51 protein-coding genes, 2 tRNA genes and 1 pseudogene (2 of these 54 cut by a window edge) are annotated in these 55446 nt (G+C 62.1%); 29 read left to right on the plus strand and 25 right to left on the minus strand.

Features of this window, described 5'->3' with window-relative positions; translation table 11 throughout:
- The 5 genes from AC3B5Q_RS03235 to bamJ form a co-directional block, all read left to right on the plus strand.
- A protein-coding gene (locus AC3B5Q_RS03235; protein WP_021784169.1) for a Lon protease family protein crosses the window boundary here: on the plus strand, positions 1-1880 show its 3' portion. It extends 559 nt beyond the left edge of the window; 1880 of the gene's 2439 nt are visible here — the last part of the coding sequence; the start codon falls outside the window, past its left edge; its stop codon occupies positions 1878-1880.
- A 162-nt stretch (positions 1881-2042) separates the two neighbouring features.
- On the plus strand, positions 2043-2381 hold the full coding sequence (locus AC3B5Q_RS03240; protein ID WP_021784168.1) for a PA4575 family protein: 339 nt from the start codon (positions 2043-2045) through the stop codon (positions 2379-2381).
- Positions 2382-2482: 101 nt separating this feature from the next.
- Positions 2483-2971, plus strand: a complete 489-nt coding sequence (locus AC3B5Q_RS03245; RefSeq protein ID WP_003247486.1) for a TIGR00645 family protein — start codon at positions 2483-2485, stop codon at positions 2969-2971.
- A gap of 217 nt (positions 2972-3188) precedes the next feature.
- Entirely contained in the window at positions 3189-3494 is a 306-nt protein-coding gene (locus tag AC3B5Q_RS03250; RefSeq protein ID WP_021784167.1) for a DUF6482 family protein, read from the plus strand.
- A gap of 85 nt (positions 3495-3579) precedes the next feature.
- Positions 3580-4197, plus strand: coding sequence for a BamJ family beta-barrel-assembly machinery protein (gene bamJ / locus AC3B5Q_RS03255; RefSeq protein WP_003247482.1), 618 nt, complete (start codon positions 3580-3582; stop codon positions 4195-4197).
- A gap of 94 nt (positions 4198-4291) precedes the next feature.
- On the opposite strand, the gene AC3B5Q_RS03260 is transcribed toward bamJ, so the two are convergent.
- The 3 genes from AC3B5Q_RS03260 to AC3B5Q_RS03270 form a co-directional block, all read right to left on the minus strand.
- Complete coding sequence (locus AC3B5Q_RS03260; protein WP_021784166.1) at positions 4292-4537, minus strand: PA4570 family protein; 246 nt, start codon at positions 4535-4537, stop codon at positions 4292-4294.
- A gap of 84 nt (positions 4538-4621) precedes the next feature.
- Entirely contained in the window at positions 4622-4963 is a 342-nt protein-coding gene (locus tag AC3B5Q_RS03265; protein ID WP_021784165.1) for a zinc ribbon domain-containing protein YjdM, read from the minus strand.
- Between the two features lie 159 nt (positions 4964-5122).
- Positions 5123-6091, minus strand: a complete 969-nt coding sequence (locus AC3B5Q_RS03270) for a polyprenyl synthetase family protein (RefSeq protein WP_010951940.1) — start codon at positions 6089-6091, stop codon at positions 5123-5125.
- A 244-nt stretch (positions 6092-6335) separates the two neighbouring features.
- Between AC3B5Q_RS03270 and rplU the strand changes: the two genes are divergently transcribed.
- From rplU to AC3B5Q_RS03295, 5 genes are all read left to right on the plus strand, one after another.
- Complete coding sequence (gene rplU / locus AC3B5Q_RS03275; protein WP_003247466.1) at positions 6336-6650, plus strand: 50S ribosomal protein L21; 315 nt, start codon at positions 6336-6338, stop codon at positions 6648-6650.
- Positions 6651-6688: 38 nt separating this feature from the next.
- Complete coding sequence (rpmA, locus tag AC3B5Q_RS03280) at positions 6689-6946, plus strand: 50S ribosomal protein L27 (RefSeq protein ID WP_003247464.1); 258 nt, start codon at positions 6689-6691, stop codon at positions 6944-6946.
- Between the two features lie 188 nt (positions 6947-7134).
- Positions 7135-8361, plus strand: coding sequence for an Obg family GTPase CgtA (gene cgtA, locus AC3B5Q_RS03285; RefSeq protein WP_003247460.1), 1227 nt, complete (start codon positions 7135-7137; stop codon positions 8359-8361).
- Positions 8362-8446: 85 nt separating this feature from the next.
- Entirely contained in the window at positions 8447-9565 is a 1119-nt protein-coding gene (proB, locus tag AC3B5Q_RS03290; protein ID WP_021784164.1) for a glutamate 5-kinase, read from the plus strand.
- Entirely contained in the window at positions 9562-10023 is a 462-nt protein-coding gene (locus AC3B5Q_RS03295) for a CreA family protein (RefSeq protein ID WP_021784163.1), read from the plus strand. Before proB ends, AC3B5Q_RS03295 begins: the two co-directional genes overlap by 4 nt.
- 171 nt (positions 10024-10194) lie before the next feature.
- Here AC3B5Q_RS03295 and mksF read toward each other — a convergent pair whose 3' ends face one another.
- From mksF to mksB, 3 genes are read right to left on the minus strand one after another with little or no spacing between them, the layout of a single operon-like run.
- Positions 10195-13026, minus strand: coding sequence for an Mks condensin complex protein MksF (mksF, locus tag AC3B5Q_RS03300; RefSeq protein ID WP_021784162.1), 2832 nt, complete (start codon positions 13024-13026; stop codon positions 10195-10197).
- On the minus strand, positions 13023-13730 hold the full coding sequence (mksE, locus tag AC3B5Q_RS03305; protein WP_021784161.1) for an Mks condensin complex protein MksE: 708 nt from the start codon (positions 13728-13730) through the stop codon (positions 13023-13025). The genes mksF and mksE overlap by 4 nt, the downstream gene beginning before the upstream one ends.
- Positions 13720-15009, minus strand: coding sequence for an Mks condensin complex protein MksB (gene mksB, locus AC3B5Q_RS03310; protein WP_021784160.1), 1290 nt, complete (start codon positions 15007-15009; stop codon positions 13720-13722). The genes mksE and mksB overlap by 11 nt, the downstream gene beginning before the upstream one ends.
- 914 nt (positions 15010-15923) lie before the next feature.
- Here mksB and AC3B5Q_RS03315 point away from each other — a divergent pair.
- Genes AC3B5Q_RS03315 through AC3B5Q_RS03325 form a run of 3 tightly spaced genes read left to right on the plus strand, consistent with a single transcriptional unit; the run spans position 15924 to position 17791 of the window.
- A complete protein-coding gene (locus AC3B5Q_RS03315; protein WP_031322630.1) occupies positions 15924-16706 on the plus strand; it encodes a hypothetical protein in 783 nt (260 codons plus the stop codon).
- Entirely contained in the window at positions 16703-17158 is a 456-nt protein-coding gene (gene rimI / locus AC3B5Q_RS03320) for a ribosomal protein S18-alanine N-acetyltransferase (RefSeq protein WP_004575708.1), read from the plus strand. Before AC3B5Q_RS03315 ends, rimI begins: the two co-directional genes overlap by 4 nt.
- Positions 17159-17215: 57 nt before the next feature.
- Complete coding sequence (locus tag AC3B5Q_RS03325) at positions 17216-17791, plus strand: YcbK family protein (protein ID WP_021784739.1); 576 nt, start codon at positions 17216-17218, stop codon at positions 17789-17791.
- On the opposite strand, the gene AC3B5Q_RS03330 is transcribed toward AC3B5Q_RS03325, so the two are convergent.
- Positions 17731-18648, minus strand: coding sequence for a LysR substrate-binding domain-containing protein (locus AC3B5Q_RS03330; protein ID WP_021784740.1), 918 nt, complete (start codon positions 18646-18648; stop codon positions 17731-17733). The genes AC3B5Q_RS03325 and AC3B5Q_RS03330 overlap by 61 nt on opposite strands.
- Before the next feature lie 208 nt (positions 18649-18856).
- Here AC3B5Q_RS03330 and AC3B5Q_RS03335 point away from each other — a divergent pair, with 208 nt between their 5' ends.
- Positions 18857-19471: a LysE family translocator gene (locus AC3B5Q_RS03335; protein ID WP_021784741.1), complete on the plus strand. Its 615-nt coding sequence runs from the start codon at positions 18857-18859 to the stop codon at positions 19469-19471.
- Positions 19472-19597: 126 nt separating this feature from the next.
- On the opposite strand, the gene AC3B5Q_RS03340 is transcribed toward AC3B5Q_RS03335, so the two are convergent.
- A tRNA-Met gene (locus tag AC3B5Q_RS03340) sits at positions 19598-19674 on the minus strand.
- 95 nt (positions 19675-19769) lie between these two features.
- Positions 19770-19886, minus strand: a pseudogene (locus AC3B5Q_RS03345) (peptide ABC transporter substrate-binding protein); the annotation flags it as partial.
- Positions 19887-20052: 166 nt separating this feature from the next.
- Between AC3B5Q_RS03345 and AC3B5Q_RS03350 the strand changes: the two are divergent.
- From AC3B5Q_RS03350 to AC3B5Q_RS03360, 3 genes are all read left to right on the plus strand, one after another.
- Complete coding sequence (locus AC3B5Q_RS03350) at positions 20053-21267, plus strand: MFS transporter (RefSeq protein ID WP_021784743.1); 1215 nt, start codon at positions 20053-20055, stop codon at positions 21265-21267.
- A gap of 100 nt (positions 21268-21367) precedes the next feature.
- Positions 21368-21505: a hypothetical protein gene (locus AC3B5Q_RS03355; protein ID WP_003247435.1), complete on the plus strand. Its 138-nt coding sequence runs from the start codon at positions 21368-21370 to the stop codon at positions 21503-21505.
- An 83-nt stretch (positions 21506-21588) separates the two neighbouring features.
- Positions 21589-22746, plus strand: coding sequence for an MFS transporter (locus AC3B5Q_RS03360; protein ID WP_014589641.1), 1158 nt, complete (start codon positions 21589-21591; stop codon positions 22744-22746).
- Positions 22747-22753: 7 nt separating this feature from the next.
- Here the strand turns inward: AC3B5Q_RS03360 and AC3B5Q_RS03365 are convergent, their stop codons facing one another.
- On the minus strand, positions 22754-23710 hold the full coding sequence (locus tag AC3B5Q_RS03365; RefSeq protein WP_021784745.1) for a FecR domain-containing protein: 957 nt from the start codon (positions 23708-23710) through the stop codon (positions 22754-22756).
- The gene (locus AC3B5Q_RS03370) at positions 23697-24212 is read right to left on the minus strand and encodes a sigma-70 family RNA polymerase sigma factor (RefSeq protein ID WP_488392830.1); all 516 of its coding nucleotides are present in this window, start codon (positions 24210-24212) and stop codon (positions 23697-23699) included. Before AC3B5Q_RS03370 ends, AC3B5Q_RS03365 begins: the two co-directional genes overlap by 14 nt.
- Positions 24213-24383: 171 nt before the next feature.
- Here AC3B5Q_RS03370 and AC3B5Q_RS03375 point away from each other — a divergent pair, with 171 nt between their 5' ends.
- From AC3B5Q_RS03375 to AC3B5Q_RS03385, 3 genes are read left to right on the plus strand one after another with little or no spacing between them, the layout of a single operon-like run.
- On the plus strand, positions 24384-25010 hold the full coding sequence (locus tag AC3B5Q_RS03375) for a DNA-3-methyladenine glycosylase family protein (RefSeq protein WP_103443471.1): 627 nt from the start codon (positions 24384-24386) through the stop codon (positions 25008-25010).
- A 47-nt stretch (positions 25011-25057) separates the two neighbouring features.
- Positions 25058-26110, plus strand: coding sequence for a bifunctional DNA-binding transcriptional regulator/O6-methylguanine-DNA methyltransferase Ada (gene ada / locus AC3B5Q_RS03380; protein WP_021784748.1), 1053 nt, complete (start codon positions 25058-25060; stop codon positions 26108-26110).
- Between the two features lie 56 nt (positions 26111-26166).
- A complete protein-coding gene (locus tag AC3B5Q_RS03385) occupies positions 26167-28578 on the plus strand; it encodes a DUF3772 domain-containing protein (RefSeq protein ID WP_135192637.1) in 2412 nt (803 codons plus the stop codon).
- A 132-nt stretch (positions 28579-28710) separates the two neighbouring features.
- On the opposite strand, the gene AC3B5Q_RS03390 is transcribed toward AC3B5Q_RS03385, so the two are convergent.
- The 3 genes from AC3B5Q_RS03390 to AC3B5Q_RS03400 form a co-directional block, all read right to left on the minus strand.
- Complete coding sequence (locus AC3B5Q_RS03390; RefSeq protein ID WP_488392831.1) at positions 28711-30141, minus strand: aldehyde dehydrogenase family protein; 1431 nt, start codon at positions 30139-30141, stop codon at positions 28711-28713.
- A 13-nt stretch (positions 30142-30154) separates the two neighbouring features.
- The gene (locus AC3B5Q_RS03395) at positions 30155-31654 is read right to left on the minus strand and encodes a purine-cytosine permease family protein (protein WP_103443475.1); all 1500 of its coding nucleotides are present in this window, start codon (positions 31652-31654) and stop codon (positions 30155-30157) included.
- Between the two features lie 92 nt (positions 31655-31746).
- Complete coding sequence (locus AC3B5Q_RS03400) at positions 31747-32136, minus strand: YybH family protein (RefSeq protein WP_021784753.1); 390 nt, start codon at positions 32134-32136, stop codon at positions 31747-31749.
- Positions 32137-32346: 210 nt separating this feature from the next.
- On the opposite strand from AC3B5Q_RS03400, the gene ycaC reads away from it, so the two are divergent.
- From ycaC to AC3B5Q_RS03435, 7 genes are all read left to right on the plus strand, one after another.
- Positions 32347-32967 carry an isochorismate family cysteine hydrolase YcaC gene (ycaC, locus tag AC3B5Q_RS03405; RefSeq protein WP_003247424.1) on the plus strand — a complete coding sequence of 207 codons (621 nt, stop codon included), beginning with the start codon at positions 32347-32349 and terminating at the stop codon, positions 32965-32967.
- Between the two features lie 106 nt (positions 32968-33073).
- Complete coding sequence (ppk2, locus tag AC3B5Q_RS03410) at positions 33074-33889, plus strand: polyphosphate kinase 2 (RefSeq protein ID WP_014755312.1); 816 nt, start codon at positions 33074-33076, stop codon at positions 33887-33889.
- Positions 33890-33925: 36 nt separating this feature from the next.
- A complete protein-coding gene (locus AC3B5Q_RS03415; protein WP_003247422.1) occupies positions 33926-35122 on the plus strand; it encodes a monovalent cation:proton antiporter-2 (CPA2) family protein in 1197 nt (398 codons plus the stop codon).
- Between the two features lie 40 nt (positions 35123-35162).
- Positions 35163-36260: an AI-2E family transporter gene (locus tag AC3B5Q_RS03420; RefSeq protein WP_488392832.1), complete on the plus strand. Its 1098-nt coding sequence runs from the start codon at positions 35163-35165 to the stop codon at positions 36258-36260.
- A gap of 3 nt (positions 36261-36263) precedes the next feature.
- Entirely contained in the window at positions 36264-37778 is a 1515-nt protein-coding gene (locus AC3B5Q_RS03425) for an efflux transporter outer membrane subunit (RefSeq protein WP_103443478.1), read from the plus strand.
- A complete protein-coding gene (locus AC3B5Q_RS03430) occupies positions 37775-38872 on the plus strand; it encodes an HlyD family secretion protein (RefSeq protein ID WP_021784757.1) in 1098 nt (365 codons plus the stop codon). Before AC3B5Q_RS03425 ends, AC3B5Q_RS03430 begins: the two co-directional genes overlap by 4 nt.
- Positions 38862-39884: a DUF2955 domain-containing protein gene (locus AC3B5Q_RS03435; protein WP_103443479.1), complete on the plus strand. Its 1023-nt coding sequence runs from the start codon at positions 38862-38864 to the stop codon at positions 39882-39884. Before AC3B5Q_RS03430 ends, AC3B5Q_RS03435 begins: the two co-directional genes overlap by 11 nt.
- An 18-nt stretch (positions 39885-39902) precedes the next feature.
- Here the strand turns inward: AC3B5Q_RS03435 and AC3B5Q_RS03440 are convergent, their stop codons facing one another.
- The 11 genes from AC3B5Q_RS03440 to AC3B5Q_RS03490 all read right to left on the minus strand — a co-directional run bounded on the left by AC3B5Q_RS03440 (position 39903) and on the right by AC3B5Q_RS03490 (position 51268).
- Positions 39903-41615, minus strand: a complete 1713-nt coding sequence (locus AC3B5Q_RS03440; protein WP_021784759.1) for a SulP family inorganic anion transporter — start codon at positions 41613-41615, stop codon at positions 39903-39905.
- A gap of 174 nt (positions 41616-41789) precedes the next feature.
- Positions 41790-42890, minus strand: coding sequence for a redox-regulated ATPase YchF (gene ychF / locus AC3B5Q_RS03445; RefSeq protein WP_021784760.1), 1101 nt, complete (start codon positions 42888-42890; stop codon positions 41790-41792).
- A gap of 24 nt (positions 42891-42914) precedes the next feature.
- On the minus strand, positions 42915-43499 hold the full coding sequence (gene pth / locus AC3B5Q_RS03450; protein WP_012270476.1) for an aminoacyl-tRNA hydrolase: 585 nt from the start codon (positions 43497-43499) through the stop codon (positions 42915-42917).
- 79 nt (positions 43500-43578) lie between these two features.
- On the minus strand, positions 43579-44172 hold the full coding sequence (locus AC3B5Q_RS03455; RefSeq protein WP_275966827.1) for a 50S ribosomal protein L25/general stress protein Ctc: 594 nt from the start codon (positions 44170-44172) through the stop codon (positions 43579-43581).
- A 118-nt stretch (positions 44173-44290) separates the two neighbouring features.
- Positions 44291-45232 carry a ribose-phosphate pyrophosphokinase gene (locus tag AC3B5Q_RS03460; protein WP_003247410.1) on the minus strand — a complete coding sequence of 314 codons (942 nt, stop codon included), beginning with the start codon at positions 45230-45232 and terminating at the stop codon, positions 44291-44293.
- Between the two features lie 48 nt (positions 45233-45280).
- Positions 45281-45355 (minus strand) — tRNA-Gln (locus tag AC3B5Q_RS03465).
- Positions 45356-45375: 20 nt separating this feature from the next.
- The gene (gene ispE / locus AC3B5Q_RS03470; RefSeq protein WP_028698053.1) at positions 45376-46236 is read right to left on the minus strand and encodes a 4-(cytidine 5'-diphospho)-2-C-methyl-D-erythritol kinase; all 861 of its coding nucleotides are present in this window, start codon (positions 46234-46236) and stop codon (positions 45376-45378) included.
- Positions 46237-46240: 4 nt separating this feature from the next.
- Positions 46241-46858: a lipoprotein insertase outer membrane protein LolB gene (lolB, locus tag AC3B5Q_RS03475; protein ID WP_103443480.1), complete on the minus strand. Its 618-nt coding sequence runs from the start codon at positions 46856-46858 to the stop codon at positions 46241-46243.
- Positions 46859-46862: 4 nt separating this feature from the next.
- Complete coding sequence (locus tag AC3B5Q_RS03480) at positions 46863-48584, minus strand: tetratricopeptide repeat protein (protein WP_103443481.1); 1722 nt, start codon at positions 48582-48584, stop codon at positions 46863-46865.
- A 1208-nt stretch (positions 48585-49792) separates the two neighbouring features.
- Positions 49793-50770 carry a hypothetical protein gene (locus AC3B5Q_RS03485; protein ID WP_275966825.1) on the minus strand — a complete coding sequence of 326 codons (978 nt, stop codon included), beginning with the start codon at positions 50768-50770 and terminating at the stop codon, positions 49793-49795.
- A gap of 9 nt (positions 50771-50779) precedes the next feature.
- Positions 50780-51268 carry an Hcp family type VI secretion system effector gene (locus tag AC3B5Q_RS03490; RefSeq protein WP_021784766.1) on the minus strand — a complete coding sequence of 163 codons (489 nt, stop codon included), beginning with the start codon at positions 51266-51268 and terminating at the stop codon, positions 50780-50782.
- A 1827-nt stretch (positions 51269-53095) separates the two neighbouring features.
- Between AC3B5Q_RS03490 and hemA the strand changes: the two genes are divergently transcribed.
- Positions 53096-54373: a glutamyl-tRNA reductase gene (hemA, locus tag AC3B5Q_RS03495; protein WP_003247394.1), complete on the plus strand. Its 1278-nt coding sequence runs from the start codon at positions 53096-53098 to the stop codon at positions 54371-54373.
- Positions 54370-55446, plus strand: partial view of a peptide chain release factor 1 gene (gene prfA, locus AC3B5Q_RS03500; RefSeq protein WP_003247392.1) — the 5' portion only. 6 nt of this gene lie beyond the right edge of the window; only the first 1077 of its 1083 coding nucleotides appear in the window; its start codon is at positions 54370-54372; its stop codon lies off the right edge, out of view. The genes hemA and prfA overlap by 4 nt, the downstream gene beginning before the upstream one ends.

Here is a 55446-nt window from a genome sequence, read left to right on the forward strand (position 1 = left end):
TGGCCGATGGCAAGGCGCTGGATGAAGCGGAATTTGCCCAATTGCCGGAAGAGGTGCGCGAGCAGTTCCACGAGGACATTGCCCTGCTTGAGGAGCGCCTTAACGAAGAACTGGCCAGCCTGCCGCAATGGAAGCGCGAATCGAACAACCAGCTGCGTCAGCTCAACGAAGAAACCATCACCCTGGCGCTGCAGCCGTTGCTGGCGCCGCTTTCGGAAAAGTACGCCGAAAACGCGGCGGTTTGCGCCTACCTGCAATCGGTGCAGTTGAACCTGTTGCGTACCTTGGTCGAGCAACTGGTCGATGACAGCAAGTCCGACGCCGTGGCCCGCAAGCTGCTCGAAGAGCAGTACGCGCCTAGCCTGGTTGTGGGCCACCACGCTGACGGTGGCGCGCCGGTGGTGTTCGAGCCGCACCCGACCTACGACAATTTGTTTGGCCGTATCGAATACAGCACCGACCAAGGTGCGCTGTATACCTCCTATCGCCAACTGCGCCCAGGCGCGCTGCACCGCGCCAACGGCGGCTTCCTGATTCTGGAAGCCGAGAAGATGCTGGGCGAGCCGTTCGTATGGGATGCGCTCAAGCGAGCGTTGCAGTCGCGCAAGCTGAAGATGGAGTCGCCAATCGGTGAGCTGGGCCGTGTTGCCTCCGTCAGCCTGCAGCCGCAGGTGATTCCGCTGAACGTCAAGTTGGTGATCATCGGCTCGCGCCAGCTGTACTACGCACTGCAGGACCACGACCCGGACTTCCAGGAGATGTTCCGCGTGCTGGTGGACTTCGATGAAGACATGCCGATGGTCGACGAGAACCTGGAGCAGTTCGCCCAACTGTTGCGCACCCGCACCAACGAAGAGGGCATGGCGCCGCTGACTAGCGACGCGGTGGCGCGTCTGGCCACCTACAGTGCTCGTCTGGCCGAGAACCAGTCGCGCCTGTCGGCGCGTATCGGTGACCTGTTCCAGTTGGTCAGCGAGGCTGATTTCATTCGCCAGCTGGCCAGTGACGAAATGACCGATGCGGGCCACATCGAGCGGGCGCTCAAGGCCAAGGCCACCCGTACCGGGCGTGTGTCGCAACGGGTGCTGGACGACATGCTTGCCGGCATCATCCTGATCGACACAGAAGGCGCGGCCATCGGCAAGTGCAACGGGCTGACCGTGCTGGAAGTGGGCGACTCGGCGTTCGGCATGCCAGCGCGTATTTCGGCCACCGTGTACCCGGGCGGCAGCGGTATTGTCGATATCGAGCGTGAGGTCAACCTTGGCCAGCCGATCCACTCCAAAGGGGTGATGATCCTCACCGGTTACCTGGGCAGCCGCTATGCCCAGGAATTCCCGTTGGCGATCTCCGCGAGCATCGCCCTGGAGCAGTCCTACGGCTACGTGGACGGCGACAGCGCCTCGCTGGGCGAAGCCTGCACGCTGATCTCGGCCTTGTCGCGCACGCCGCTCAAGCAGTGCTTCGCAATCACAGGTTCCATCAACCAGTTCGGTGAAGTACAGGCGGTGGGAGGGGTCAACGAGAAGATTGAGGGCTTCTTCCGCCTCTGCGAGGCGCGTGGCCTGACCGGCGAGCAGGGGGTGATCATTCCGCGTGCCAACGTTGCCACCCTGATGCTTGACGAGCGCGTGTTGCAGGCGGTGGAGAACGGCATGTTCCACGTCTACGCGGTCAGTCAGGCGGATGAGGCGCTGAGCCTGCTGGTGGGCGAGGAGGCCGGGGTACTCGACGACAAGGGGCTGTTCACCGAGGGCAGCGTCAATGCCCGTGTGGTGGAGCGCCTGCGGGAAATTGCCGAGATGATCAGCGAGGAAGACATCGAGAAGGCAGAAAAGGAACGCCTTGAAGACGTGATTGCCCAAGCCAAACCGGCCTGAGTCAACAAACTGGCGCTGGCGGCGATGTGCTACCGTTCAGCGCCAGTTTTCCATCTTTCTGAACTGTTCTTCTATGCTGGAACTTAAGGACGGTACAGCGTTCAGGATGGAAACAGCCTGAGGGTTTCGGGCTGAACAAGGCTCATTGGAGGGGACGCGGCCATGCGCAACCTCAGCCTCACACGCCAGTGCCTGGGCCTGGTGACTCGTATCGAATGCAGCATTCGTCCACTGGCCGGGGATAACGGCATGTGGACCCTGCTGTTCGCCGCCGGCATGGCCGGTGAACAACCCTCCGCGATCAAGGCACAGGGGCCGTTTCATGGGCCGCTGGTGGCTGAGTCGGTGCTCAATGCCATTGTCGACAGCCTGACCCTGCATGGTTATCAGGTGGCGGAAGACCCGCAGATCTGGTGTCTGCATTTGCAGGCGCAGTTGCGGCGGATCAATGGTGAGCGGTGTCGCAACCTGGGGGATTACCAGTTTCATCCTGAGAACTGAAGAATGCCGGGGCTGCGGAGCAGCCCCCGGGCTTTTGCTGTAACAGGTGGCTGGCTATACTCGCCGTCGCTTTTTTAGTCACCTGATGAGTCCTGAACTTCATGGAACGTATCCTCGAAAACGCGATGTATGCCTCGCGCTGGCTGCTCGCACCGATCTACTTCGGCTTGTCCCTCGGCCTGTTGGCCCTGGCGCTGAAATTTTTCCAGGAAGTGGTCCACGTCCTGCCCAATGTCTTTGCGTTGAGCGAAGCTGACCTGATCCTGGTGATCCTTTCACTGATCGACATGTCGCTTGTCGGTGGCTTGCTGGTGATGGTGATGATTTCCGGCTACGAGAACTTCGTTTCGCAACTGGACATCGATGAAAGCAAGGAAAAGCTCAACTGGTTGGGCAAGATGGACTCCTCGTCGCTGAAGATGAAGGTTGCCGCGTCGATCGTGGCGATTTCGTCCATTCACCTGCTGCGGGTGTTCATGGATGCGCAGAACATCTCCACCGATTACCTGATGTGGTACGTGATCATCCACATGACCTTCGTGGTCTCGGCGTTTTGCATGGGCTACCTGGACAAGCTGACCAAGCACTGAGTCCCGCCAGGCCTCACTGCAACTCCCGTGGGAGCGGGCATGCCCGCGAACACCGGCAAAGCCGGTGGCAGCCACCGCGTGGCCTGCTTCGCGGGCACGCCCGCTTCCACAGAGATCTAGGCTCAACTGACGAGTGGCGTCAGTCATGCCTTGCGCATTCTCCCTTCCTGTACAAAAAATGAGCTCTCATGCGTGGTTCCCATCGCGAGGTGCTCTCATGAACCTGCATCAGCTCAATACCGAGGCCAGGGCTGGCCATGTCGACGAACTGAACCTGATCGCCATCGAAGGCGGTGACTACCTGCTCGAGGCCCGGGTCAAAGGCCATCCTCACCCCCTGTCCGATACCCGCGGTGAGCGCTTGCGCGTGCACTCGGTGGAAGATGCGCGCAAGTTGCTGCAAACCATCCCCATGGTTTCGATGAACCTGGTGCACTGGTCGGTGCAGGATGAAATGTGCGGTATGGGTACGCACCCGGAAGAAGACCTGAAGTTGCCGATTTCCCAGCGTTCGGCCTGGTAGCTGCTCACAACGCCTCAGTGTGCTAGGCTGCTCGCCCTTTTTATCAAGGGCGCGGCTGCACTGCGCCCTGCAGTGGAGCACGACAATGTCCGAACTCAACCTGTCTACCGATGAAACTCGCGTCAGCTACGGTATCGGCCGTCAGCTGGGCGGCCAGCTGCGCGACAACCCGCCACCGGGCGTCAGCCTGGAAGCCATCCTGGCCGGCCTGACCGATGCCTTCAACGGTGCCGACAGCCGCGTCAGCGAAGCCGACCTGTCGGCCAGCTTCAAGGTCATCCGCGAGGTGATGCAAGCCGAAGCTGCAGCCAAGGCCGAAGCCGCTGCTGCTGCTGGCAAGGAGTTCCTGGTCGAGAACGCCAAGCGTGAAGGCATCACCACGCTGGCTTCGGGCCTGCAGTTCGAAGTGCTGACCGCTGGTGAAGGCGCCAAGCCGACCCGCGAAGACAACGTGCGTACCCACTACCACGGCACCCTGATCGACGGCACCGTGTTCGACAGCTCCTACGAGCGTGGCCAGCCGGCTGAGTTCCCGGTAGGCGGCGTGATCGCTGGCTGGACCGAAGCCCTGCAACTGATGAACGCTGGCAGCAAATGGCGCCTGTACGTGCCAAGCGAGCTGGCTTACGGCGCCCAAGGCGTTGGCAGCATCCCGCCGCACAGCGTACTGGTGTTCGACGTCGAACTGCTCGACGTTCTGTAAGGTCGTTGGGGCCGCTTTGCGGCCCATTCGCGAGTAAGCCCACCTTTTTCTGTAGGGGTGGGGTTCACCTGCGAAGAGGCCGGCCCTGCCGGCCTCAATTCCAGTCTGTCCCCCCAGGGTGCAATGCCCGCGCATAGCAGAACAGAAACAGATTCCGTACCAGTTCCTTGAGTACCCCCGGTTCACTCGAATTCAGCCCGCTCATGTCCAGGTCACCCTGGTCACGCAGTTCGTCGAGGGCTTCTTCTTCAAGGACCGCGCACACTTCGCCGGTTTCCCGATGAAGAATGCGCAGGTAGGGGTGGGGGCGTTCCAGCCAGGCGTCGATCAGGTAAGTCATGGAGATTCTCCTTGGATAGCGGTTCCAATGAGAATAATTCCTATTACCTAAATGGCAAGCGCCGATTGCCAGATTTTTGTGTGATCAGACTTTGCGGACGAACTCGGACTTCAGTTTCATGGCGCCGATGCCGTCGATCTTGCAGTCGATGTCGTGGTCGCCATCGCACAGGCGGATGTTCTTGACCTTGGTGCCGACCTTGACCACCAGGGACGAACCTTTGACCTTGAGGTCCTTGATCACGGTGACGGTGTCACCGTCCTGCAGGATGTTGCCGACCGAGTCCTTTTTCACCACCTCGTCGCTGGTCGCCTCGGCATCGCCGCTGGCCGACCACTCGTGGGCGCATTCAGGGCAGATCAGCTGAGTGCCATCCTCATAGGTGTATTCGGAGTTGCATTTTGGGCAGGGTGGCAGAGTGCTCACTTCGGTTCCTCAAACAAACAGACGGGCGGTTAAAAGCCCACATTGTAAAAGGTATTTTCCCGGAAGTGATTATGTCCGGACAAAAGCATCGCGGGCAAGCCTGCTCCCCACAGATGGTGTAGGAGCGGGCTTGCCCGCGAATGAAGACGACTCGGTCTGTCAGTGCGTACGCGCGACCGCAAACTCGCTCAGTTCAACCAGCGCATCCCGGTATTCACTGGCAGGCAGCACTTCGAGGCAGGCGATGGCACGCTTCACGTAATCGCGCGCCAGCTCGGCGGTGTACTTCAGCGCACCCGATTCCTCGACCGCAACGCGAATCTGTTCCAGATCCTCCAGGCCACCTTTCTGGATCGCCTGGCGTACCAGGGCAGCCTGCTCGGCAGTACCTTCACGCATGGTGTAGATCAGCGGCAGGGTAGGCTTGCCCTCGGCCAGGTCGTCACCGACGTTCTTGCCCAAGGTCTGCGAGTCGCCCTTGTAGTCCAGCAGGTCGTCGACCAGCTGGAAGGCCACGCCCAGATGGTCGCCGAAGGTACGCAGGGCTTCGCGCTGCTCGTCGGTGGCCTGGGCCAGTGCCGCAGCGCTGTGGGTCGACGCTTCGAACAGCATCGCCGTCTTGCCGCGAATGACCTCCATGTAGACTTCCTCGGTGGTGCTGGCGTCGCGTACACGCGACAGTTGCAGCACTTCACCTTCGGCAATCACGCGGGTGGCCTTGGACAGGATCTGCATGACCGGCATCGAGCCCAGTTCGACCATCATTTCGAACGAGCGCGAATAAAGGAAGTCGCCCACCAGTACGCTTGGCGCGTTGCCCCACAGGGCATTGGCGGTAGAGCGGCCGCGACGCATGCCGGACATGTCGACCACATCGTCGTGCAGCAGGGTGGCGGTGTGCAGGAACTCGATGGTGGCGGCCAGCAGGCGCAGGTCGTCGCCTTCGCGGCCCAGGGCCTTGCCACACAGCAGTACCAGCAGGGGACGCAGGCGCTTGCCACCGGCGGACGTGATATAGTCGCCGATCTTCGATACCAGCGGCACGCGCGAGGTCAGCTGCTTCTTGATGATCTCGTCGACGGCGCTGAAATCATCAGCCACCGCGCGGTAGAAGGTTTGGGGTTGCATCGGCTGCTCCAGTGAGGTTGCGCGGCATGCTAGGTCGCGGGTCCCGGTGTGTCAAGGCGCGGTGCCAGCTGGCCGGGGGCGGCACTTGCAAGCAAAACCGCGGTTGCGTACAATCGCGCACCCTAACTTCCTGGGCAGCACCTGCCTTACGCAATTGCGCCGGGCCGTTCCAGCCCTGTGCAGCCATGCCAGCCAATACTCATCATATAAAGCGCTGGGTGAGCAGGATTATCGGAGAAATACCATGTCTTACGCAGTAATCGTTACCGGCGGCAAGCAGTACAAAGTCGCTGAAGGTGAATTCCTCAAGATCGAAAAACTGGAAGTCGCCACTGGCGAATCCGTGACCTTCGATCGCGTTCTGCTGGTCGCCAACGGTGAAGAAGTCACCATCGGTGCTCCAGTTGTTGCTGGCGCTAAAGTAGTGGCCGAAGTCGTTTCGCAAGGCCGCCACGACAAGGTTCGCATCATCAAGTTCCGTCGTCGTAAGCACCACATGAAGCGTATGGGCCACCGCCAGTGGTTCACCGAGATCAAAATCACCGGCATCCAGGCTTAATCCCCTAGATCCCCTGAATTTATTTGGAGAATTGAACCATGGCTCACAAGAAGGCTGGTGGTAGTACTCGTAACGGTCGCGACTCAGAATCGAAACGCCTTGGCGTGAAGATGTATGGCGGCCAGGTTATCAAGCCAGGCAACATCATCGTCCGTCAGCGCGGTACCGAATTCCACGCTGGCTACGGCGTTGGCATGGGCAAGGACCACACCTTGTTCGCCAAGATCGAAGGCGTGATCAAGTTCGAGAAGAAAGGCGAGTTCATGCGCCGTTACGTGAGCATCGTCGCCGCTTAATCGCGACGTCGCTCCAGAAGCCCCGTCATGCGACGGGGCTTTTTCGTTTGTGGTGAGCCTCTTGCAAAGCTGTTTGTCTGGGTTGCCGGCGTTGGTTTCTACGGTCGTACGGGGCCGCCGCGCTCATTTTTGCAAGAGCCTCATGTTTTTGAGTCATTCAGCTCGTCTACCGACGAGAGGCGGTTTTAATGAAGTTTGTTGACGAAGTATCCATTCGGGTCAAGGCCGGTGACGGTGGCAACGGTTGCATGAGCTTCCGTCGCGAGAAGTTCATCGAGAACGGCGGCCCTAACGGCGGTGACGGCGGTGACGGTGGCTCGGTGTACATGATTGCCGACGAAAACCTGAACACCCTGGTCGACTACCGCTACACCCGTCACCATGAAGCCCAGCGTGGCTCCAACGGCGGTAGCACCGACTGCACCGGCAAGAAGGGTGAAGACCTGTTCCTGCGCGTGCCGGTCGGCACCACCGTGATCGATGCTTCCACCCAGGAAGTGATCGGTGACCTGGTCACCCCCGGCCAGAAGCTGATGGTCGCGCAAGGTGGCTGGCACGGGCTGGGCAACACCCGTTTCAAGTCGAGCACCAACCGTGCGCCGCGCCAGACCACCCCAGGCAAACCGGGTGAGCAGCGTGACCTGAAGATGGAAATGAAGGTGTTGGCCGACGTCGGCCTGCTGGGCTTGCCCAACGCCGGCAAGAGTACCTTCATCCGTTCGGTCTCGGCCGCCAAGCCGAAAGTCGCCGACTACCCGTTCACCACCCTGGTGCCAAACCTGGGCGTGGTCAGCGTCGACCGCTGGAAGAGCTTCGTCATCGCCGACATCCCCGGCCTGATCGAAGGCGCTTCTGAAGGTGCCGGTCTGGGTATCCGCTTCCTCAAGCACCTGGCGCGTACGCGCGTGCTGCTGCACCTGGTGGACATCGCGCCACTGGACGAAAGCAGCCCGGCCGATGCCGCCGAAGTCATCGTCAACGAGCTGACCCGCTTCAGCCCGTCGCTGGCCGAGCGTGAGCGCTGGCTGGTGCTGAACAAAGCCGATATGGTCATGGACGACGAGCGTGACGAGCGTGTGCAGGAAGTGATCGACCGTCTGGAGTGGGAAGGCCCGGTTTACGTGATCTCGGCCATTTCCAAGCAGGGCACCGACAAGCTCAGCCACGACCTGATGCGCTACCTCGAAGACCGCGCCGACCGCCTGGCCAACGACCCGGCCTACGCCGAAGAGCTGGCCGACCTCGACCAGCGCATCGAAGACGAAGCCCGTGCCCAGCTGCAGGCCCTGGACGACGCCCGCACCCTGCGTCGTACCGGCGTCAAGAGCGTGCACGACATCGGCGACGATGACGGTTGGGACGATGATTTCGAGGACGACGAAGACGGTCCGGAAATCATTTACGTGCGCGACTGATCGGTTGCAGTACACTAAACGCCGCTCTCTGGAGCGGCGTTTTTGTATCCACGGTATCTACAGATTCGACATAGGTTGGAAGAAGATGCGAAGCAAGGTGACGGGCGCCAAGCGCTGGGTCGTTAAGATTGGCAGTGCTCTGCTGACCGCCGATGGCAAGGGCCTCGACCGCGGTGCAATGGCCGTTTGGGTCGAGCAGATGGTCGCGCTGCGTGAGGCAGGCGTGGAGTTGGTACTGGTCTCCTCCGGGGCCGTGGCTGCCGGCATGAGCCAGCTGGGCTGGACCAAGCGACCGAGTGCGATGAACGAGCTGCAGGCGGCTGCCTCGCTCGGCCAGATGCGCCTGGTGCAAGCCTGGGAGTCGAGCTTCGGGGAGCACGGGAAGCACACCGCGCAGATCCTGCTGACCCATGACGACCTGTCCGACCGCAAGCGTTACCTGAATGCCCGCAGCACCCTGCGCACCTTGGTTGATCTGGGTGTGGTGCCGGTGATCAACGAAAACGACACCGTGGTCACCGACGAGATCCGCTTTGGCGACAACGACACCCTGGCGGCGCTGGTGGCCAACCTGGTCGAGGCCGACCTGCTGGTGATCCTCACCGACCGCGATGGTATGTTCGATGCCGACCCGCGCAACAACCCCGAAGCGCAGTTGATCTACGAAGCCCGTGCCGACGACCCCTCACTGGATGCCGTGGCCGGTAGTACCGGTGGTGCCCTGGGCCGTGGCGGCATGCAGACCAAGCTGCGTGCGGCGCGCCTGGCTGCCCGTTCCGGTGCCCACACCATCATCATCGGTGGTCGCATCGAGCGCGTGCTGGACCGCCTGAAGGCGGGCGAGCGCCTGGGCACCTTGCTGTCGCCCGAGCGCGGCATGCTCGCGGCGCGCAAGCAATGGCTGGCCGGTCACCTGCAAACCCGTGGCACCCTGGTGCTGGATGCCGGTGCCGTGCAAGCGCTGCGTCAGGCCAACAAGAGTTTGCTGCCGGTTGGCGTGAAGACTGTGCAGGGCAGCTTCCGTCGTGGCGAGATGGTGGTGTGCGTCGGCCCGGACGGCCTTGAAGTGGCTCGCGGCCTGGCCAACTACAGCGCCCTGGAGGCGCAGAAGATCATTGGTCAGTCGTCCGACGCCATCGAGTCGATCCTTGGTTACAGCGCCGAGCCGGAACTTGTACACCGCGACAACCTGGTGCTGGTATGAGCCCGCTGAAGAAGGTAATCGCTGTGGCAGCGTTCGTGCTGCCGATGCTGGCCGGCGCTGAAGAGGTCGGCCGGGTGTCTACCGTGTTCAAGTTCCTCGGGCCGAACGACCGCATTGTGGTCGAGGCGTTCGACGACCCTAAGGTAGAGGGCGTGACGTGCTACCTGTCGCGGGCCAAGACTGGCGGGGTGAAGGGGGGCTTGGGGCTGGCCGAGGACCGGGCGGAGGCATCGATTGCCTGTCGTCAGGTCGGGCCGATCAACTTCAAGGGTGAGCTCAAAGATGGCGAGGAAGTGTTCAAGGAACGTACCTCGCTGGTGTTCAAGACCATGCAGGTGGTGCGCTTTCTCGACAAGAAGCGCAATACGCTGGTGTACCTGGTGTACAGCGACCGCATGATCGAAGGCAGTCCGCAGAATGCGGTGACTGCCATTCCGATCCTGCCTTGGGCTCATTGATAGCCTGGTAGGTTGCCGGGAGGCCGTCGGCCTCCTATCGCGACACAAGCGGTTTACCCGCGAAGAAGACACCGCCGTGGATGGCACGGGCTTCGCCCGTGTTCGCGGGCAAGCCCGCTCCCACAGGGATCAGCGCATGCAGGATAGGGCCGCAAAGCGGCCCCAGCTATCTCAGGCCAGTTCCTCGGCCTGATCCTCACGCACAACCGCCTTCACTTCATCCAGCCGGCTGATGAACTTCCAGTCCGCCTCGTCGATGTAGATGCCGTTCGGCCCGCTGCCACCTTCCAGGTCGATCGCAACGTGTGCCGATACCTGTGGTTTCACACTCGCCAGAATCGGCACGAAGCCCAGTTGCAGGCTGGTCTCCAGCAGTGCCGCCTGGTTGCGTTCGTCGATGTCTGCCGCTTCGTCCAGGTAGTATGGCAGGCGAATGCGCCCGGCCAGGTCACGGTCCATCAGGTGCAGCAACAGGTACATGTTGGTCAGCGCCTTGATGGTCATGGTGGTGCCGTTGGACGCCGCACCGTCGATGTCGGCGTGGATGACCGGCTGGCCATTGACCTTGGTGATCTCGAACGCCAGCTCGAACAGGTCCTTCAGGCCCAGCTGGTTGTGGTTGGCCGCTACCAGCCGTGCCAGGTACTCCTTGGCCTCCTCGTTCTTGTTGTCCTGATCGGCACTCTGGGTCAGGTCGAAGACCGACAGGGTTTCGCCTTCTTCGTACTGACCGGCACTGTGGATAATCTGGTCGATGTGCTTGAGCGCTTCCTTGTTCGGCGCCAGTACCACGCGGAAGCTTTCCAGGTTGGACACCTGGCGCTTGTTGATCTCGCGGTTGAACAGGGCCAGCTGGTGCTCGAGGCTGTCGTAGTCGCTGCGGATGTTGCGCAGGGTTCGGGCGATGTCGGTGACCGCGGCGCGGCGTGCCTTGGCCAAGGTCAGGGCTTCATCGGTACGGTGCGCGTAGGCGTTCACCAGCAGTTGCAGGCGGCGTTCCATGTCGTCTTCGCTGTCGAACTTGGCCACGCCCTTCAGGCGCACCTGGGCGTACAGCGCCTCGATCTGATTGTCCACCCGCTGCAGGCCTTGCCAGCTGTCCTGGTAGTCATTGAGCAGCGGCAGCAGGTTGTCCATCGAGTCGTCGATGGCTTCCATGTATGGCGTGCCATAGGGCAGGTCGGCCGGCAGCAGTTGGCGACGGCGCAGGGCGTCTTCCAGGGTGCGCTGCTTGGACTCGAGGTCGCCGAGCTGGCGGCCGACCAGTTGCAACTTGGCTGACAGCTGCTGGACGCGCTCGGTGAAGGCGTCGCTGGAGCGCTTGAGTTCGTCCTGGGCCGCTTCCAGTTGCGAGAGCTGTTCCAGTTTCTCGGGCTCTTCGGCGGCGAGGGTCTGGCTGCGGCGGAAGTCTTCCAGCGCCTTCTGCGCGTCCAGCACTTCCTGGTACAGGGTTTCGGTCTGCGCTTTGGAGGCGGAGCGGTCGGCGGCCACGGCCTGCTGGGTTTTTAGCTGCTTGAGCTCTTTTTCCAGGCGCTCTTTCTGGTCGCGCAGGGCGGCGCGGTCGGCCAGGGCCTGCAGGGCCGGCGGGTCGATGTGGGTCAGATCGATGGCCAGGCCGGGGGCCTCGAAGCGCTCGCCCTTGAAGCCGTCGAGCACCGCTTCCAGCGACTTCACCCACAGGTCGCTATCGTCCAGCTCGATGCCGCGGTCGCCCAGCGGCAGGCTGAACAATGCGCCGTTGAACAGGCGCATCAGGCGGTCCACGTCCTGTTGCGAGAACTCTTCGCGCAGGCGGGCGTAGCTGTTGTTGTCAGCGTGATCCAGCTGCTGCTTGACCTGCTTCAGGCGTTTTTCCAGGTCGCGTACGCGCTCGTCGAGGTCTTCGGCACTGAACTGTCGTGACTGGGCCAGAGCACCGGCCAGTTCGTCGTGGGCGTCTTTGGCCGCCAGCAGTTGCTGTTCCAGCACCTTGACGTCGTCGACCAGCGCAAAGCGGTGCTTGAGCACCGACAGCTCGCCTAGCCAGCGCTGGATACCGCTGATTTCACGCTCCAGGCGCATCAGCTCCTGGGTGCCGCCGCGCTGGTCGTTTTGCAGGCGGTCCTGCTCACCACGGTAGTGCTCGGACTGGATGACCAGCTCTTCCTTGCGCGCCATGGCGTATTCCTGCCAGGTGCCCAGCAGGGTGTCGAGCACAGGCGAAATGCGGTGCAGCTTGCCACGCAGGATGTCCCGCTGGGCCACACCGCCGGCCAGGGCCTCGACCAGCGGGCCGGCAGCGACCAGGGCGTTGTAGTCCTGCTCCATGCGGCGTACGTCGCGGAAGGCTTCCTCGCACGCAGCGATGTAGTCGACGCTGCCGGAACGCAGGCTGTGCTCGAAGGCGTCGAGGAACAGTTGCTTGAGTTTGGCGGCGGTGATTTCACGCATGTGCAGCAGATTGATGAACAGCGCGCGGAAGGTTTTCAGGCTTTGCTCGCTGGTGGAGCGCAGCGGGATCATGGTCAGGTCCAGCGGCACCGAGGTGTGGCCGCCCACCAGTAGTCGGCGCAGTTCGTCCGGCTTCAGTTCGTAAGCCTTGATACCCAGGCGTTCAAGGTTGGTGAACAGCTCTTTCTGACGCAGGCAGGTGTCGTTCTTCTGGTAGTGGGCCAGGTCCAGTTCGCCCTTGTAGGCGAAGAACTGGTGGCCGAAACCGCCGCCCGGACCGCGCCCGACCACACCGATCACGTGCGGGCCGTGGGGCAGGCTCAGTTCGCAGAGAATGTACGAAGTGTCGCTGGCGAAGTAGAAGCGGCGCGACTGCTCAAGGCTGTATTTGCCGAAACTCATGTCCGACATGCGTGCCAGGATCGGGAACTGCAGGGCGTTGATCGACGCCGATTTACCCAGGTTGTTGGCGCCGTATACCGACAGCGGGTGCTCCAGCGGGAACAGGCCAAGGCTGTAGCCGGCGGTGTTGAGCAATGCGAAGCGGCGGATGCCGTAGCGTTCCTGGCTCATGCGTCAATCTCCTGTTGCTCTTCGCGGATGGCCCGGGCCAGGGCGTCCTCTTCGCTTTCCTCGCCCTGGAAAGGCGTGAGGTCGAGCGGGTCGTCGGTGCGGTTGAGTTCTTCGGCGCTTTCTTCCTCGACCAGTACCGGGGTCGGCAGCGGCAGGTCGCTGTGCAGGGTGGCGGCCAGGTCGCGGTCCTGCTGCACTGCAAGGCACACATCGAGGAAGCGGTGCATGGGCGGCAGGAAGCGGTAGATGCCGCCTTCCTCATGGGCGAAGCCGAGCTGGGTCATGCGCCGCAGGATTTTTTCTTCCAGCTCGTCCACGGTCTGCACTTCGGCCTGCAGGAACAGGTCGCGGTACTTGTCCAGCAGCGAGGGCAGTTCGTCGCGGCCGATGCTACCGCCGTCGAGCACGGCCATCGGGTCGCGGCCCTGGTCAGCAAGGTGCTCGACCAGAATGAAGGTGAACAGCGACAGGCGCTGCGCGGTCTTGTTGACCTGCGCGGCGGTCATGTCCGGCACGAAGTAGTAGAAACCACGGGTGTCGCATACCAGCTCGAAGCCCAGGGCCTTGAACAGGGTGCGGTACTGGTCCTGGAAGTTCGACAGCTGGGCGTACAGCTCAGGGTCGCGCCGGCTGATGTGGAAGCCTTTGAACAGCTCGCGGAAGATCGGCGCGAGCTGGGACAGTTCGGAAAGATCAAGATGCATGGGCTGGGCTCGCGTTGGGTTCGGTAGGCGCGCTGGGGGCGTCTTCGCGGCTGGAGGTCAGGGCGAACGAACGCAGGCTGACCAGGTGTTCCTGAGTTGTGTATTCGCGGCGGTCGAGGCGTTCGCGCTTGAAGCGCTTTTCCCGCGAAAGACGCGAGAACCAGTACAGCAGCTCATCGGTGGCGCCTTCGGGCTCCTGCTCCAGCAGCCAGACCATCAGGTCGGGCAGTGGCAGGGCCTGTTCGCAGCGTTCGGTCATTTCCTTGACCGTGCGCGGAGCACGGGGCAGGGCGTCGGACTGGGTCTTGTGGGCTTTGGGGAAACGCGCCGGTTTGGGCTCGAAGCGGGCCAGTGCGTAAACGTAGGCCTCGACCTGGCTGGCACTGCCAAGGAAGGTGCTTTGCGGGCGGGTGAACATCGGCATGGCCGCTTGCGGCACGGCATCGATGCCCTTGCGTCGGATCACCGACAGGGCCAGCGCCGCGCCGCGGGTCACGGCGTTGTGCCGGCGGGCTTCTTCGCGCAGCGGCAGCAGCAGTTCGCGGGCGTGGCGCAGGGTCAACTGTGCGTTGGTCTGCATTTCCAGGATGCGCGCGTGGGTGCGCAGCAGCATGTCGTCGTCGACCAAGTGGCCCAGGCGCGCTTGTTCGCCCAGCAGTTTCAGCAGCACGGTCTCGACCTTGCGTACACCCTGCTCGAAGGCGCCGTCGGCGTTGACCAGCTGGATCATCGGCTCGACGTATTCGTCCCAGGTGGCCAGCACTTCGGCATAACGCTGGCGCAGCGGAATCTGGCGGTTGCTGGTCTTGGCCCGTTCGGCCACGGCCACCAGTGCCTGCTCGTCGTTGTCGAGCTTTTTCAGCACATCGCGCACGCGCATGTCGAGCAGGCGCAGCTGGCGTGCCAGGTCGTCGCTGTCGCGGTTGTCGAAGGCATCCTGGATGTGCCCGGCCAGGCGCTCCAGGTGGCGCAAGTAGGCTTCGATCTCCAGGCACAGGCCCAGCCGGTGTTCGCGGCGCAGGTAGGCGAGGAAGTCGTGGATCTGCGCGTTGAGCTCGAAACGGTTCGGGCTTTTGGCCACCGGGACCAGGATATCCAGGCGGATCCAAACGTCGAGTAGCTGGGTGATGTCCTGCGGGGTGCTTTCGAGCTGCTGGCGAGCCACATGCTGGCGCAGTTCGACCAGGCTCAGGGTGCCCTGGTCGAAACGCTCGCACAGCGGCTCGATCAGGGCCCAGTGTTCGGCTAGGGCGCGCAGGACGCGCTTGGGTTCGATCATTGGCTTCGACTCGTTGCCAAGAAAAAGGGGGCGATTGTACTGCATTCGCGGGGGTGGTTTTTACCCCTTGGTCTGTAATGAGGGATAACCTTGTGGTGTGTAGGTGTATGGCGGGGGTTTGAGGGTGGGGGCGAGATCGAGCGCCGCCCGCGCGGCGCATCGCGAGCTGCGCTCGCTCGTTTGTTTCGGGCCAGTTATTTCTGGGGGATTTGCGCGCGGGCGCCTTGGCGCTTGGCGCGATATTGTGTCGTACAAACAAAACGGTCGCGCGCGCCTGTCACTGGCGTTACTGGCCAGAAACAAACGTAGGAGCGAGCGCAGCTCGCGATGCGCCGCGCGGGCGGCGCTCGATTTCTGCCCCCCCCAAAAAACCCACGGCAAGCACACCCGGCCATTGCGCAACGTCATGCCAGGCGGTGTGGCCTTGAGGGTATGGCGGTAGAGGTGCGTCGCCTGGGAGACCGAGCGCCGCCCGCGCGGCGCATCGCGAGCTGCGCTCGCTCCTACGTTTGTTTCGGGCCAGTAATGTCTGTGGCAGGCGTGCGCGACCGCCTTGTTTGTACGACGCGATATTCTGTGGTGTGTAGGTGTATGGCGGGGGGTGAGGGTGGGGTCGAGATCGAGCGCCGCCCGCGCGGCGCATCGCGAGCTGCGCTCGCTCCTACGTTTGTTTCGGGCCAGTAACGCCTGTGACGGGCGCGCGCGACCGCCTTGTTTGTAAGACGTGATATTGCGCCATGCGCCAAGGCGTTCGCGCGCAAATGGCACAGGAATAATTGGCCCGAAACAAACGTAGGAGCGAGCGTAGCTCGCGATGCGCCGCGCGGGCGGCGCTCGGTCTGATAGGCGCTGCAAAAACCACGGCGTACACGTTAGAATGCCTAATTGCCGTCACCCCCTCGGATACCCGCCCCTTGCTGACCGAACCCCGTCGCCGCGCCTACCTTTCCGCCATGCAAGTGGTGCACTGGCTGCCGCGCGCCGAGCTGCCGTTCGCCGCACCGTCGCGGCCCGAACTGCTGCTGCCGGTTGCGCCGGTCGAGGACATCGATTTCGAAGTCCGGCCGGCGTCGGCAACCAACGAAACGCCCGTCATCCCCCAGGCCCGTTCCGGCGAGCGGCCGAAAATCGAGATCCCGCGGCCGGGCAGTGTGCCCAAACCCGCCGTCAAGCCCGCCGAAGCACAAGAGCCCGCAGCTCCGCGCCCGGTGCCCGTGCCGCCACCGCGCTTCTCGCTACAGTTGTTGCGCGCCGGCAGTTGCTTGCTGCTGGTGGAGCTGGCCACCGGCCAGCCGTTCCAAAGCCGCGACCCCTCCTACCTGCTGCTCAAGGACATGCTGCGCGCCGCCGGCCTGCCCGACGCCCCGCAGATCATCGGCGAGCCGGTTCGCTGGCCACTGCTGGTGCGCGGCAACATGGACCAGGGGCCGGAGGCTGCGCGCGATTTCGTCCAGGGCTTCGTTCAGGCCCGCCTGGAAGACGCCCCGTGTACCTGTCTGTGGCTGGTCGGCCTGCCTGCATTGCGTTTTGCCGCCAATGCCGACGCCGAGGCCTACTACCAAACCCTGACGCTTGACAGCCTGGGCGACGCCTGGGCATTGCCGGGCCTTGAACTGTTGATGGACGAGCCGCAACGCAAGGCGGACGTCTGGAAAGCCATGCGCCAGCTGATGGCGCGCTGGAAGAGCGTTGAATGAGTGACTCAATCAGCTTCCGCCCGATGACCGAGGCGGATCTGGATGCCGTACTTAAGATCGAATATGCCGCGTTCAGTCATCCTTGGACCCGTGGAATCTTTCAGGATGCGCTCAAATCGTACGAAGTCTGGCTGATGTTCGACGGCCAGCAGCAAGTGGGTCATGGCGTGATCAACGTGATCATCGACGAAGCGCACCTGCTCAACATCACCGTAAAACCGGAAAACCAAGGCTGCGGCCTGGGCCTGCGTCTGCTCGAGCACCTGATGGCCCGGGCCTATCAGCTCAATGGCCGCGAATGCTTCCTGGAAGTGCGCGCCAGCAATCAGTCGGCCTATCGTTTATACGAACGTTACGGTTTCAACGAAATTGGCCGCCGCCGCGACTATTATCCGATCGCCGGCGGCCGTGAAGACGCCCTGGTGATGGCCTGCACCCTGTTCGAAGACTGACTTTGCAGGGGTGTACCCGGGCGCGCAGGCTTTGTTCTCGGCAGGGACGGATAAAAAATGAGAAAACTGCTTCTGGCAGCGGGCCTGTGTGTAGCAAGCGCGGCCCACGCAGACGAGCGCGACGTGTGGATGTTCGCCCAGTGGGCGGGTGATCATCAAACCCGCCCCTTCCGTGAAATGCTGGTAGATGCCCGGCTTTACGGTGTAGTGCCAATTCACCAGTTGCTGCGCTCGGCATCGGACTGGAGACAGTGCAGCGCATCGCCTTTCGCCGTACCGCCCCCCGCCAATTGGGCGGCTGTACGCTCGACCCTCGCGTTGATCAATGCACTCGACGACCAAGGCATCCTGCGCCAGTTCGAGGTGGTTTCGGCTTACCGTGAGCCGCGTCTGAACGCCTGTGCGGGCGGGGCAGCCAACAGTGCGCATACCCGCGCGTTCGCCGTCGACATACTGCTGCCGGCCTGGGCCGATCCCAATCCGCTGTGCCGTTTCTGGCAGCAGCACGGCCAAGCCTGGAACATGGGCCTGGGCCGCTACCCATCAGGCCGCATTCATGTGGATACCGCCGGCTATCGCACCTGGGGTGGCGATGGCAGTGCCGGGTCGTCGTTCTGCATCAAGCCCAAATGAGCCAGGCAACCCCGGCATTCGTCCATTATCCACTCGGCGAAGCGCTGGCACTTGTCGCTGTCGGGCAGGGGCTGTGGGCTGAGCAGGTGGTAGGCCGAGCCATCGCGTACAAAACCGTACGGCGCCTGCAACTGCCCGCTGTCGAGTTCGTCGCGCACCATCAGGGCTGAGGCAATGGCCAGGCCCAGGCCGGCGCTGGCGGCCTGAATCGACAGGTAGAAATGTTCGTAGTCGCTGCGTTCGCTGTGTCTCGTCTGCTGGCCGCTCAGCCGCAGCCAGGTGGGCCAGGCAGTGGGACGGGTGGCGCTGTGCAGCAGCCGTTGGCCTTCAAGGAGGGCAGGGGAGGCGGCGTGGCAAACCGGGCCGATCCATTCGTCGCAGATTTTCTGGCTGTACAGCTGGTTGTCCCAGTGGAAGTCGTCGCGGCGAATTGCCAGGTCGATACCGCTGCGGGCGAAGTCCAGCGGGCCGCCTGCGGCTACCAGGTGCAACTGAAGGTCGGGGTGGGCGGCATGGAATCTCGGTAAGCGCGGGATCAGCCAACGCATGGCGATGGTCGGCTCGCAGGACAGCACAAGCACATTGTCGCGGACCTGGTGCTGCAAACGCTGCACGGCACCCTCCAGCTGCTCGAAGATCGCCTGGGTGGTGCCTTGCAGGGCACGGCCGGCGGGGGTGAGGAAAATGGCCCGGTTGCGGCGCTCGAACAGTTCCACACCAAGGCTTTCTTCCAGCAGGCGTATTTGGCGGCTGACCGCGCCGTGAGTGACGTGCAAGTGCTCGGCGGCGCGCACGAAGCTCTCGGTCTGGGCGGCGATGTCGAAGTAGCGGAAGGCGTTGAGTGGCGGCAGTTTCATGATATCCCGGTTCAGCTGTGCCGGCCTCTTCGCGGGTAAATAGGTGGCATGTGGGAGCGGGTTTACCCGCGAAGAGGCCCAGGCAGGCTGTAAATGTCTGTGAAAAAAACTATCAGATTTATCTCAGCATAAATCGATTTTTCCGCGTCGGTAAGCGCTTGATAATTGGCGGTCTGTGCATTTCCATCGCCTATCGAGAGCCCTCAGCATGACCGAACTCATTGCAGTCGCCCTGTTCACCTTGCTCGCCGTCATAAGCCCCGGCGCAGACTTCGCCATGGTCACCCGCAGCAGTTATGCACAGGGGCGCAAGGCCGGGCTGGCTGCTGCCGTAGGCATCGCCCTGGGGGTGCAGGTGCATGTGTTGTACACGGTGTTGGGCATTGCCGTAATCATCAGCCAGAGCCCGGCGCTGTTCCTGATCATGAAAGTGCTGGGTGCGGGCTACCTGATCTACCTGGGGTACAAGTCATTGACCAACACCCGGCGCATCAGCCTGGACGGGGTTGGCCGGTCCGCTGCCGGCGTACTGCAAGCGCTGCGCACCGGCTTTCTGACCAATGCCCTCAACCCCAAGACCATGTTGTTTGTCATCAGTGCCTTCACCCAGGTGGTACAGCCTGGCAGCCCGTTGACGCTGAACTTCGCCTACGGTGCGTTCATGTCCGTTGCCCATTGGCTGTGGTTCAGCCTGGTGGCGGTATTTTTCTCCAGTACGGCATTGCGCAAGGCGATGATCGAGCGGCAAGTGCTGGTGGACCGGGCCATTGGTCTGGCATTGATCGGGCTTGGCCTGGCTGTGGCGGTGACCGGAATGCGTTGAGGCGGCGATTGCAGTAGCCAAGCTGAGATTCGAGGCTGCTGCTGGAAGGGTTTTACGCTGGTGTCAGCGAACTTTTTTGCAGGCAAAGAAAAAGGGCTTACCTTGCGGTAAGCCCTTCGTCTTGTTTGGTGGCTACACAGGGACTTGAACCCCGGACCCCAGCATTATGAATGCTATGCTCTAACCAACTGAGCTATGTAGCCGATGGCGCGCATTATTCTCTTGAACGCCCCCTCTGTCAACACTCATTTCAAAAAAAATTTGCACGCTTTCAAAAACTTAGCGGCCAGCCCCGGTTTCAGTGCACCAGAAGCCAGTGCCCGCGCACGTCCAGCAACTGCAGCTGCTGGGTTGCAGCCAGGGATTGCAGGCTTTGGCCACGCCGGTCGAGGTAGAAGGCGCCGCACACCCGCCGAGACCATCCGCTGCTCGCCCTGCATGGCGGGCTATCTGCAAGCGAGTGCCCTGCACCAGATGCAGTCGTTTTCAAGCGTGTGGCAACAGGCGAATAAAAAGGTAGCTATGTATCTATTTGTTTCCCGATAATCGGATCCCAAACCTGAGGACGGAGATTTAGGTAAATGGCCACCAGTAGTGCCTCCACCGCACCCACCCCGGTAGCGGCAAGCCAAGCCACGCCGTTGGTGATGCGTATCATCGGTTTCTGCGCCTTGGCGCACTTGATCAACGACCTGATCCAGTCGGTGCTGCCGGCGATCTACCCGATGCTCAAGGCCAACTACGACCTGAGCTTCGCCCAGATCGGCATGATCACCCTGACGTTCCAGATCACCGCCTCGCTGTTGCAGCCTTGGGTCGGCTTCTTCACCGATCGCCGGCCCACGCCAAATCTGCTGCCGCTAGGCACCCTGTGTACTTTGGTGGGGATTGTGATGCTGGCCTTCGTTGGCAGCTTTCCGATGATCCTGTTGGCGTCGGCGCTGGTGGGCATCGGCTCGTCGACCTTCCACCCGGAAACCTCGCGTATTGCAAGGTTGGCCTCGGGCGGGCGCTTCGGCCTGGCCCAATCGACCTTCCAGGTCGGTGGCAACACCGGTTCCGCTCTGGGCCCGCTGCTGGCAGCGGCCATCGTCATTCCGTTCGGCCAGACCCATGTGGCGTGGTTCGGCGTGGCTGGGCTGTTCTTCCTCGGCGTCACCCTGATGCTGCGCGGCTGGTACAAGGAGCACCTCAATCAGGCCAAGGCGCGCAAGGCGGTTCAGGCTACCCACGGCATTTCGCGTAATCGGGTCATTGCGGCGTTGATCGTGCTGGGCCTGCTGGTGTTCTCCAAGTATTTCTACATGGCCAGCTTCACCAGCTACTTTACGTTCTACCTGATCGAGAAGTTCGGTGTGTCGGTGGCCAGCTCGCAGCTGCACCTGTTCCTGTTCCTCGGCGCGGTGGCGGCGGGCACCTTCTTTGGCGGGCCGATCGGTGACCGTATCGGGCGCAAGGCAGTCATCTGGTTTTCAATATTGGGCGTGGCGCCGTTCACGCTGGCGCTGCCGTATGCCGATTTGTTCTGGACCACAGTACTGAGCGTGGTGATCGGCTTTATCCTGGCTTCTGCGTTTTCCGCGATCGTGGTGTATGCGCAGGAACTGGTGCCGGGCAGCGTGGGCATGATTGCCGGGATCTTCTTCGGCCTGATGTTCGGCTTTGGTGGCATTGGCGCTGCGCTGTTGGGGTACGTAGCAGACCTGCGTGGTATCGAGTATGTGTACGGGTTGTGCTCGTTCCTGCCATTGTTCGGGTTGTTGGCGGTGTTCCTGCCAAGTACAGGTAAACGCTGAGCGCCGGGGGCCTCTGCCAGGCCCCCGGGCAATTGACTCGCCTCCCGGAGGTGGCTAGAGTGCCGCCTCTTTTTCAATCACCTGCGTAGTAGCCAAAGCAATGCGCCGTACCCAGTCCCTCCCACACGCCCGCCAGCCTGCCTTCCAGGCACTGCGTCGTGCATGGCCGAGTGACACGGTGCTCAAGCGCCGCCGCAGCGTGCTGTTTGCCTTCACCTTCTCGCCACACCTCGCCTGAACTGATCTGCGCTTTCGCGTCGCTCGCCGTCCCGGCGTGCGCGCCTGTTTCTGCACGTCTTTTCGGTTTGCCAGGAGTGGTACATGAACATGCGTTTATTGGCGGGCCTGTTGTTCGCCGTTTCTGTCGTGGGTTTCAGTTTGGGGGCCAGCTTGCCACTGGTGTCGTTGCGCCTGCATGAAGCGGGGGCGAGCACACTGGAAATCGGCATCATCTCGGCCATCCCTGCCGCCGGCATGATGCTCTCTGCTTTTCTGGTCGACGTCTGCTGCCGCCATCTCACCCGCCGCACCATTTATCTGCTGTGTTTCAGCCTGTGCACGGTCAGCATCGCCTTGCTCGAGTCGGCGTTCGGCTCGTTGTGGCTGCTGGCGCTGCTGCGTCTGGGCCTGGGGCTTGGCATGGGGATCGCCATCATCCTTGGCGAGTCGTGGGTCAACGAATTGTGCCCCGAGCATAACCGCGGCAAGATCATGGCCCTGTACGCCACCAGCTTTACGGGCTTTCAGGTGCTCGGCCCGGCCATGCTGGCAGTGCTGGGCGCCGATAGCCCTTGGATCACGGGTGTCGTCACGGTCTGTTATGGGCTGGCGTTGCTGTGCATCGTGCTGACCGTGCCCAACGACCATGTCGAGCACGAAGAGGGCGAAAAAAGCTTCGGCCTGGCCGGGTTCTTCCGGGTGGCTCCGGCGTTGTGCATGGCGGTGCTGTTCTTCTCGTTCTTCGATGCCGTGGTGCTGTCGCTGCTGCCGGTGTACGCCACCAGCCATGGCTTTGCCGTTGGCGTGGCGGCATTGATGGTGACGGTGGTGTTTGCCGGCGACATGCTGTTCCAGCTGCCGCTGGGCTGGTTGGCCGACCGGGTTGAGCGCACCGGGCTGCACCTGGCGTGCGGGCTGGTGGCGATGGTGATCGGCATCGGTTTGCCCTGGCTGTTGAATCTGACCTGGCTGCTGTGGCCGCTGTTGGTAGTGCTGGGCGCGGTGGCGGGTGGCATCTATACCCTGGCGCTGGTGCTGATCGGGCAGCGCTTCAAGGGCCAGGACCTGGTCACTGCCAATGCCAGTGTGGGCTTGTTGTGGGGCGTGGGCAGCCTGGTAGGGCCGCTGGTCAGTGGGGCAGCCATGAATGTCGCGCCCCACGGTTTGCCCATGGCGCTGGCGCTGATGGCCGGGCTGTTCGTGTGCTTTGCCAGGCAGTCATACCGGCGACGTGGGCGGATGCGGGCTGTGGCGCAGTGATATCCCTTTACGCCGCACCGATGCTTACCCAATAGCGCGTCCTGTACTCGACCCGCACGGGCAGGCTGCGGGTGAGCAGTTGCAGGATTTGCCCGGTGTCAGCCAACTGATAGGTGCCTGAAACCTTCAAGCCCGCCACTTCTGGAGCGCAACGCAGCAGGCCCGGTCGGTAGCGGCCAAGTTCGGTAACAAACTCGGCGAGTGGCATCTGCTGCACGCTGAGTACACCTTCGGTCCAGCCCCAGGGGTCGTTGTGCAGCGTTCTGGCCTGAATGCTGCCGTTGGTTCCGACTTGCAGGGTTTCACCTGGCAGCACTTGCCTCGCTGAGGCCAAGGCAGGGAACAACGTGACTTCACCACGACGCACCGACAGCAGCAGGCCCTGGCCGTTTTCGCGTAGCAACAGCTGGCCATCGAAGGTGGTCAGCGGGCCGACACGGGTGGCGATGTGGAACGGGCGGTTGTCGTTGGGGTTGCTGTCCAGGCTGACCTCGCCATGGATCAGTTTCAGCTGGCGTTGTTCCGCACTGTAGTGCAAGTCGATGGCACTGGCGGTGTTGAGCTGGATACGGCTGCCGTCACTGCCTTGCCATTGGCGCCGTTCGCCTGTGGCGGTGCTGGTGTCGGCCAGCAGTTGTGGCAGGCCTAGCGGTTCGCGCGCGGCCCAGCCCAGGCTGCCGCCCACAGCCAACAGCCCCAGCAACTTCAGGTGGTCCCTGCGGCTGGCTTTGGGGGGCTGGCTCGCGTCCAGGGTGCGCCGGCTCAGGTCCTTGGGCAGCCCGGCCAGTTCATCGCCCAGATTACTGACCCGCTGCCAGGCCAGGCAGTTGTGTGGGTGGCTGGCCAGCCAGTGTTGAAACTGCTGCTCGGTGCGCGGGCTGGGGCTGTCGAAACGCAGCTTCACCAGCCAGTCGATGGCCTGATCGACCTGAGCCTGTGCGGGCGTATCATCAGGCATCGGCATGGCGCAACCGGTAGCAGACGCCCAGGGCCTTGGCCAGGTCGCGTTCAACGGTGGCCCTGGACACCTCCAGACGTTGGGCAACCTGCGCGATGCTCAAACCGTCTAGCTGGGCCAGCAGGAACGCTTGGCGCACGCGCGGTTTCAACTGGTGCAAGGCGCGGTCGAGGCGTTCCAGGCTATCGAGGATGACAAGCTTATCCTCTTCGCTGGGCACTTCTGCTTCGGGCAGGTGAGCCAGGCTTTCCTGGTAGGCCCGCTCCAGCGCACGGCGGCGGAACTGGTCGATCATCAAGCCGCGGGCGATGCTGCTGAGGTAGGCGCGCGGTTCTTTGAGCGGCGACACCTGGCGGGCGCGCAACAACCGCACGAAGGTATCCTGGGCCAGGTCTGCGGCATGTTCACTGCAACCGATCCGGCTGCGTAACCAACCACGCAACCAGGCATGGTGAGACTGGTAGAGCAGAGCAACCTCGGTTGGCTTGAGCGTGTCGTTGATCTGCATCGTAGAGAAGGCCCAGTCCAGTGATGTTTGCGATTGTGAATGGTTCTCAATTCTATGCGGGGAAGATGGCGCCGAGCAATGGCATGCCTAAGATTAGCTGCGCAAGAACCGGCGTTTGCCCGATGAACGGCTGCGCTAAGCTGGACCTGCAATCGATTTGATGGAGGTGCCATGATGCTGGCCGACCTTTCGCCCGAGGCCTATCGCGAGGCCACACGGCACCTGGCAGCACTCGACCCGGACTGGTCGCGGCACATCGCAGCGATCGGGCCCTGCCTGCACCAGGCTACGCCGGGACGTGAGCCTTATGAGGCGTTGGTGCGGGCGATTGCCTACCAGCAACTGCACGCCCGTGCCGCCGAGGCGATCCTGGGGCGGTTGCTGGCGCTGTTTCCGGCAGATGATTTTCCGCAGCCAGAGCAGTTGCTGGCGGTAACCCCGGAAACCCTGCGTGCCTGCGGCTTTTCGGCGAGCAAGCTGGAGACGGTCCAGGGCATTGCTCAAGCCACCCTGGAGGGCCTGGTACCCACGCGGGAGCAGGCGTTAACCATGGCTGACGAGGCGTTGATCGAACGCCTGGTAGCGCTGCGTGGAGTAGGGCGGTGGACGGTGGAGATGCTGCTGATCTACAGCCTGGGGCGGTCCGACATTCTTCCAGTGGACGATTTTGGCGTGCGCGAGGGGTATCGGCGGCTCAAGGGGCTGGAGAAGGCGCCGACACCGGCACAAATGCGCTCGCTGGGCGGCGCCTGGCGGCCGTTTCGTACCGTGGCGGCCTGGTACCTGTGGCGGGCCTGAGGTTTTTGCATCGCCTGTACAGGCAACAACATATCCGGGAATCATAGATGAACCTGTACACCACCCCCGACCAACGCTGGCAAGCCGTAGCGTGCCGAGACACTGCCGCTACGGGCCACTTTGTCTATGCCGTACGTACCACCGGCGTCTACTGCCACCCCGGCTGCAAATCACGCCAGGCCAAGCGCATGAACGTCGAGTTCTACGACACCGCCGCGGCCGCCGAGGCTGCCGGCTACCGTGCTTGCAAACGCTGTATCAGCAAGGCCAGTGCCACCCGACACAGCCAGCTCGTCACCCATGCCTGCCGCTTGATCGAGGCTAGCGACCCCGCGCCAAGCCTCGACCAACTCGGTGCACGGCTGGCCGTCAGCCCTTTCCACCTGCATCGGCTGTTCAAGGCTGAAACCGGGGTCACCCCCAAAGCCTATGCCACGGCCTTCCGTGCCCGGCGGCTGCGTGCGCACCTGGAAGATGGCCAGCGTTCGGTCACCGATGCTATCTACGACGCCGGCTACAACTCCAACAGCCGCTTCTACGAAAGCGCCGACCAGCGCCTGGGCATGCGCCCCCGGCAATACCGCGCCGGCGGCGCCGGGGCAACCATTCACTTCGCCCTTGGCCAGTGCTCGCTGGGTGCAATACTGGTAGCCCAGAGTGACAAGGGCATCTGCGCAATCTTGCTGGGTGACGACCCCGAGGCCCTTTTGCACGATCTGCAGGACCAGTTCCCCAAGGCCCACCTGATTGGCGGTGACAGCGCTTACGAACAGCTGGTCGCCGAAGTGATCGGTTTCGTCGAAGCGCCGGCTTTGGGCCTGGCCTTGCCGCTGGATGTGCAAGGCACCGCGTTTCAGGAGCGGGTGTGGCAGGCGCTGCGTGAGGTGCCGGCCGGCAGCCGGGTCAGCTACACCGACATCGCCGCGCGCATTGGCGCCCCCAAGGCCGTGCGGGCGGTAGCCATGGCCTGCGCGGCCAACCCTATTGCCGTGGCCATCCCTTGCCACCGCGTGGTACGCCGGGATGGTGATATCAGCGGCTACCGCTGGGGCGTGGAGCGCAAACAGCAGTTGCTGAAGCGAGAAACGGCACTCTCCTGACTGCCCGAAGCCGCGTAGAATCCCCCGCCAAATCGAATTGCTAAGAGGAATATTCGATGAGGCGTGTCAGCCTTGACCGTTATTGCCCGGGCCTGCTGGTCCTGCTGGCCCTGATGCTGGTACTTGCCAGCCCGGCCTGGTCGGCCCCAGCCACGCCATTGTCCAATCTGGCGGCTGCCGAAGCGCCAGCATTGGACGAAAACGCCAGCCTCGAACAGCTGAGCGACCACTTGGACCTCATCCGCCAGGGCGTCACCAGCGACGCCAACGACGACGCGCTGTCGCAACTGCGCCTCGCAGCGATGCAGGTTCAGCGTCAAGCTGATGCATTGAGTGCACAGCGCACTGCCGATGTGGGAAGGCTCGACGACCAGCTGAAGGTCATCGGCCCGGCTCAGCCGGATGAGGCCGCTACCCTGACACAGCAGCGCAAAGCGCTGGAGGCCGAGAAAAAGGCGCTGGTAGCCCAGCAGGATCAGGCCACCAAGCTGACCCAGTCGGCCCGCGACCTGTCCACGCAAATCGTCAACCTGCGCCGCAGCCAGTTCAACTCGCAAATCACCAGCCGTGCAGCCTCGCCGCTGAGCCCGGCGTTCTGGCAGAGCATCATCCGCCCTACCCAGGATGACGTGGCGCGCCTGCGTGACTTGCGCGGCGAGGCGGCCGATGCCATCGGCAGCGCCTTCAGCGCCGAAAACCGCTGGCAGTTCGTTGCCAGCCTGGTGGCAGCGATTCTGGTGTGGACGTTGGTGCGGCGCGTGCTTGAACGCATGCTGGCCAGTGCCATGGTCCGCTGGTTGCCCGACGGCCGCCTGCGCCGCAGCGCCTTGGCTCTGGGCGTTAGCCTGGCAACCCTGGGTACCATCGCCGGCTCGGTTTCGTTGCTGCGCTGGGGGCTGGAAAGCAATGCGCAATTGGGTTCGGACATCGCCAGCCTGACCAACCACATCCTCACCCTGGTAGTGTTCAGTGCCTTCATTACCGGCCTGGGCCGCGCCATGCTGATGCTGCAGCGCCCGTCCTGGCGGCTGCCGGCGATCCACGACCAAGTCGCCAGTGCGTTGGGCTGGTTCCCGAAGGTGCTGGCATTGGCACTGATGGTCATGATGACCATGGAGCGCATGAACAGCGTGATCGGCGTCAGTCTGGCGCTGACGGTGGCCGTCAACGGGCTGACCGCGCTGGTGGTGGCGTCCACCTTTGCCAGCGCGCTGCTGTGTTATCGCCGCACCCTGCGCAAGCATGACCTGCAGCGCCCGACGGGCCTGGCCGGGCTGATCCCGTTCGTGATGGTCATCTGGCTGACGTTGATTCTGCTGGCACTGTTCACCGGCTACCTGACACTCGCCTATTTCCTCACCGCCAAGCTGTTGTGGGTCAGCCTGGTGATCACCTGTGCCTACTTGCTGACCACCTTCCTCGGCGACCTGTGCGAAACCCTGCTGTCGCCCCGCCAGCCCGGTGGCCTGGCACTGGCCTCGACCCTGGGCCTGGCGCCTCGTCACCAGGCGCAGGTCAGCACCATACTGGCCGGTGTCGGCCGCACCATCGTGCTGTTCCTGGCGCTGTTGCTGGTGTTGATGCCGTCAGGCACCAGCCCCAGCGAATTGCTGCTGAGCCTTGGCGACTGGGATGGGACCGGGGGCAAGCTACTCGGCAACCTGAACATCGTTCCGCAGGACATCCTGCTGGCCCTGGCGATCTTCCTCGGCGGCCTGTTCGCCATCCGTGTGGTCAAGCGCTGGCTAAGCGATCGTCTGCTGCCGGAAACCGACATGGACGCCGGCATGCGGGCCTCGTTGGTAACCCTGGTGGGCTACCTGGGTTTCCTGTTCCTGGCCATGCTGGTGATGTCGACCTTGCGCATCAACCTCACCAGCCTGACCTGGGTGGTCAGTGCCCTGTCGGTCGGTATCGGTTTCGGTTTGCAGCAGATCGTGCAGAACTTCATTTCCGGCCTGATCCTGCTGACCGAGCGCCCGGTCAAGGTAGGCGACTGGGTCAGCCTGGCGGGTGTCGAGGGCGATATCCGCCGCATCAATGTGCGCGCCACCGAGATCCAGATGTCTGACCGTTCCACGGTGATCGTGCCCAACTCGCAGTTCATCTCGCAGAACGTGCGCAACGTGACCATGGGCAATGCGCTGGGCGTGGTCAGCATTACCCTGACTCTGCCGCTGGAGACTGATGCCAACCGTGTGCGGGAGTTGCTGCTGGCGGCTTACCATGAGCATGAGGCGATTCTGGACGCGCCCGCTGCCTCGGTGTCATTCAAGGACCTGACGGCCAGCGGTATGGTGATTGGTGTGAGTGGCTACGTGGCCGGGCCGCGACAGGTGTCCGGCACCCGCAGCGACCTTCTGTTCACCATTCTTGGCCGGTTGCGTGATGAAGGCATTCCACTGTCTTCGCCGCAGAGCATGGTGCTGGTGCAGGAAGGTGCGCGGCCGGCTGACGAGTCGGTGTAGGCATCGGGGGGGGCGTCCAGCTGGTTTACCCGCTAAAGGGCCAGGCCTGCTGGCCAATCTCCACCCCCCGTTCACCGTTGCCGCCGCCAACGTATTCGCGGGTGAACCCGCGAATACCGGCCCCTTGCGATATCAGCCCAGACAGCGGGTTACATGCTTGACCGACTGATACGCTGACAACCCCCAAGGCCCCAGCTCACGGCCGATCCCGCTGCCTTTGGTGCCACCCCATGACGTTTCGACGAACACCGCCTGCACCGAATTGATCCACACATGGCCAACTTCCAGCGCATCGGCCACGCGTTCGGCGCGTTCCAGGTCGGCGGAGCACACCGTGGCGACCAGCCCGAAGCGGCTGTCATTGGCTTCGGCAATGGCCTGTTCCTCGGTGGCAAAGCGCCGTGCGCAGAGCACCGGGCCAAAGATTTCCTCGGTCCACAGGCGGCTGTCTTTCGGCACATCGGTATACAGCGTTGGGCTGACGAACCAGCCTTCACGGTCCAGTGCATGGCCGCCAGCCAGGCACTGCAAACCTTCTTCCCGCGCCGTGGCAAAGTAGCTGGCCACCTTCAGCCACTGCGCCTGGCTGGTCAGCGGGCCCATGTCGACCTCTTCGGTCAAAGGATTACCCACCCGCAGGTTTTCCAGTGCCGCCTGCAAGCGCGGCAGCAGTGTATCGGCAATGCCGTCCTGTACCAGCAGCCGCGATGTGGCCGAACACATCTGACCTGCGTTCCAGCTGATGCCGGCCACAATCCATTCCACCGCCTGGTCGACATCGCAATCCTCGAACACCACGATGGCCGACTTGCCGCCCAGTTCCAGCGTCACTGGTCGGCACTGCGCCGAAGCGCTGCGCATCACCTGGCTGCCGACGCTGTTGCTACCTGTGAACGACAACTTGTCCAGGCCGTTGTGGTTGCTTAGCGCGGCGCCGGTCTCGGCCTTGCCGTTGACGATGTTCAGCACCCCGGCGGGCAGGCCCAGGGCGTCGGCGATCTGGCCGTAGGCCTGCTCGATCAGCGGCGTAACCTCTGAAGGCTTGAGCACCACGGTGCAACCGGCGGCCAAGGCCGGAGCAAGTTTCCAGGCGCTGGTCACCAACGGGAAGTTCCACGGCACGATCAGGCCGACCACGCCCACCGGTTCAAGGCGGGTGCGGGCGGTGAAACCCGGCGCAGCCAGCGGCACGGTGCGGTTTTTCGATGGCAGTTGCTCGGCCAGCTCGGCGTAATAGCCAAAGGTGGCGATGGCGTCATCCAGGTCGATTTCCGCTTCGTGACGCGGTTTGCCGTTATTGCGCATCTGCAGGGTGACAAGCGCTTCACGGCGTTGCCCGAGCTGTTCGGCAAAACCACGCAGGAAGGCGGCACGTTCACTGGCGCCGGTGCTTTTCCAGGCGGGCAGGGCGCTGCGGGCAGCGGCGACGGCCTGGTCGACCTGGCTCACGCTGGCGGCCATCAGCTCGGCGAACGGTTGCCCCAGTGCAGGGTCGTTGACACTGATGCAGTCGCTGCCTTGGCCTTCGACCCAATGGCCGGCGATATAGTGGGAAGTGGTCATGGTCGGTTTCCAGTCAGGCCATTTCGGCAGTGGTCACAGGCGTATGCGCGGTGCTTTTGCAACGCACCCATCGCGGGCCCAAGGGGCCATACACGCCAGCAGGTTCAGGGAACAGGTTGAGCAACAGCAGGTACAGCACGCCAGCCAGCCCCAGCGTGACCGGCAGGCTCAGGTCGATGCCGCCAGCCAGGTCACCCAGTGGGCCGACGAACTGCCCCGGCAGGTTGACGAAGCACAGGCCGACCGCCGCGCTGGGGATCCACGCCCCCATGCCGCGCCAGTTCCAACCGTGCAGGAACCAGTAGTGGCCACCACGCTGGCCGCGGGTGAACACCTGCAGGTCGTCGGCGTGGTAGAAGCCGCGGCGGGTAATCAGGCCAAGGATCATGATCACCATCCACGGGCTGGTGCAGGTAATGATCAGCACGGCAAAGGTCGATACGCTCTGCACGAGGTTGAAGGTGAAGCGGCCAATGAAGATGAAGCCGATCGCCAGCACGCCGATCAGCAGGGTGGCGCCGGCTCGGCTGAGCATGCGTGGGAACACGCTGGACATGTCCAGGCCGGTGCCATACAGCGCGGTGGTGCCGGTGGACATGCCGCCGATCACCGCAATCAGGCACACCGGCAGGAAGAACCAGCTTGGCGCTACCGCCAGCAGGCCGCCCACATAATTGTTGGCGGCGATGTAGTCCGGCGCCTGGGTGGCGACCAGGGTGGCCGTACACAGGCCGAACAGGAACGGAATCAGCGTCGCCCCCTGTGCCGCGATCACGGCCAGCATGATGCGCGCCTTGGGTGTTTCACGTGGAATGTAGCGCGACCAGTCACCCAGAAACGCACCGAACGACACCGGGTTGCTCATGGCCAGGATCGCCGCGCCGACGAACGCAGCCCAGAAACCTGCCTCGCCAAGGTTGACGCTGCCTGCGTAGCCCGCATCGAAGGGCCCGGCAAAGGCGACGATGCCCAGCAGGAACAGCAGGCTCGAGGCCCACACGGCAATCTTGTTGACCCACAGCATGAAGCGGAAGCCAAAGATGCATACCACCAGTACCAGCACCGCGAACAAGCCGTAGGCCAGGCCCAGGGTCAGGTCGGTCTCTGGCAGGCCGGCCAGGCGCTTGGCACCACCGACCAATGCATCGCCCGAGCTCCACACCGAAAGCGAGAAAAACGCCACCGCCGTGAGCAGCGACAGGAACGAGCCGACGATGCGCCCGTGTACGCCAAAGTGCGCGCCTGATGAAACGGCGTTGTTGGTGCCGTTAAGCGCGCCGAACAGCCCCATCGGGGCAAGGATCAGTGCGCCGATGCCAACGCCAAGCAGAATCGCCCACACACCGGCCTGGAATGACAACCCGAAAAGCACCGGGAAGCTGCCCAGTACGGCGGTAGCGAAGGTATTGGCACCGCCGAAGATCAGGCGGAACAGGTCCAGCGGGGAGGCGTCGCGTTGATCGGCGGGGATCTGTTCGACGCCGTTGGTCTCGATACCGGTCGAGTGGCTCATGGTGGTGCTCCAGCGCGGTTGTTATAGCCAGCGCAGTGCGCGGGCCTTTTTGTGGGTGCGATGGCAGGGCGGCAGCGCCGCGTAAAAGGTGATCAGGCCGGCGTTACGACCGACAGGTGCTCGTGGCAGGCCAGCCACTGTTCACCAAGGCGGCTGAAGACGATGGTCTCGCGCTCGCTCAACTGCTGCTCTTCACCGGCGATGCGGATACGCGTGGCCACATCGTGCATGAAAATAGCCACGTCGCCTTGCAGGCTTACATGGGCGTTGCCCGATTCGCAGGCAAGCACGGTAAAGCCCTCGGCCTGCCACTGGGCCCACAGCTCTTCATAGGCGCGACGCGACAGCAGCGGATACGGCAAGGTGTGAAACAGAAAGGTGGCGTCTTCGCTGAAGCAGGCGAAATAGCGGGCGGTGTCGTTGCTGGCGAACGCCGCGACGAGGTCGGCGGCAGCTTGCCGCACTTGGAGTGTCTGGTCCACGGGAGTGGCCTCACGGTTTTTTGTGATTGTGGTGAAGCGATTCTGGTGGCGGTTGGCGAGGGGAAAAATCGCTGGCGGCAAATAATCAGTTCAGGAATTTGTGAAGTGATGGGGCACATGGCAGTACAGGCAAGCCGACTGACGGTCTCTCCCACCCTCCATCCTTGCCTACGCTGATACTCCCAACCCGCTGAAGCAAGGAGATCCACTGTGACCTTCCAATACAAGCGTCTGGACAAGAACAACGCAGCCGTACTGCTGGTCGACCACCAGACCGGCTTGCTCTCGCTGGTAAGGGATATCGACCCCGACCGCTTCAAGAACAACGTCTTGGCCCTGTCTGACCTGGCCAAATACTTCAAGCTGCCGACCATCCTCACCACCAGTTTCGAGACGGGGCCCAACGGCCCGCTGGTGCCGGAGCTGAAAGAGCAGTTCCCTGATGCCCCTTACATTGCACGCCCGGGCAACATCAACGCCTGGGACAACGAAGATTTCGTCAAAGCGGTAAAAGCCACCGGCAAGAAACAGCTGCTGATTGCTGGCGTGGTCACTGAAGTATGCGTGGCTTTCCCGGCCCTGTCGGCGTTGGAGGAGGGCTTCGAGGTATTCGTCGTCACCGACGCTTCTGGCACGTTCAACGAACTGACCCGTGATTCGGCCTGGCGACGCATGGAGGCTGCCGGGGCGCAGCTGATGACCTGGTTCGGCGTGGCCTGCGAACTGCACCGTGACTGGCGCAACGACATCGAAGGGCTGGGTACCCTGTTCTCCAACCATATCCCGGACTACCGCAACCTGATGACCAGTTACAACAAGCTGGCCAAATAGTGCCTCCCGGGGGCTGCACGACAGCCCCCACATCAATCTGCAAGCGAAGCGGCAAACTGGCATTAATCGACCATACTCACTCTTCATTCGCCTTCAGGAGCGTGTCATGTCGAAGCCGTCCAGGAAGCCCTCCAAAAAACAGCCAGAAAAGCTGGGCGGTAAGGCGTACGAAAAAGCGCTCAAGAACCTGCATGTAGAGTTGGTGAAGCTACAGGAGTGGGTGGTCGCCAAGGGCCTGAAGGTATGCATTGTCTTCGAAGGCCGCGATGGCGCCGGCAAGGGTGGCACCATCAAGGCCATTACCGAGCGTGTCAGCCCGCGGGTGTTTCGTGTAGTGGCGCTGCCCGCACCGACCGAGCGGGAAAAGACCCAGATGTACGTGCAGCGTTACCTGGGCCATCTGCCTGCGGCGGGTGAAGTGGTGATCTTCGATCGCAGTTGGTACAACCGTGCGGGCGTTGAGCGGGTAATGGGCTTTTGCTCTGGCGAGCAAGTGGACAAGTTTCTGACCGGAGTACCCGGGTTCGAAAGGGTCATGGTCGATTCAGGGATCATCCTCATCAAGTACTGGCTTGAAGTCAGCGCCGACGAGCAGACCCGGCGCCTGCAGGATCGCATCAACGACGGCCGCAAGCTGTGGAAGTTGTCACCGATGGACCTCAAGTCGTATAGCCGCTGGGATGAATACACCCAAGCGCGTGACGAAATGTTCCAGGCGTCGGATACCGCTTGGGCGCCGTGGTTCATGGCCAATTCCAACGACAAACGTCGCGCCCGGCTGAATATCATCAGCCATCTGCTCAGCCGTATTCCCTACAAGGATATAACCCGCGACCAGCACGTGAAGCTGCCCAAACGCGGCAAGATCGGCAAGTACAAGGCGGTCGCCTACCCGTTCAAGTTCGTCGAAGAACGTTTCTGAACCCCTCCCTGCAGGGAGCTGCGAAGGTACGAGCTCATGCCACATGACGGTAGCCTGTTGCAGGCGACGGTGGTATTCCTTTTGGCTGTGGTGCTTCTGGTACCGCTGGCGCAGCGTCTGAAAATGGGCGCAGTACCGGGATACCTCTTGGCGGGTATCTTGATTGGTCCGTCGGTGTTTGGCCTGCTCGGCAACCCGGACAACGTGGCGCGGCTGTCGGAAATGGGCGTGGTCATGCTGCTGTTCGTGATTGGCCTGGAGTTGTCCCCAAGGCGCCTGTGGACCATGCGTCGGGCGCTATTTGGCGTCGGCAGTTTGCAAGTGGGGCTGACCGCCGTGCTGCTTGGGCTACTGGCATTCTGGCTGTTCGACCAATCGAAACCCGCCGCCATCGTGCTGGGGCTGGGCCTGGCGCTGTCGTCCACCGCCTTTGGCTTGCAGGTACTGGCCGAGCGCAAGGACCTGGGCAAACCTCATGGCCGCCTGGCCGTGGCCATCCTGCTGTTCCAGGATATTGCCGCCATTCCCTTGATTGCCGTGGTGCCGCTGCTCGGTGGCGATGTCAGCACGGCTGACGAAGGTGCCTGGCCTTTGTTGGCTGTAGCTGTCGGCATTGGTGTGCTGATTGTTTTTGGCCGTTATCTGCTGACCCCGATATTCAAGTGGACGGTGGGTTCGGGCCTGCCTGAGCTGTCGACCGCCACGGCCTTGCTGGTCGTGCTGGGCACCGCTTGGTTGATGGAGCATGTGGGTGTGTCGATGGCGCTGGGGGCGTTTCTGGCCGGTGTGCTGATGGCCGAGTCGCCGTTCCGCCACGAACTGGAAACCCAGATCGAGCCGATCAAAGGCCTGCTGCTTGGATTGTTCTTCGTTGGCGTAGGTATGAGTGCCGACCTGCGTCTGCTGTTCGGCATGCCGCTGATGGTGCTGGGCCTCACCGTGCTGCTGGTGGCCATCAAGCTGCCCTTGCTGTATGGCCTGGGGCATACGGTCGGAGGGCTCAACCAGGCCCAGGCGTTATGCCTGGGCGTGGTGCTGGCTTCGGGCGGCGAGTTTGCCTTCGTGGTGTTCAAGCTGGCGCTGGAGCACCAGGTACTCACCCAACAGGTACACGACCTGCTGGTGCTGGCCATCACCTTGTCGATGGCGGTGGTGCCCTTGGTCATGATGGCCCTGGCGCGGCAGCTGCGCGATGACAGCCCTGTACAGGCATCCCCTGAAACGGGCCAGTGAATTGCGCCTTGCTGGCGCATTGGGTATCGGGAGGTGAGTCATGCAGTCGAATTTCAAGCTGGACAGCGCCCTTTCGCGGGGCTTGCTCGATGTGCTCATCAAGGCCGGTCTGGTGGCAGCCTTGGTGATCTTCGCCTTCCAGGTGTTTCAGCCGTTCCTGGAGTTGATGATGTGGGCGGTGATCCTGGCGGTTACGTTGTACCCATTGCATTGCCGTATCCAGCGCCGCACCGGGCTCAAGCAAGGCTATGTGGCGACGCTGGTGGTGCTATTGGTTCTGGTGCTGCTGTTGGTGCCTATCTACCTGGTGATGATGTCGATTGGCGAATCGGTAAACAGCCTGGTGACGCTGCTCAAGAGCGGCGCCTGGAGCGTGCCGGTCCCGCCTGATTCCGTGGCGACCTGGCCACTGATCGGGCCGAAGGTGCATGCGCTGTGGTTGGCGGCCTCCGAAAACATGGCCAGTGTACTGAACCAGTGGATGCCCCAGATCAAGGGGGCCGGGCTAACGGTGCTGGGCGCTGCGGCCAGCGCTGGCGGGGCCTTCCTGCTGTTCATCGGCGCGATCATCATTTCCGGGGTCATCATGGCCTTCGGTGATCGCGGTGAAATCGCTGCGCAGCGTATCGCCATGCGGGTATCAGGCGAAGAGCGCGGTAAACCCTTGGCCACGCTGTGCACGGCCACCATTCGCGCGGTGGCGCAAGGGGTGATTGGCATTGCCTTCATCCAGATGTTGCTGATCGGTGTCGGCTTTGTCGTCAAAGGGGTTCCCGGTGCCGGGATGCTGGCCATCGTCATCCTCATGCTGGGCATTGCACAGGCCCCGGCGACGCTGGTGACCTTGCCGGTGATCATTTATGTGTTCAACGCCGAAGGCTTCACGGTGGCGACCATCATTTTTGCCGTCTACACCTTTGTCGCCGGCCTTGCCGACAACGTGCTCAAGCCGCTGCTGCTGGGACGCGGGGTCGATGTACCAATGCCGGTGGTACTGATCGGTGCATTGGGCGGGATGGTGGTCAAAGGCATCATCGGCTTGTTCATCGGCCCGGTAATCCTTGGCGTGGCCTACGTATTGTTCTGGCAATGGGTTGCGCTGCAGGTGCCGGAGCAACCAGCGCCACCTGCCGCCTGAGCCATGCCCAACCGCTGCTGTGGCCTGGGGCTGCTGATGGTGCTGGCCGGTTGCACCCAAGTCGGCCCGGATTATGAAAAGCCCCAAACGCCGTGGTTGGGCGGCTGGAGCACGCCAATGCTGGAGCAGGCCGAGCGCAGCGCGGCGGCGCCCGACCTGCGCCAGTGGTGGGCGGTGTTTGCCGACCCGACGCTGGATACGCTGATAGCTGAGGCCGATGCCAACAACACCAACCTGCGCGTGGCTGGCCTGCGTATCGCTGAAGCCCGTGCCCAGTTGGCCATCGTGCAGACCGGGCGTTATCCGCAGCTGCAGCAACTGAGTGCGCAAAGCCTGTACCTGAAGCAGAATCAGTCTGGTACGCCTTCGGCCCGTGATTCGGTGTTCTGGCAATCCAGCGTGGGCTTCGACATCGGCTGGGAAATTGACTTCTGGGGCCGTTTCAGTCGCGCCATCGAAAGCGCCGATGCCGTCTATTTCGCCTCCCAGGCCAACTACGCCGATGCCATGCTGCTGCTGCGTGCGCAAGTGGCCGACACCTACTTTGCCCTGCGTACCGCCGAGGCGCGGCTGGCTATCGCACAAGAGAACGCCAAGCGTCAGGCGCGTAGCCTGGAGATCACCGAGCGGTTGTTCCGCCACGGCGAAAATGACGAACTCGACTGGCAGCAGGCGCGTACTCAATACCTGGCGACTCTGGCCACCATTCCCGAGTTCGAGAACCAGCTCAACGCCCTGCGCAATGTGCTGTGTTCGCTGCTCGGCCGCCCGCCCGGGCCGCTGCCGCAACTGGAGGCCGGCCGTGGCCAACTGCCCTTGCCAGAGCGGGCAGTGTTGCAGGATGTACCTGCCAGCCTGCTGCAGCGCCGCCCGGACATTCGCGCCGCCGAGCAGGCTGTGGCGGCACAGTCGGCGCTGGTCGGGGTGGCCGAGGCCGATCTTTATCCACAACTGAACTTGCTCGGCAGTATCGGCTGGACCTTTTTATCGGCCAATCATTTGCCCGACACCTTCGACCTGGCTGCTGGCCCAAGCCTGATCTGGAACCCGTTCGACTATGGGCGGCGCAAGAACACCGTACGCGTGGAAGATGCCCGCTTGCAGCAACTGATCGAGTTGTACCAGCAGGGCGTGCGCGAAGCCGCCCGTGAGGCCGACGATGCAGCCAGCGGGCTGGTGCGCTCGCTGCAGAGTGCAACCATTCGCGACCAGGCCTCTCAGGCTGCGCAGCGCTCGCTGAATCTGGCTAGCTCGCAGTACCGCGAAGGCTTCGCCGATTTTCAGCGGGTGCTCGATGCTCAGCAACTGCTGTTGCAGCAACAGGACGGTTACCTGGTCAGCCGTGGCAACGCAGTCAGCAGCCTGGTGACCTTGTACAAGGCCCTGGGTGGAGGTTGGGACGCCAGCCGCGCGCCGATCGACCCAGCCACCCGCCAACAAATGCAACAACGCACCGACTGGGGCGAGTTGCTCGACGAGCCAGCCCCCACCGCGCATGCACAAGGTGAAACCGAATGAGCGACGCCACGCCAACGCCGCCCCCGTCAGCCCCGGATCGCGGCATGCGCTGGGTGCTGCTGCTGATTGCCATCAGCCTGCTCTGGTACTTGCTGGCTGACCGCTTTACGCCATATACCCAGCAAGCCCGCCTGCAGGCTTACGTGGTCCCGGTGGCCGCCGAAGTGGCCGGGCAGATCAAGCGTGTGGCCGTGGGCAACAACCAGGAGGTGCGGCAGGGCGATGTGCTGTTCGAACTCGATCAGGAGCAATACCGCATTGCCTTGGCCCGTGCCGAAGCCGACCTCGATACCGTGCGCCGGCAGATCGGGGCCAGTACCGCCGGCATCGATTCGGCGCAGGCAGCGTTGTTGGCAGCCCAGGCCAATGAGCGCAAGGCGCGGCAGGATGCCGAGCGCCTTAAACGGTTGATTGACGAAGACCCCGGTACGGTGTCGGTGCGCCGCCTGGAAGGCGCCCAGGCCAACCGCGACCAGGCCATCAGCCAAGTGGCGGCAGCCCGTGCTGAGGTGGAGCGCGCCCGTGAGCAGCAGGGCGGGGCACAGGAAGACAACGCCCAGCTGCGCAGTGCTGCGGCTAATGTGGAAAAGGCTCGCCTGGACCTTGCTCGTACCGTGGTGCGTGCCGACGCGAACGGGCTGATCACCGACTTGCGCACAGACGTTGGCCATTATGTCGGGGCGGGTAGCCCGATGATGACCCTGATCAGTATCCATGACGTGTGGATAAGTGCCGACATGACCGAGAACAACCTCGGGCGCTTGCGCCCTGAAACCCCGGTGCTGGTGGTGCTCGATGCGCTACCTGGCACCGTGTTGAAGGGGCGCATACGCAGCATTGGCTACGGCGTTAGCGTGGGGCAGAGCACGCCGCCGGGTACGCTGCCGACCGTGAAGAACAGCCGCGAATGGCTGCGTTCGGCGCAGCGTTTCCCGGTTATTGTGGAGCTGGAGCGCGACCAGCTTCAGGACAAGACCGTGCTGCGGGTCGGTGGTCAGGCCGAGGTCATGGCCCTGCCCAGCGAAGGTAACCCAATGAACCTGCTGGGCCGATTGTTCATGTGGCTGATGAGCTGGTTGTCGTATGCCTATTGAATTGCGCCGCCTGCGCGCACTGCGCCTGGCCTGGGGCGTGGCGCTGTGCCTGGCGGTGAGCTTTGATATCGGCTTGCCGGTGCCGATCCTGGCGCCGGTGTTCGCGGTGCTGTTGCTGGCCATGCGCAGCCAGCCATTGCCCCTGCGCGCGGCGCCGGCCCTGGCGCTACTGGTGCTGCTCGCTTGCGGCAGCGGGTTGCTGCTGATTCCGTTGTTGCGCCATGCTCCGTTGGCCGGGGTGTTACTGGTCGGGGTGGGGGTTTTCCTGACCTTGCGCTATGCCCTGAAGGGCGGCAACGGCCTGCTGGCCAACCTGCTGGTGGTCGGCCTGACCATGATCGCCGCTGCTGGCACCAGTGACTTCACCCTGGCACTGTCGGTGGTCGAAGCGCTGGCCAAAGGCATGCTGCTGGCAGTGCTGGGCACGTCGGTGGCGCATACGTTGTTCCCCGAACCTGCCAATGCGCCAGCACAGCCGGTGCCGCCGCTGCTGGGCAGCGAGCATGTCAGCTGGGTGGCGCTGCGTGCCACGCTGATCGTGATGCCGGCCTTTCTGCTGGCATTGATCGCCCCTGACCAGTACATGCCGTTGATCATGAAGGCCGTGAGCGTGGGGCAACAAGCCGGTGAAACCCGCGCGCGGCGCGCCAGCCGCGAGCTGATCGGTTCAACCTTGCTTGCCGGGGTGTTGGCGATAGTGCTGTGGGTGGCGCTGAGCCTGTTCGTTCACCTGTGGATGTTCTTCTTGTGGGTATTGCTGTTTGCCCTCTGGCAGGCTCGACGCCTGTACCAGGCGGTGCTGAGCCGGCAGGGCCCGGCGTACTGGGTCAGTTGCCTGACGACCATGCTGATCTTGCTGGGGCAGTCGGTGCAGGACAGTGCTGCCGGGCAGGATGTGTACAAGGCGTTTGCGGTGCGTATGGCGCTGTTTCTGGCGGTATCGGTGTATGCCAGCGGCATGTTGATCTGGATTGACCGACTTCGGAGTCGGCGCGGGCTTCTTAGCGGTTAAGCCCGGCTCCCAGGGAATTCAGGGTTGCCAATCAACCCCACTCTCTTCCAGATAGGCATCCACCGCTGCGCCTACCGTCGGATGAAAGGCTTTCTCCCCTATAGGCTCGAACAACTCGAACTGCCGCATCTTGTCCTTCACCGGGTCCTTCATTTCGGCAAACTGCAGCTCCACCCCTCGCGCTTCCAGTGCCCGGTCCAGCTCGGCCAGCATGTCCGCCGAAGTGATATCGATGCTGGTCACGGGCTCAGCGGCAATCACCACCCGCTGCACAGGCGTTGGCGACGCGTCCACCGCCGCCATCACTGTGTTCTGGAACTGCTCGGCGTTGGCAAAGAACAACGGCGCGTCCCAGCGCAGCAGCACCAGCCCTGGAATACGCCGGGCTTGTGGATAACGCTGTATGTCATGGTATCCGCGCAGCCCATCGGCCCGGCCGAGCACCGCGTAGTGCGGCCGCCAGCCATCCCACAGGAACTCGATCACCGACACCGCTACAGCAATGCCAATACCGGGAATGGCGCCAAACACCGCTACGCCGACAAAGCAGGTGAACGACAGCCAGAACTCCCACTGCTGCATGCGGAAGATACGCTTGAGGTCGGCAAATTCGAACAACCCCAGTGCAGCGGCAATCACCACCGCAGCCAAAGCGCTGTTGGGCAGGTGCTGCATCAGATTGGGCGCTACCAGCAGCAACAGGGTCACCGCCAGGGCGCCGATGATGCCGGTGAGTTGGGTCTGCGAGCCGGCAGCTTCGGCCACTGGAGTGCGCGATGAACTGCTGCTGATCGGGATGCCCTGGAACAGCCCGGAGGCCAGGTTGGCCACGCCCAGGCCGAACATTTCCTGGTTGGGGTTTACCCGCATCTTGAGGCGCGCGGCATAGGAGCGCGACAGCACACTGGTGTCGGCGAACGAAACCAGCGCCACGGCAATCCCGCCCAGTAGCACCTCGACCAGATCAATGTCACTTACCCAAGGGAAGACGAAGCCGGGCAGGCCCTGGGGCAATTGCCCGAGTACCTTGACGCCCATCTGATCAAGGTTGAACAGGCTCACTGCCAGCGTCGCCAGTACCACGGCGATCAGGATGCCTGGCAGGCGCTTGAACGGTTTGAGCAGCAGAATCAGCCCCAGGCTACCGGCACCCACGATGAAGCTTGGCCAGTGCCCTTGGCCGGCGAAAAGCGCCTGGCCCAGGTACCAAAGGTCGCGCAAGGGCCCTTCGCTGTCGACTTTGATGCCGAACAGCTTGGGCAACTGGCTGATCAATACGGTCAGGGCGATGCCGTTCATGTATCCATAGCGGATGGGCTTGGACAGCAACTCGGTGATAAAGCCCAGGCGAAACAGCCCGGCAATCACACAGAACGCCCCGGCGACCAGTGCCATCATGCTGGCGATGGCGATCGCCCGCTGCGGGTCGCTGGCGGCGTACTGCACCACCACAGCCAGGATAGGCGCGGCCAGCGCCGAGTCCGGGCCCAGCACCAGGATGCGGCTGGGACCGAACAGGGCATAGGCCAGCAGGGGGATGATGGTGGCGTACAGACCATAGATGCCGGGGACGCCGGAAGCCTCGGCGTAGGCGATGCCCACAGGTACCAGCATGGTGGTGAGTACCAGGCCGGCGGCGATGTCCTTGGGTAGCCAGGCTGCCTTGTAGTGGAGCAGGGTGACCAGGCCGGGTAACCAGCGTTGCCAGTCGAAACGAGTGGGGTGGGGCATGGTGTCGGCTCTGGGCGAGAAGGGCGCTGAACCTCAGCTTAGATGCTGGGGGCGGGGCCCGCTTTGTGGCCCGTTGCGACACAAGGCCGCCCCTGCACAGGGCGCATGTCCGGGCAAAACAAAACCCCTTGAAGCGCAAGCCTCAAGGGGTTTGTGTGTGCTGCAGGTTACCGCTTAGACGTTGAAGCGGAAGTGCATCACGTCGCCGTCTTTGACGATGTAATCCTTGCCTTCCAGACGCCACTTACCGGCTTCCTTGGCACCGGCTTCACCCTTGAACTGGATGAAGTCGTCATAGGCCACCACTTCAGCGCGGATGAAGCCTTTTTCGAAGTCGGTGTGGATAACGCCGGCTGCCTGCGGGGCAGTGGCACCGACGCGTACGGTCCAGGCACGTACTTCCTGCACGCCGGCAGTGAAGTAGGTCTGCAGGTTCAGCAGTTCGTAACCGGCGCGGATCACGCGGTTCAGGCCAGGCTCTTCCAGGCCCAGGGCCTCCAGGAACATGTCCTTCTCTTCACCGTCTTCCAGCTCGGCGATTTCTGCTTCGATCTTGTTGCACACCGGCACCACTACCGCGCCTTCTTCCTCGGCAATGGCCTTGACCACGTCCAGGTGCGGGTTGTTGTCGAAGCCGTCTTCGGCCACGTTGGCGATGTACATCACCGGCTTGCTGGTCAGCAGGTGGAAGCCACGGATGACGGCTTTTTCATCGTCAGCCATGTGCTTCATCAGGCTGCGCGCTGGCTTGCCTTCGGTAAAGTGCGGGATCAGCTTTTCCAGAATGGCCTTCTGCGCCAAGGCTTCCTTGTCGCCGCCCTTGGCGTTGCGGGCTACCTTCTGCAGTTGCTTTTCGCAGCTGTCGAGGTCGGCGAAGATCAGTTCGAGGTCGATGATCTCGATGTCACGCTTGGGGTCGACGCTGTTGGAAACGTGGATCACGTTCTCGTCTTCGAAGCAGCGCACCACGTGGGCAATGGCGTCGGTCTCGCGGATGTTGGCGAGGAACTTGTTGCCCAGGCCTTCGCCCTTCGAGGCACCGGCAACCAGGCCGGCGATGTCGACGAATTCCATGGTGGTCGGCAGGATGCGGTTTGGCTTGACGATCTCAGCCAGCGCAGCCAGGCGAGCGTCGGGCATAGGTACGATGCCGCTGTTTGGCTCGATGGTGCAGAAAGGGAAATTCTCCGCCGCGATGCCAGACTTGGTCAGGGCGTTGAACAGGGTGGACTTGCCGACGTTGGGCAGGCCGACGATGCCGCAATTGAAACCCATGGGTATTCCCCTCTCTAAAGGAAATCAGGCCTTCTGGCTGTGCAGCTCGCGCATCGCCTTGGCGAAATCGCCGGCGAGCACGTCCGGCAGCACGCCGAGGGCAAAATCGATGCTGGCGTCGAGCTTCTCCTGCTCGGCGCGCGGCGCGCGGCCCAGGACGAAGTTGGATACCAGTTTGGCGTCACCCGGGTGGCCGATGCCAAGCCGCAGGCGGTGGAAGTCGTTCTGGTTGCCGAGCTGCGCGATGATGTCGCGCAGGCCGTTGTGCCCACCATGGCCGCCGCCGCGCTTGAGCTTGGCAACGCCCGGGGGCAGATCGAGTTCGTCGTGTGCCACCAGTATCGCTTCCGGCTTGATGCGGAAGAAATTGGCCAAGGCCGCTACGGACTGGCCGCTGCGGTTCATGTAGGTGGTGGGAATCAACAAACGAACGTCGTTGCCCTGATGGCTGAATTTAGCCGTCAGGCCGAAATACTTTTTGTCAGCGGTCAGCGAAACACGCTGGGCGCTGGCAATGCGTTCAACGAAAAGAGCCCCTGCGTTATGCCGGGTCTGTTCGTATTCGGGGCCGGGGTTACCCAGGCCGACGATCAACTGGATGGCGGTCACGTCAGGGGCTCTTCCTTGGAGTTGGTGGGTTACAGTGCGCGCGGCACTGTAACCCGATCAACGCCGGCGTGCGAGTGGATTACTCGGCAGCGCCTTCTGCTTCTGGAGCAACGCGTGGAGCGTGAACGTTGGCAACAGCTTTGTCATCACCGTGGGCCAGAGCGACGAACTCTACGCCTTTCGGAGCTTTCAGGTCCGAAAGGTGGATGATGGTGCCGACTTCGGCGTTGGCCAGGTCAACTTCGATGAACTCAGGCAGGTCTTTGGCTTCGCAGGAAACTTCGATCTCGGACTCAACGTGGGAGATCTCGCCGCCTTTCTTGGCCGGGGCTTCTTCGTTGATGAAGTGAACCGGAACCTTGGCGGTCAGTTTCTGGCCAGCAACGACGCGGACGAAGTCAGCGTGCATGATGAACTGCTTGGCTGGGTGGCGCTGCATGGCCTTGATGATGACGTTCTGCTTAACACCGTCAACGTTCAGCTCGATAACGTGGCTGAAGGCAGCTTCGTTTTCGAACAGCTTGGTGATTTCCTTGGCCAGGATGGTCAGGGATTGAGCTTCTTTACCACCACCGTAGACAACGGCTGGGATGCTCAGCGAGTGACGCAGGCGGCGGCTCGCACCTTTCCCCAGGTCAGTACGCGCTTGGGCGTTCAGAATAAAATCAGTCATTTTGTTTCTCCAAAATAGCCCCCCGAGGGCGTTTGCGACCAGCGCCAACGGGGATGGCAAAAAAGCCCCGCCCCAACACAGGTTGGGGCGGGGCGCTTCATATCAACACGTGTCCCGCTTAGCGGAACATCGCGCTGATCGATTCTTCGTTGCTGATGCGGCGTACCGCTTCAGCGACAACCGGTGCGATATCCAGCTGACGGATACGGTCACAGGCTTGAGCAGCGGCGGACAGCGGAACGGTGTTGGTCACCACCAGCTCGTCCAGTACCGACTTCTCGATGTTCTCGATCGCGCGGCCCGACAAAACAGGGTGCGTGCAGTAGGCGTAAACCTTGGCAGCGCCGTGCTCTTTCAGGGCTTTGGCCGCGTGGCACAGGGTGCCGGCGGTGTCGACCATGTCGTCTACCAGGATGCAGGTGCGCCCTTCGACGTCGCCGATGATGTGCATAACCTCGGAGTGGTTAGCCTTTTCGCGGCGTTTGTCGATGATACCCAGATCGACGCCCAGGGACTTGGCGACAGCGCGTGCGCGCACGACACCACCGATGTCCGGGGAGACGATCATCAGGTTCTCGAAACGCTGGTCTTCGATGTCGTCAACCAGTACGGGCGAGCCGTAGATGTTGTCGACGGGAATATCGAAGAAGCCTTGGATCTGGTCAGCGTGCAGGTCGACGGTGAGTACACGGTCGATACCTACGACAGTGAGCATGTCAGCAACAACTTTGGCGCTGATGGCTACACGTGCCGAACGCGGACGGCGGTCCTGGCGGGCATATCCGAAGTAGGGAATCACGGCGGTGATTCGGGATGCTGAGGAGCGGCGGAAGGCGTCGGCCATCACTACCAGTTCCATCAGGTTATCGTTGGTCGGAGCGCAGGTCGGCTGAATAATGAAAACGTCTTTACCGCGAACATTTTCATTGATCTCAGTACTGATCTCGCCGTCGGAGAATTTACCGACAGAGACGTCACCGAGAGGGATATGCAGCTGACGTACGACACGCCGAGCCAGATCGGGGTTAGCGTTCCCCGTAAAGACCATCATCTTGGACACGCGCAGTACCTGAAGGCTGAGGGTATACCTGGATGAGTATAAGGAAAATGGCAGGGGCGGCTGGATTCGAACCAACGCATGGCAGGATCAAAACCTGCTGCCTTACCGCTTGGCGACGCCCCTGTATCTGTTGCTGCGAACGCTCATGCGCTCGACTTCTTGACCAGACTTTGCAGCTTGCGATGCAACATCGAAATATTGCTTCCTTTCGCCACAAACCCTGTTTGGGTCGCTGAAAGAAGGGCCAGAACTTTATCAGCTTCGGCTTTGCTTGGGAAGGCCCCAAACACACAACTTCCAGTGCCGGTTAGTCGAGCCTCAGTGAACTTTCCCAGTAAATTCAACGCATTGCGAACTTCAGGGTAATTCTGCTCTACCACCGGTTGGCAGTCATTTCGACTGTTTCCCTCGGGAACGGGGCGCATCTTAAGGGGGAGTGAATCACGTGTCAACTGCGGATGTGAAAAAATTTCTACTGTGCTGACAGACACTTGCGGCACCAGCACGACATACCAAGGTTCGATCGGGTCGACCGGAGTCAGTTGCTCCCCTACACCTTGCGCGAACGCCGCATGGCCGCGTACGAACACCGGCACATCGGCGCCCAGGCGCAGACCCAGTGCGGCCAGGCGGTCTTCGTCCCAGTCCAGTTGCCACAGGTGGGCGAGCGCCAGCAGGGTGGTCGCGGCGTCCGAGCTGCCGCCGCCGATGCCACCACCCATGGGCAGCACCTTGGTCAGCCAGATGTCGGCGCCGAGGGTGGTGCCCGATTGTGCCTGCAACATACGCGCGGCCCGCACGATCAGGTTGCTGTCGTGGGGGACTGCCTCGATCTCGGTGTGCAAGTGGATCACGCCATCGTCACGCAGGGCGAAGCTCAGTTCGTCGCCGTGGTCGAGAAACTGGAACACCGTTTCCAGCTCGTGGTAACCGTCCGCGCGGCGGCCGATGATGTGCAGCCACAGGTTGAGCTTGGCCGGGGCGGGCAGGGTGAGCTTGTGCATGGGATCAGTGCCCCAGCTGGCGTGGCTGCCAGTCCTTGACCACCAGGGTTACGTCCAGGTCCTTGCCGTGCAGCTTCAGGCGCTCGGGCAACCAGTAGCCGTTCTGTTCGGTGTAGCTCAGGTACTGCACCTGCCAGCCATCCTGGTCCAGGCTGGCCAGGCGGCTGTCGCCGTCCAGGGTCAGCTTGCTCTTGCTGTCGGGAGCGGGCAGGCCGCGAACCCACCAGACAAGGTGCGACACCGGCAGTTGCCAGCCCAGTTGCTCTTCCAGCAGCGCTTCAGGGCTGGCAGCTTCGTAGCGGCCCTGGTTGGCCACCTCCAGCACGACGCCACCCGGGCGGCCGGTCAGGCGTGCGGCGCCACGGCCCAGTGGGCCGGCCAGGCGAATATCATAGTAGTCCTGGCGTTGCAGCCAGAACAGCGTGCCGCTGCCAGAGTCGCGCGGGGCACGGATGCCGACCTTGCCGCTGATCTGCCAGCCATCAAGGTTGCTCAGTTGCTCTTTATGGACGCGCCACTGTTGCGGGTCGCCGTGGCCCTGCAGGGCCTCTCGGCTACCGAAGCCGGCACAGCCGGCCAGCAGGGCGATCAAGGTAAAGGTGATGCAATGGCGCAGGAACATGGCGTTAAAGAGTCTCGGATCCGGTCAGGCGTAAAAGGGTCTTGCGCAGGATAGGGCTGTCGGCCTGGGCTTCGAAGCCCTTGGCCCATACATGACGAGCTTCGCGGCGCTTGCCGTTGGCCCACAGCACTTCGCCCAGGTGGGCGGCCACTTCGTGGTCGGGGAAGTTGGCAAAGGCCTGGCGCAGGTAGGTTTCAGCTACGTCGAGGTTGCCCAGGCGATAGTTGACCCAACCCAGGCTGTCGAGCACTGCCGGGTCATCGGGGGTCAGTTGGTGGGCCTTGTCGATCAGCGCCTTGGCTTCGGCATAGCGGGTGGTACGGTCGGCCAGGGTGTAGCCCAGGGCGTTCAGGGCCATGGCGTTTTCTGGCTCGCGGGCGATGATGGCGCGCAGGTCTTTTTCCATCTGCGTCAGATCGTTGCGCTTCTCGGCCAGCATGGCGCGGGTGTAAAGCAGGTTGAGGTCGTCCGGGTAGCGCTGGATGGCTTGCTGCAGCACCTGGTTGGCCTGGGCGTCCTTGTTGTTGTTGCTATAGCTTTCCGATTCGATCAGGAATAGCTGGATGGCGTAGTCTGGCTGGGCTTCGCGTGCTTCGGCGAGGAGGCGCGAGGCATCACTGCTGCGGCCGTTGGCGATCAGGATGTCGGCCTGGCGCAGCTGTGCCGGCAGGTAGTCTGGGCCTGGGCCGACCAGGGCGTATTCACGCAGAGCGCCAGCAGGGTCGTGGCGCTCCTCTTGGATGCGGCCCAGGTTCAGGTGCGCAGCGTCGACGTTGCTGTCTCGCTCGACCAACTCCTGCAAGTAGCCTTCGGCTTCATCCCAGTCTTTGTTCTCAAGGCACACCAGCGCCAGCGAGTAGCGCAGTTCGTCATCATCGGGGTATTGCTGGACCAGGCTGATGAATTCGCCTTTGGCTTCGGCGATACGGTCCTGTTCGACCAGGGTGCGAGCGTAGGTCAGGCGCAGGCGTTTGTCGTCCGGGTTGTCGCGAATTGCCCCACGCAGCAGTGGCAGGGCTTCCGGACCACGGTCCAGGGCCTGCAGCAGCCGGGCACGCAGCAGGATCGGAGCGACCTCGCCGTTTTGTGCTGGGTGCGACTCGAGCAGTTCCAGGGCTTCTTCTGTCTTGCCGTCCTGGTTCAGCAACAAGGCCTTGCCGAATATCAGCTGGCCGTTGTCGGGGTATTTCACCAGCAAGCGTTCGAAACTATGTAGCAGGCCGTCGCGGGTGCTCTGGTCGGTTTCGGCTGCAGACAGGGCGAGGAAGTCGAAGTGGGTGTCGCCCTTGCCCTGCAGTACCTTTTCCATGTAGGTCATGGACTCGTCATAGCGACCGGCGCGGGCCAGCTGGATGGCGGCGGCGCGCTGTGCGTCGAGGTTCTGCGGGTCGTTGCGCGCCCAGACCAGCGCGTTCTCCAGTGACGGCTCGTCGGCGCCGAGGTACTCGGCAATGCGGTAGGCACGCTCGGAAACCCCAGGATCCTGGGTTTTTGCCGCCTGATCGGTGTAGTTGGCCAGGGCGATGTCGAAACGGTTGCGCTGGCCGGCCAGCTCTGCCACCAACAGGCTATAGAGTGTGTCCTGCTTGAACGAACCATACACCACGGGCTTTTCCGCCTCGCCCTTGCCAGCTTCGGCGACGGGAGGCTCGGCCTTTTGCGGGGCCAGGCTTTGGCAGCCCTGTAGCAGGGCGAAGGCAAGCAGCAATGCGTATGGTTTGTTCATAGAAAGGCTTATAGGAGGACTCACCGGCGGTCGGAGCATGATGACACAAGCGCGGAGGCAAACCCACCTGCGAAGGTCGTGGTTTACAGGCTGGGTGGTGCAGAGTGGGACAGCGGGGTGGGGGAGAGGTTCGCTGGGGCTTGTGCTTGAGGTTTGGCGCTGCTTTCAAAGGGTTAATGATCGGCAACATATAGGAATGCCCTAAAGAGTAACAGTGCGAGAAAAAGCGCTATGCACACAATGACGAGTCTGCTGAGTAATTTCTTCGTGTGGCTTGGTAATTGGTTTGCTTCTTTGATGTCTATTAAGCCTTTGCGTGCATAGGCTTTCGGGAAAGTTGGCATTAAAGATATTGTTCCGAATCGAAGAGCTTTCCCGGTAAAGCCAAGTTCAGTATTGTTTTTCTGTTCTCGCTGATTAACTTGCAATTGGGTCGCATTGATTCAATGTGTTCAGTCAGGCGATGGGGTAAATATAGGGTTATCGACATGGATACGAAGATTGCGGTGATAAGAATGGCGAACACCACTCCTAAAATTTCATGAGTGGTGCTTACTTCACCACCTGCTCGTAGAGTACATTTCCCATCAGCTCTCCTCCATCGCTTCCGAGCTTCCCGCCTAGCATCCCCCAAAAAGCTCCAACCGCTACACCACAATCGATTGCCCCAGGCCCTCCCGATGCGATTCCCAGAACCACACCGCAAGCCGCCACGCCCACTAGCACCAACTAGGCCTCCTCCCACGCTACCTGCCAATGAACACTCTCGACTATTTTAGAACTTCTGCAACCTTCCTGACTTCCTAGGCATTCGATATCCTCACGCTACCAACTGCGGCTTGGGTCCAGGGTATGCAACCAAATGCGAAATAGAATAAGTGCTCCGATAAGTGTTGGGTGCATAGCCCCTAAGACGATCAGGGTGCGCTTCATGCGTATAGGGAAACTCGTGACCTCATCAAGGTCAACTAAACCTTTTCGCGCATATATCTTGGGTGCTGTTAGTAGTATTGATATTGAGAGTGTGCGCATTACCTTGCCAATAAGGCCTGCTTGTGAAAAGGTTTTTTTATTTCCGCTCACGAATGCGCTATTCGGTAGTAGTGATTCGATCCTGCCAAGATGATAGATTGATATGTAGAGCGATGCGCAAAGCGTGACGGTCATGGCGGCCAAAATTATAAATGCAACAATGCCCACAGCAGTACTCATTGGTTGCCTACCTTTTCATATAATACTTCGCCGAGCGCCTCCCCTAAAGCACCGCCAAGCATGCTTCCTCCCGTGGCTCCCGCAGCCCCACCAATAACAGCGCATAGGAGTGCGCCTGTACCGGCTGTTGGCACGCCCAGAGCGAGACAAATACTAGTGGCAATAGTACCACCGTAGCTTGCTGCTATCCCTCCCCCGGCGACACTGCCTGTCAAGGAAGATCCATGGACGTATTTAGCTCTTCTACACTCATTATCGCGGCCAGTGGTACAGGCTTTATGGATCTCAATACCCGTCGCGGCGACCTCCAGTGCAATACCTATATAGGTGCCTTTTTTGATCAGGTTGGCAGACTTGCCTACCCCGGCGACCTTTTCCGCATACCCCGCAATTTCACCCATGTGCAAATAGCTTTTCGTAGAAATGGCCAGTGTCCTCTTGATCGATCCCTTGTTGCGCAATCCAGCGCCGAACCCCGCCAGCTTGCCCAACTGTTCGTCAAGTTTCGAGAACAGTGCCGCACGCTTGGCATAAAACTGGTCGCGGGCATTGAGCGTCCCTGAGCCCAGATGCTCCCTGTGCAATTTCTCGATTTCCAGCAATGTGCCCTCAATTGCTTTCAGATGCTTGCTCCAGCCATCGCTAACCACGCCTGCACCCATTGACGCGTGGGCGAGCAAGCTCTTCAACAGTTCGAAATTCTCCAGAAAAAACTCATCGGCACCTTGCCCGCTGCGCATCAGCCCCATATGGGTCACGGCAGCTTTCGACATCAGATACGCCTCCTGACTGGTGCAGGAAGGCGTGGACCAGTCACCGACGATCACCAGTTCGCCGCCTCTGACCACGCTGTTGAAAATGTGCGAATTGAGGATGTCAAACTTGTTGGCCGAGTGCCCGGTCAGCGCGAGACCGGCCTTGAGCGTGTGGTAGTTTTGCATCCTGGGGTTGATGAACGCACGGGCTTCAGACATGGCGACCCCTCACGCGTATTTCTTGTTACCGATCCGGTCCCACCCGCCAGCAATGTTGCCGCCGCCGGAGCCGTCGGTGCGTTTTTGCTGGGTATAGGTGGTCTTGATTCGGCCGTAGTCGAGCTGAACAACCTCGATCGGCACGCCATCGGCGGCGCTCTGGGTGTAGTCGGCGATGATCACTTCTTCGAGAATGATTTCGTAATACTTGAGCTTGTCACCGCCCGCGCGGCACAGCGCGAGTTTCACTTCCTTGAAATGCTGGCCTGCACAACTGGCCTCCATCAGTTTGCAACTGGCGCTGTCGAGAAACTTGGTGAAGGTGAAGTTGCTGGCTGCGGTGCGGCCAGAGCTGGCGCCGCCGGCGGAGCTTGCGGTGGCGGAGGTGCTTTGGCTTACACCGAAGTCATAACCGGTCACTTCAATCCACTTGCTGTACTTTTCGTCCAAGGCTTCGCCTGGGATATCGCTGATTTGCAAATACGCGTCAAAAGCCATGTTTACCGCTCCTTGGCAAGGATGTGGGTACGGAATATTGATGTGACGACGGGACTTGCCCCGTCAGTGATTGGCAAGGCTAGGCGCGGAAAGGGGGGAGGGCAACAGCTGGGCATATATTTGGGAAATGGACTACAAGCTTGTGGATAAGTCCTCTGGAAATATTTAGGAGTTTTCTCGCTTTGGTCGGCTTAGTTGGCCTGGGCGATATTGAAACTGGCCGGCCAATTTCGCGACCAGCAGGCTATCGAGCGTGTCTTTCTTGAACGAACCATGCATTACGGTTTTTCCACTTTGCTCTTGCTTTTGCTTCTAAGCGCGCGATAGTTCAGGCGACGCAGATTGCGACTTCAGGAGGCCGAGCGCAGGGATTGCGGAGGGAGGTGACGGGCATGGATGCCCGTCAAGCGCTGGGCCCCAGGATGGGGCCTGCAGCGCGGTCCTCCCGGGAGCAAGCCTGGAGCGAGGGGACCCCGGAGCGCAGCGTAGGGGCCGGATGATGGGAGCCGACGGTTTTGGTTACTTTGGCCACGACCAAAGTAACCCGCCGGAAGGGCGGAAAGGTGACTTGGTGCCTATATCGTGAATGAATGTCTACTCGATGTGAAAGCACAACCCAAAAGCCCAAAGCCCAAAGCCCAAAGCCCAAAGCCCAAAAGCTTAAGCGGCGGTTTTGATCTGGCGTACAGTCCGTTTGCGATGGCGACGCCAATTCACCTTTCCGCCCTTACGGCGGGTCCCTTTTTGTCGTGGCAAAAAGGAACCAAAAACCGTTGGCTCCCATCATCCGGCCCCTACGCTGCGCTCCGGGGTCCCCTCGCTCCGGCCTTGCTCCCGGGAGCACGCGCTGCAGGCCCCATCCATGGGGCCTCAGCGCTTGACGGGCATCCATGCCCGTCATCTCCCTCCGCAAGGCCTCCACTCGGCCTCCTGAAGTCGCAATCTGCGTTGCTTGGACTACCGCGCGCTTAGAAGCCAGATCAAAAGCGAAAAGCGAGCTCTGTGATCGGCCGGCACCGCCGATGCATTCGGTGAGATTCTGCCCGGTCATCTGGATAAGGATATCGCCGGCAAGTCTGCCCTCGGCCTGGTATACCTGTAAGAACGCCGTTGCTCTTGCTCTTGGCTTTTGCTTCTGAGCGCGCGGCAGTTCAGGCGACGCAGATTGCGACTTCAGGAGGCCGAGCGTAGGGCTTGCGGAGGGAGGTGACGGGCATGGATGCCCGTCAAGCGCTGGGCCCCAGGATGGGGCCTGCAGCGCGGTCCTCCCGGGAGCAAGGCCGGAGCGAGGGGACCCCGGAGCGCAGCGTAGGGGCCGGATGATGGGAGCCGACGGTTTTGGTTACTTTGGCCACGACCAAAGTAACCCGCCGGAAGGGCGGAAAGGTGACTACGCGCCACCTTCGCGAATGAATACCTACTTGATGTGGATGCTCACATCCAAGAAGCAAGAAGCAAGAAGCAAAGTGGTCTGTTTTGACTAGGCGAACCGTCATTTGCGATGGCGACGCTGACTCACCTTTTCGCAAAAGGCTTAAGGCAGTTAGCTCTGTAGCCAGCTTCTTGGCGTCCGTTGTCACGGGGCAAGCCCACCAAAAAACGCTGCGCTCCCATCATCCGGCCCCTGCGCTGCGCTCCGGGGTCCCCTCTCTCCGGCCTCCTGAAGTCGCGAAGATCAAAAGCGGGAGTGAAACCTGAAATCAACGCTGATGCTGGCCCGCGAGCGGCGATAGCCGCAGCGCTATCAGCACAATAGCGAACGGTGGTTGTTCTAAAACCTGCGAAAGAGGACAATTATCGGCTTCCCGTCACAACCAGCGACCTTGCATGGCCTTTCTTGCACTTGGTATCAACCATAAGACTGCCTCGGTAGACGTACGCGAGCGCGTGGCGTTTACCCCAGAGCAGCTGGTAGACGCCCTGCAGCAGCTCTGCCGACTGACGTCCAGCCGCGAGGCGGCGATCCTGTCGACCTGCAACCGCAGTGAGCTCTATATAGAGCAGGACCACCTGTCCGCCGACGCCGTGCTGCAGTGGCTGGCCGACTATCACCGCCTCAGCCTCGACGAGCTGCGCGCCAGCGCCTACGTGCATGAAGAGCACGAGGCCGTGAAGCATATGATGCGCGTGGCCTCGGGCCTGGACTCGCTGGTTCTCGGCGAGCCTCAGATCCTGGGCCAGATGAAGTCCGCCTACGCCGTGGCCCGCGAAGCCGGTACCGTCGGGCCGTTGCTCGGGCGCCTGTTCCAGGCCACCTTCAGCGCCGCCAAGCAGGTGCGTACCGACACCGCCATCGGTGAAAACCCGGTTTCGGTAGCGTTCGCCGCAGTCAGCCTGGCCAAGCAGATTTTTGCCGACCTGGGCCGTAGCCAGGCCCTGCTGATCGGTGCCGGCGAAACCATCACGCTGGTCGCCCGCCACCTGCACGAGCAGGGCGTACGCCGTATCGTGGTGGCCAACCGTACTCTGGAACGCGCCAGCATCCTGGCTGAGCAGTTCGGTGCGCATGCCGTGCTGCTGGCAGACATCCCACAGGAACTGGCCAACAGCGACATCGTGATCAGCTCCACCGCCAGTCAGTTGCCGATCCTGGGCAAGGGCGCGGTCGAGAGCGCACTGAAACAGCGCCGACACAAGCCGATCTTCATGGTCGACATCGCTGTCCCTCGCGATATCGAAACCGAAGTCGGCGAGCTGGACGACGTCTACCTGTACACCGTCGACGACCTGCACGATGTAGTGGCGGAAAACCTCAAGAGCCGCCAGGGCGCGGCCCAGGCGGCCGAAGAGCTGGTATCCGTGGGCGCCGAAGACTTCATGCTGCGCCTGCGCGAACTGGCTGCGGTGGACGTGCTCAGGGCCTATCGCCAGCAAAGTGAGCGCCTTCGCGACGAAGAACTGCAAAAGGCCTTGCGCCTGCTGGCCAATGGCGGCAACCCCGAAGACGTGCTGGCCCAACTGGCCCGGGGCCTGACCAACAAACTCCTGCATGCGCCCAGCGTGCAGTTGAAAAAGCTCTCGGCCGAGGGCCGCCTCGATGCGCTGGCCATGGCCCAGGAACTCTTTGCCCTCAACGAGGGCTCCACGGACAAATCCCCGCAATGAAAGCGTCGCTGCTGAACAAACTGGAAATCCTCCAGGACCGTTTTGAAGAACTCACCGCCCTGCTCGGTGACGCCGAGGTTATTTCCGACCAGACGCGTTTTCGCGCCTACTCCCGTGAGTATGCCGAGGTCGAGCCGGTTTACGCTGCCTATAAAGAGTGGCGTAAAGTCCAGGACGACCTCGAAGGCGCCCAGGCGCTGCTCAAGGACAGTGACCCGGACCTGCGTGAAATGGCCGTGGAAGAGGTGCGTGAAGCCAAGGAGCAACTGCTGACGCTGGAGGCGCAGCTGCAGCGCATGCTGCTGCCCAAAGACCCCAACGACGGCCGCAACGTGTTTCTCGAAATCCGCGCCGGTACGGGGGGCGACGAGGCAGCCATTTTCTCTGGTGACCTGTTCCGCATGTACTCGCGCTACGCCGAAAAGCGCGGCTGGCGCCTGGAGATCTTGTCCGAGAACGAAGGCGAGCACGGCGGCTACAAGGAAATCATTGCCCGCGTCGAGGGCGAGAACGTCTACGGCAAGCTCAAGTTCGAGTCCGGTGCACACCGGGTTCAGCGTGTGCCCGAGACCGAGTCCCAAGGCCGTGTCCACACTTCCGCGTGCACGGTGGCGGTGCTACCCGAGCCGGACGAGCAGGCTGCCATCGAAATCAACCCGGCCGACCTGCGCGTGGATACCTACCGTGCCTCCGGTGCCGGCGGCCAGCACGTCAACAAGACCGACTCGGCGATCCGCATCACCCACTTGCCCACCGGTATCGTGGTCGAATGCCAGGAGGAGCGCTCGCAGCACAAGAACCGCGCCCGTGCCATGTCCTGGCTGTCGGCCAAGCTGAACGACATGCAGACCAGCGCCGCGCAGAACGCCATTGCCAGTGAGCGCAAGTTGCTGGTGGGCTCCGGTGACCGCTCCGAGCGCATCCGCACCTACAATTACCCACAGGGCCGGGTGACCGATCACCGCATCAACCTGACCTTGTATTCGCTGGACGACATCCTCAGCGGTGGCGTAGACGCGGTGATCGAACCGCTGCTGGCCGAATACCAGGCCGATCAACTGGCCGCCTTGGGG

It is taken from the genome of Pseudomonas sp. D5(2026) (assembly GCF_057766845.1).

What these genes read in the sequence shown, in the direction of transcription:
- AC3B5Q_RS03260 (WP_021784166.1), bottom strand. Translation starts at nt 4,537, where the DNA reads ATGACTTACCTGATCGACGCCTGGCTGGAACGCCCCCACCCCTACCTG.
- AC3B5Q_RS03435 (WP_103443479.1), top strand. Translation starts at nt 38,862, where the DNA reads ATGCCTATTGAATTGCGCCGCCTGCGCGCACTGCGCCTGGCCTGGGGC.
- AC3B5Q_RS03490 (WP_021784766.1), bottom strand. Translation starts at nt 51,268, where the DNA reads ATGGCTTTTGACGCGTATTTGCAAATCAGCGATATCCCAGGCGAAGCC.
- AC3B5Q_RS03440 (WP_021784759.1), bottom strand. Translation starts at nt 41,615, where the DNA reads ATGCCCCACCCCACTCGTTTCGACTGGCAACGCTGGTTACCCGGCCTG.
- proB (WP_021784164.1), top strand. Translation starts at nt 8,447, where the DNA reads ATGCGAAGCAAGGTGACGGGCGCCAAGCGCTGGGTCGTTAAGATTGGC.
- AC3B5Q_RS03325 (WP_021784739.1), top strand. Translation starts at nt 17,216, where the DNA reads ATGAGAAAACTGCTTCTGGCAGCGGGCCTGTGTGTAGCAAGCGCGGCC.
- mksF (WP_021784162.1), bottom strand. Translation starts at nt 13,026, where the DNA reads ATGAGCCAGGAACGCTACGGCATCCGCCGCTTCGCATTGCTCAACACC.
- AC3B5Q_RS03250 (WP_021784167.1), top strand. Translation starts at nt 3,189, where the DNA reads ATGAACCTGCATCAGCTCAATACCGAGGCCAGGGCTGGCCATGTCGAC.
- mksB (WP_021784160.1), bottom strand. Translation starts at nt 15,009, where the DNA reads ATGATCGAACCCAAGCGCGTCCTGCGCGCCCTAGCCGAACACTGGGCC.
- AC3B5Q_RS03375 (WP_103443471.1), top strand. Translation starts at nt 24,384, where the DNA reads ATGATGCTGGCCGACCTTTCGCCCGAGGCCTATCGCGAGGCCACACGG.
- AC3B5Q_RS03355 (WP_003247435.1), top strand. Translation starts at nt 21,368, where the DNA reads ATGCGCCGTACCCAGTCCCTCCCACACGCCCGCCAGCCTGCCTTCCAG.
- AC3B5Q_RS03335 (WP_021784741.1), top strand. Translation starts at nt 18,857, where the DNA reads ATGACCGAACTCATTGCAGTCGCCCTGTTCACCTTGCTCGCCGTCATA.
- AC3B5Q_RS03350 (WP_021784743.1), top strand. Translation starts at nt 20,053, where the DNA reads ATGGCCACCAGTAGTGCCTCCACCGCACCCACCCCGGTAGCGGCAAGC.
- ada (WP_021784748.1), top strand. Translation starts at nt 25,058, where the DNA reads ATGAACCTGTACACCACCCCCGACCAACGCTGGCAAGCCGTAGCGTGC.
- rpmA (WP_003247464.1), top strand. Translation starts at nt 6,689, where the DNA reads ATGGCTCACAAGAAGGCTGGTGGTAGTACTCGTAACGGTCGCGACTCA.
- ispE (WP_028698053.1), bottom strand. Translation starts at nt 46,236, where the DNA reads ATGCACAAGCTCACCCTGCCCGCCCCGGCCAAGCTCAACCTGTGGCTG.
- rplU (WP_003247466.1), top strand. Translation starts at nt 6,336, where the DNA reads ATGTCTTACGCAGTAATCGTTACCGGCGGCAAGCAGTACAAAGTCGCT.
- AC3B5Q_RS03480 (WP_103443481.1), bottom strand. Translation starts at nt 48,584, where the DNA reads ATGAACAAACCATACGCATTGCTGCTTGCCTTCGCCCTGCTACAGGGC.
- AC3B5Q_RS03425 (WP_103443478.1), top strand. Translation starts at nt 36,264, where the DNA reads ATGCCCAACCGCTGCTGTGGCCTGGGGCTGCTGATGGTGCTGGCCGGT.
- AC3B5Q_RS03385 (WP_135192637.1), top strand. Translation starts at nt 26,167, where the DNA reads ATGAGGCGTGTCAGCCTTGACCGTTATTGCCCGGGCCTGCTGGTCCTG.
- AC3B5Q_RS03245 (WP_003247486.1), top strand. Translation starts at nt 2,483, where the DNA reads ATGGAACGTATCCTCGAAAACGCGATGTATGCCTCGCGCTGGCTGCTC.
- AC3B5Q_RS03370 (WP_488392830.1), bottom strand. Translation starts at nt 24,212, where the DNA reads ATGCAGATCAACGACACGCTCAAGCCAACCGAGGTTGCTCTGCTCTAC.
- bamJ (WP_003247482.1), top strand. Translation starts at nt 3,580, where the DNA reads ATGTCCGAACTCAACCTGTCTACCGATGAAACTCGCGTCAGCTACGGT.
- hemA (WP_003247394.1), top strand. Translation starts at nt 53,096, where the DNA reads ATGGCCTTTCTTGCACTTGGTATCAACCATAAGACTGCCTCGGTAGAC.
- AC3B5Q_RS03330 (WP_021784740.1), bottom strand. Translation starts at nt 18,648, where the DNA reads ATGAAACTGCCGCCACTCAACGCCTTCCGCTACTTCGACATCGCCGCC.
- ychF (WP_021784760.1), bottom strand. Translation starts at nt 42,890, where the DNA reads ATGGGTTTCAATTGCGGCATCGTCGGCCTGCCCAACGTCGGCAAGTCC.
- AC3B5Q_RS03395 (WP_103443475.1), bottom strand. Translation starts at nt 31,654, where the DNA reads ATGAGCCACTCGACCGGTATCGAGACCAACGGCGTCGAACAGATCCCC.
- AC3B5Q_RS03240 (WP_021784168.1), top strand. Translation starts at nt 2,043, where the DNA reads ATGCGCAACCTCAGCCTCACACGCCAGTGCCTGGGCCTGGTGACTCGT.
- AC3B5Q_RS03415 (WP_003247422.1), top strand. Translation starts at nt 33,926, where the DNA reads ATGCCACATGACGGTAGCCTGTTGCAGGCGACGGTGGTATTCCTTTTG.
- lolB (WP_103443480.1), bottom strand. Translation starts at nt 46,858, where the DNA reads ATGTTCCTGCGCCATTGCATCACCTTTACCTTGATCGCCCTGCTGGCC.
- AC3B5Q_RS03360 (WP_014589641.1), top strand. Translation starts at nt 21,589, where the DNA reads ATGAACATGCGTTTATTGGCGGGCCTGTTGTTCGCCGTTTCTGTCGTG.
- rimI (WP_004575708.1), top strand. Translation starts at nt 16,703, where the DNA reads ATGAGTGACTCAATCAGCTTCCGCCCGATGACCGAGGCGGATCTGGAT.
- ppk2 (WP_014755312.1), top strand. Translation starts at nt 33,074, where the DNA reads ATGTCGAAGCCGTCCAGGAAGCCCTCCAAAAAACAGCCAGAAAAGCTG.
- AC3B5Q_RS03390 (WP_488392831.1), bottom strand. Translation starts at nt 30,141, where the DNA reads ATGACCACTTCCCACTATATCGCCGGCCATTGGGTCGAAGGCCAAGGC.
- cgtA (WP_003247460.1), top strand. Translation starts at nt 7,135, where the DNA reads ATGAAGTTTGTTGACGAAGTATCCATTCGGGTCAAGGCCGGTGACGGT.
- AC3B5Q_RS03430 (WP_021784757.1), top strand. Translation starts at nt 37,775, where the DNA reads ATGAGCGACGCCACGCCAACGCCGCCCCCGTCAGCCCCGGATCGCGGC.
- AC3B5Q_RS03455 (WP_275966827.1), bottom strand. Translation starts at nt 44,172, where the DNA reads ATGACTGATTTTATTCTGAACGCCCAAGCGCGTACTGACCTGGGGAAA.
- AC3B5Q_RS03270 (WP_010951940.1), bottom strand. Translation starts at nt 6,091, where the DNA reads ATGCAACCCCAAACCTTCTACCGCGCGGTGGCTGATGATTTCAGCGCC.
- AC3B5Q_RS03485 (WP_275966825.1), bottom strand. Translation starts at nt 50,770, where the DNA reads ATGTCTGAAGCCCGTGCGTTCATCAACCCCAGGATGCAAAACTACCAC.
- mksE (WP_021784161.1), bottom strand. Translation starts at nt 13,730, where the DNA reads ATGCATCTTGATCTTTCCGAACTGTCCCAGCTCGCGCCGATCTTCCGC.
- AC3B5Q_RS03295 (WP_021784163.1), top strand. Translation starts at nt 9,562, where the DNA reads ATGAGCCCGCTGAAGAAGGTAATCGCTGTGGCAGCGTTCGTGCTGCCG.
- AC3B5Q_RS03365 (WP_021784745.1), bottom strand. Translation starts at nt 23,710, where the DNA reads ATGCCGATGCCTGATGATACGCCCGCACAGGCTCAGGTCGATCAGGCC.
- AC3B5Q_RS03420 (WP_488392832.1), top strand. Translation starts at nt 35,163, where the DNA reads ATGCAGTCGAATTTCAAGCTGGACAGCGCCCTTTCGCGGGGCTTGCTC.